General features: G+C 71.0%; 50 protein-coding genes (1 of these 50 cut by a window edge). 23 read left to right on the top strand and 27 right to left on the bottom strand.

The genetic code is table 11. The features are described 5' to 3' along the window. From PSEJ35_RS0104820 to PSEJ35_RS15405, 6 genes are all read left to right on the top strand, one after another. Positions 1-510 carry the 3' end of an alpha-glucuronidase family glycosyl hydrolase gene (locus PSEJ35_RS0104820; RefSeq protein ID WP_028916810.1) on the top strand. The gene continues 1,641 nt to the left of window position 1, outside the view, so only the last 510 of its 2,151 coding nucleotides appear in the window; the start codon falls outside the window, past its left edge; its stop codon occupies positions 508-510. Further along, complete coding sequence (locus PSEJ35_RS0104825; RefSeq protein ID WP_198014153.1) at positions 507-2,522, top strand: sialate O-acetylesterase; 2,016 nt, start codon at positions 507-509, stop codon at positions 2,520-2,522. Before PSEJ35_RS0104820 ends, PSEJ35_RS0104825 begins: the two co-directional genes overlap by 4 nt. Before the next feature lie 8 nt (positions 2,523-2,530). Further along, on the top strand, positions 2,531-3,772 hold the full coding sequence (manD, locus tag PSEJ35_RS0104830) for a D-mannonate dehydratase ManD (RefSeq protein ID WP_028916812.1): 1,242 nt from the start codon (positions 2,531-2,533) through the stop codon (positions 3,770-3,772). A 26-nt stretch (positions 3,773-3,798) separates the two neighbouring features. Further along, on the top strand, positions 3,799-5,547 hold the full coding sequence (locus PSEJ35_RS0104835) for a glycoside hydrolase family 43 protein (RefSeq protein WP_156924730.1): 1,749 nt from the start codon (positions 3,799-3,801) through the stop codon (positions 5,545-5,547). Positions 5,548-5,713: 166 nt separating this feature from the next. Further along, positions 5,714-8,344: a glycoside hydrolase family 3 protein gene (locus PSEJ35_RS0104840; protein ID WP_051412521.1), complete on the top strand. Its 2,631-nt coding sequence runs from the start codon at positions 5,714-5,716 to the stop codon at positions 8,342-8,344. A gap of 115 nt (positions 8,345-8,459) precedes the next feature. After that, on the top strand, positions 8,460-9,950 hold the full coding sequence (locus PSEJ35_RS15405) for a mannitol dehydrogenase family protein (RefSeq protein WP_037082425.1): 1,491 nt from the start codon (positions 8,460-8,462) through the stop codon (positions 9,948-9,950). Between the two features lie 528 nt (positions 9,951-10,478). On the opposite strand, the gene PSEJ35_RS0104850 is transcribed toward PSEJ35_RS15405, so the two are convergent. From PSEJ35_RS0104850 to creB, 4 genes are read right to left on the bottom strand one after another with little or no spacing between them, the layout of a single operon-like run. After that, positions 10,479-10,673, bottom strand: coding sequence for a hypothetical protein (locus PSEJ35_RS0104850; RefSeq protein ID WP_028916815.1), 195 nt, complete (start codon positions 10,671-10,673; stop codon positions 10,479-10,481). Then, on the bottom strand, positions 10,670-11,347 hold the full coding sequence (locus tag PSEJ35_RS0104855; protein WP_084635431.1) for a DNA-3-methyladenine glycosylase: 678 nt from the start codon (positions 11,345-11,347) through the stop codon (positions 10,670-10,672). The genes PSEJ35_RS0104850 and PSEJ35_RS0104855 overlap by 4 nt, the downstream gene beginning before the upstream one ends. Before the next feature lie 57 nt (positions 11,348-11,404). Then, positions 11,405-12,832: a two-component system sensor histidine kinase CreC gene (gene creC, locus PSEJ35_RS0104860; RefSeq protein WP_028916817.1), complete on the bottom strand. Its 1,428-nt coding sequence runs from the start codon at positions 12,830-12,832 to the stop codon at positions 11,405-11,407. Between the two features lies 1 nt (position 12,833). Then, positions 12,834-13,502 carry a two-component system response regulator CreB gene (creB, locus tag PSEJ35_RS0104865; RefSeq protein ID WP_037061497.1) on the bottom strand — a complete coding sequence of 223 codons (669 nt, stop codon included), beginning with the start codon at positions 13,500-13,502 and terminating at the stop codon, positions 12,834-12,836. A 220-nt stretch (positions 13,503-13,722) separates the two neighbouring features. Between creB and PSEJ35_RS0104870 the strand changes: the two genes are divergently transcribed. Further along, positions 13,723-14,220 (top strand): hypothetical protein, encoded by a 498-nt coding sequence (locus PSEJ35_RS0104870; protein WP_197017236.1) that lies wholly within the window; start codon positions 13,723-13,725, stop codon positions 14,218-14,220. A gap of 121 nt (positions 14,221-14,341) precedes the next feature. On the opposite strand, the gene PSEJ35_RS0104875 is transcribed toward PSEJ35_RS0104870, so the two are convergent. From PSEJ35_RS0104875 to PSEJ35_RS0104895, 5 genes are all read right to left on the bottom strand, one after another. Next, on the bottom strand, positions 14,342-15,454 hold the full coding sequence (locus tag PSEJ35_RS0104875; protein ID WP_231472383.1) for an endo-1,4-beta-xylanase: 1,113 nt from the start codon (positions 15,452-15,454) through the stop codon (positions 14,342-14,344). Positions 15,455-15,503: 49 nt separating this feature from the next. Next, on the bottom strand, positions 15,504-18,272 hold the full coding sequence (gene galB / locus PSEJ35_RS0104880) for a beta-galactosidase GalB (RefSeq protein WP_084635432.1): 2,769 nt from the start codon (positions 18,270-18,272) through the stop codon (positions 15,504-15,506). A 43-nt stretch (positions 18,273-18,315) separates the two neighbouring features. Then, positions 18,316-19,740 (bottom strand): glucuronate isomerase, encoded by a 1,425-nt coding sequence (uxaC, locus tag PSEJ35_RS0104885; RefSeq protein ID WP_028916822.1) that lies wholly within the window; start codon positions 19,738-19,740, stop codon positions 18,316-18,318. Between the two features lie 33 nt (positions 19,741-19,773). After that, positions 19,774-22,644 (bottom strand): glycosyl hydrolase 115 family protein, encoded by a 2,871-nt coding sequence (locus tag PSEJ35_RS0104890; RefSeq protein WP_028916823.1) that lies wholly within the window; start codon positions 22,642-22,644, stop codon positions 19,774-19,776. A gap of 64 nt (positions 22,645-22,708) precedes the next feature. Further along, complete coding sequence (locus PSEJ35_RS0104895; RefSeq protein WP_028916824.1) at positions 22,709-24,007, bottom strand: MFS transporter; 1,299 nt, start codon at positions 24,005-24,007, stop codon at positions 22,709-22,711. 409 nt (positions 24,008-24,416) lie between these two features. On the opposite strand from PSEJ35_RS0104895, the gene PSEJ35_RS0104900 reads away from it, so the two are divergent. The 4 genes from PSEJ35_RS0104900 (at position 24,417) to PSEJ35_RS0104915 (ending at position 30,802) form a co-directional block, all read left to right on the top strand. Further along, on the top strand, positions 24,417-27,311 hold the full coding sequence (locus PSEJ35_RS0104900) for a TonB-dependent receptor (protein WP_028916825.1): 2,895 nt from the start codon (positions 24,417-24,419) through the stop codon (positions 27,309-27,311). A gap of 123 nt (positions 27,312-27,434) precedes the next feature. Then, the gene (locus PSEJ35_RS0104905) at positions 27,435-28,919 is read left to right on the top strand and encodes an MFS transporter (RefSeq protein ID WP_028916826.1); all 1,485 of its coding nucleotides are present in this window, start codon (positions 27,435-27,437) and stop codon (positions 28,917-28,919) included. A 22-nt stretch (positions 28,920-28,941) separates the two neighbouring features. After that, complete coding sequence (locus PSEJ35_RS0104910) at positions 28,942-29,976, top strand: glycoside hydrolase family 43 protein (protein WP_051412500.1); 1,035 nt, start codon at positions 28,942-28,944, stop codon at positions 29,974-29,976. 34 nt (positions 29,977-30,010) lie between these two features. Then, entirely contained in the window at positions 30,011-30,802 is a 792-nt protein-coding gene (locus PSEJ35_RS0104915) for an aldose epimerase (protein WP_343122510.1), read from the top strand. A 20-nt stretch (positions 30,803-30,822) separates the two neighbouring features. Here the strand turns inward: PSEJ35_RS0104915 and PSEJ35_RS0104920 are convergent, their stop codons facing one another. The 5 genes from PSEJ35_RS0104920 to nirK all read right to left on the bottom strand — a co-directional run bounded on the left by PSEJ35_RS0104920 (position 30,823) and on the right by nirK (position 34,178). Then, positions 30,823-31,059, bottom strand: coding sequence for a hypothetical protein (locus PSEJ35_RS0104920; protein WP_028916829.1), 237 nt, complete (start codon positions 31,057-31,059; stop codon positions 30,823-30,825). A gap of 89 nt (positions 31,060-31,148) precedes the next feature. After that, a complete protein-coding gene (gene azu / locus PSEJ35_RS0104925) occupies positions 31,149-31,604 on the bottom strand; it encodes an azurin (RefSeq protein WP_028916830.1) in 456 nt (151 codons plus the stop codon). A 45-nt stretch (positions 31,605-31,649) separates the two neighbouring features. Continuing rightward, positions 31,650-32,276 (bottom strand): SCO family protein, encoded by a 627-nt coding sequence (locus PSEJ35_RS0104930; RefSeq protein ID WP_028916831.1) that lies wholly within the window; start codon positions 32,274-32,276, stop codon positions 31,650-31,652. Further along, positions 32,273-33,085 (bottom strand): formylglycine-generating enzyme family protein, encoded by an 813-nt coding sequence (locus tag PSEJ35_RS0104935; protein ID WP_037082428.1) that lies wholly within the window; start codon positions 33,083-33,085, stop codon positions 32,273-32,275. The genes PSEJ35_RS0104930 and PSEJ35_RS0104935 overlap by 4 nt, the downstream gene beginning before the upstream one ends. A 19-nt stretch (positions 33,086-33,104) precedes the next feature. Continuing rightward, on the bottom strand, positions 33,105-34,178 hold the full coding sequence (gene nirK, locus PSEJ35_RS15410) for a copper-containing nitrite reductase (RefSeq protein ID WP_037082430.1): 1,074 nt from the start codon (positions 34,176-34,178) through the stop codon (positions 33,105-33,107). Between the two features lie 346 nt (positions 34,179-34,524). Here nirK and PSEJ35_RS0104945 point away from each other — a divergent pair, with 346 nt between their 5' ends. Further along, a complete protein-coding gene (locus tag PSEJ35_RS0104945) occupies positions 34,525-36,480 on the top strand; it encodes a TonB-dependent copper receptor (RefSeq protein ID WP_232207581.1) in 1,956 nt (651 codons plus the stop codon). A gap of 102 nt (positions 36,481-36,582) precedes the next feature. Here the strand turns inward: PSEJ35_RS0104945 and PSEJ35_RS15415 are convergent, their stop codons facing one another. Both PSEJ35_RS15415 and PSEJ35_RS15420 read right to left on the bottom strand, forming a co-directional pair. Next, positions 36,583-37,890 carry a hypothetical protein gene (locus PSEJ35_RS15415; protein WP_051412501.1) on the bottom strand — a complete coding sequence of 436 codons (1,308 nt, stop codon included), beginning with the start codon at positions 37,888-37,890 and terminating at the stop codon, positions 36,583-36,585. Further along, on the bottom strand, positions 37,887-38,165 hold the full coding sequence (locus tag PSEJ35_RS15420) for a DUF2249 domain-containing protein (protein ID WP_051412502.1): 279 nt from the start codon (positions 38,163-38,165) through the stop codon (positions 37,887-37,889). The genes PSEJ35_RS15415 and PSEJ35_RS15420 overlap by 4 nt, the downstream gene beginning before the upstream one ends. Positions 38,166-38,373: 208 nt before the next feature. Between PSEJ35_RS15420 and PSEJ35_RS0104960 the strand changes: the two genes are divergently transcribed. The 4 genes from PSEJ35_RS0104960 to PSEJ35_RS0104975 are packed head-to-tail and all read left to right on the top strand — an operon-like array spanning position 38,374 to position 42,653. Further along, positions 38,374-39,051 carry a DUF3348 family protein gene (locus PSEJ35_RS0104960; RefSeq protein ID WP_028916834.1) on the top strand — a complete coding sequence of 226 codons (678 nt, stop codon included), beginning with the start codon at positions 38,374-38,376 and terminating at the stop codon, positions 39,049-39,051. After that, positions 39,048-41,381 (top strand): DUF802 domain-containing protein, encoded by a 2,334-nt coding sequence (locus tag PSEJ35_RS0104965; protein WP_028916835.1) that lies wholly within the window; start codon positions 39,048-39,050, stop codon positions 41,379-41,381. The genes PSEJ35_RS0104960 and PSEJ35_RS0104965 overlap by 4 nt, the downstream gene beginning before the upstream one ends. After that, positions 41,378-42,043, top strand: a complete 666-nt coding sequence (locus PSEJ35_RS0104970; RefSeq protein ID WP_028916836.1) for an OmpA family protein — start codon at positions 41,378-41,380, stop codon at positions 42,041-42,043. Before PSEJ35_RS0104965 ends, PSEJ35_RS0104970 begins: the two co-directional genes overlap by 4 nt. Then, on the top strand, positions 42,033-42,653 hold the full coding sequence (locus PSEJ35_RS0104975; protein WP_028916837.1) for a DUF2894 domain-containing protein: 621 nt from the start codon (positions 42,033-42,035) through the stop codon (positions 42,651-42,653). The genes PSEJ35_RS0104970 and PSEJ35_RS0104975 overlap by 11 nt, the downstream gene beginning before the upstream one ends. A 15-nt stretch (positions 42,654-42,668) precedes the next feature. On the opposite strand, the gene PSEJ35_RS17750 is transcribed toward PSEJ35_RS0104975, so the two are convergent. The 3 genes from PSEJ35_RS17750 to PSEJ35_RS0104990 form a co-directional block, all read right to left on the bottom strand. Further along, complete coding sequence (locus PSEJ35_RS17750) at positions 42,669-42,800, bottom strand: hypothetical protein (protein WP_255326721.1); 132 nt, start codon at positions 42,798-42,800, stop codon at positions 42,669-42,671. A gap of 95 nt (positions 42,801-42,895) precedes the next feature. Beyond that, positions 42,896-43,297, bottom strand: coding sequence for a SirB2 family protein (locus PSEJ35_RS0104985; protein WP_028916838.1), 402 nt, complete (start codon positions 43,295-43,297; stop codon positions 42,896-42,898). A gap of 6 nt (positions 43,298-43,303) precedes the next feature. Then, positions 43,304-44,563, bottom strand: coding sequence for an NnrS family protein (locus PSEJ35_RS0104990; protein ID WP_037082433.1), 1,260 nt, complete (start codon positions 44,561-44,563; stop codon positions 43,304-43,306). A 180-nt stretch (positions 44,564-44,743) separates the two neighbouring features. On the opposite strand from PSEJ35_RS0104990, the gene PSEJ35_RS0104995 reads away from it, so the two are divergent. After that, positions 44,744-45,007, top strand: coding sequence for a hypothetical protein (locus tag PSEJ35_RS0104995; protein WP_028916840.1), 264 nt, complete (start codon positions 44,744-44,746; stop codon positions 45,005-45,007). Between the two features lie 18 nt (positions 45,008-45,025). Here the strand turns inward: PSEJ35_RS0104995 and PSEJ35_RS17145 are convergent, their stop codons facing one another. Further along, entirely contained in the window at positions 45,026-45,199 is a 174-nt protein-coding gene (locus PSEJ35_RS17145) for a hypothetical protein (RefSeq protein WP_156924731.1), read from the bottom strand. 268 nt (positions 45,200-45,467) lie between these two features. On the opposite strand from PSEJ35_RS17145, the gene PSEJ35_RS0105005 reads away from it, so the two are divergent. After that, a complete protein-coding gene (locus PSEJ35_RS0105005; protein WP_028916841.1) occupies positions 45,468-45,785 on the top strand; it encodes a YkgJ family cysteine cluster protein in 318 nt (105 codons plus the stop codon). 1 nt (position 45,786) lies between these two features. On the opposite strand, the gene PSEJ35_RS0105010 is transcribed toward PSEJ35_RS0105005, so the two are convergent. From PSEJ35_RS0105010 to hemN, 5 genes are all read right to left on the bottom strand, one after another. After that, a complete protein-coding gene (locus PSEJ35_RS0105010) occupies positions 45,787-46,209 on the bottom strand; it encodes a GFA family protein (RefSeq protein WP_028916842.1) in 423 nt (140 codons plus the stop codon). 124 nt (positions 46,210-46,333) lie between these two features. Then, positions 46,334-48,637 (bottom strand): nitric-oxide reductase large subunit, encoded by a 2,304-nt coding sequence (locus PSEJ35_RS0105015; RefSeq protein WP_028916843.1) that lies wholly within the window; start codon positions 48,635-48,637, stop codon positions 46,334-46,336. A 140-nt stretch (positions 48,638-48,777) separates the two neighbouring features. Further along, positions 48,778-48,936 (bottom strand): XapX domain-containing protein, encoded by a 159-nt coding sequence (locus tag PSEJ35_RS15425; RefSeq protein WP_037082435.1) that lies wholly within the window; start codon positions 48,934-48,936, stop codon positions 48,778-48,780. A gap of 128 nt (positions 48,937-49,064) precedes the next feature. After that, a complete protein-coding gene (locus PSEJ35_RS0105030; protein ID WP_028916844.1) occupies positions 49,065-49,823 on the bottom strand; it encodes a helix-turn-helix domain-containing protein in 759 nt (252 codons plus the stop codon). Positions 49,824-49,842: 19 nt separating this feature from the next. Then, on the bottom strand, positions 49,843-51,243 hold the full coding sequence (hemN, locus tag PSEJ35_RS0105035; protein WP_028916845.1) for an oxygen-independent coproporphyrinogen III oxidase: 1,401 nt from the start codon (positions 51,241-51,243) through the stop codon (positions 49,843-49,845). A 233-nt stretch (positions 51,244-51,476) separates the two neighbouring features. Here hemN and PSEJ35_RS0105040 point away from each other — a divergent pair, with 233 nt between their 5' ends. The 5 genes from PSEJ35_RS0105040 to PSEJ35_RS0105060 all read left to right on the top strand — a co-directional run bounded on the left by PSEJ35_RS0105040 (position 51,477) and on the right by PSEJ35_RS0105060 (position 55,280). Further along, positions 51,477-51,695, top strand: a complete 219-nt coding sequence (locus PSEJ35_RS0105040; protein ID WP_028916846.1) for a hypothetical protein — start codon at positions 51,477-51,479, stop codon at positions 51,693-51,695. After that, entirely contained in the window at positions 51,692-52,078 is a 387-nt protein-coding gene (locus PSEJ35_RS17405; protein WP_028916847.1) for a hypothetical protein, read from the top strand. Before PSEJ35_RS0105040 ends, PSEJ35_RS17405 begins: the two co-directional genes overlap by 4 nt. Before the next feature lie 183 nt (positions 52,079-52,261). After that, complete coding sequence (locus PSEJ35_RS15430) at positions 52,262-53,485, top strand: FAD-dependent oxidoreductase (RefSeq protein WP_156924732.1); 1,224 nt, start codon at positions 52,262-52,264, stop codon at positions 53,483-53,485. Beyond that, positions 53,482-54,831 carry a recombinase family protein gene (locus tag PSEJ35_RS0105055; RefSeq protein ID WP_028916848.1) on the top strand — a complete coding sequence of 450 codons (1,350 nt, stop codon included), beginning with the start codon at positions 53,482-53,484 and terminating at the stop codon, positions 54,829-54,831. Before PSEJ35_RS15430 ends, PSEJ35_RS0105055 begins: the two co-directional genes overlap by 4 nt. Further along, positions 54,828-55,280: a hypothetical protein gene (locus PSEJ35_RS0105060; protein ID WP_051412503.1), complete on the top strand. Its 453-nt coding sequence runs from the start codon at positions 54,828-54,830 to the stop codon at positions 55,278-55,280. Before PSEJ35_RS0105055 ends, PSEJ35_RS0105060 begins: the two co-directional genes overlap by 4 nt. Before the next feature lie 235 nt (positions 55,281-55,515). On the opposite strand, the gene PSEJ35_RS0105065 is transcribed toward PSEJ35_RS0105060, so the two are convergent. Next, positions 55,516-56,016 (bottom strand): GNAT family N-acetyltransferase, encoded by a 501-nt coding sequence (locus PSEJ35_RS0105065; protein WP_028916850.1) that lies wholly within the window; start codon positions 56,014-56,016, stop codon positions 55,516-55,518. Then, positions 56,013-56,306 carry a DUF1778 domain-containing protein gene (locus PSEJ35_RS0105070; protein WP_028916851.1) on the bottom strand — a complete coding sequence of 98 codons (294 nt, stop codon included), beginning with the start codon at positions 56,304-56,306 and terminating at the stop codon, positions 56,013-56,015. Before PSEJ35_RS0105070 ends, PSEJ35_RS0105065 begins: the two co-directional genes overlap by 4 nt. Positions 56,307-56,577: the final 271 nt, after the last annotated feature.

Genomic DNA, 56,577 nt, shown 5'->3' on the forward strand with positions numbered 1-56,577 from the left:
TGGGTCAGCGGCGGCCCGCGCGCGGACTGGACCTCGGTGTACTACCACCGCGCCGACGCGCGGGGCATCGGCTTCGACCGCAGCGCCAGCGGCAGCGATGCCGTAGGCCAGTACGCGCCGCCGGTGGCGGAACGGTTCGGCAACGTGGACACCGTGCCGGAGGAGTTCCTGCTGTGGTTCCACCATGTGCCCTGGGACCACCGCATGGCGTCCGGGCGCACGCTGTGGGACGAGCTGGTGCTGCGCTATGGCCGCGGCGTCGACTACGTGCGCGGCATGCGCCACACCTGGGACGGCCTGTCCGGGAAGATCGACGCCGAACGCCATGCGCAGGTCGCCGCGTTCCTGGCGATCCAGGAAGACGAGGCGCAATGGTGGCGCGACGCCTCCATCGCCTACTTCCAGACTTTCTCGAAGCGGCCGCTGCCTCCCGGCGCCGAGCCGCCGCCGCATCCGCTGTCCTACTACCAGTCGCTGGAGTTTCCTTACGCACCGGGGGATGGGAAGTGACCGAAGCAAGACGCCCGCGCGCGCGCCGCGCCGCCCTGCTGCTGGCCGTCGCCGGCCTGTCGCCGTTGCCCGCCGCGCTCGCGGCCGATGCGCCGCTGCTGCATCCGCTGTTCCAGGACCACGCGGTGCTGCAGCGCGGACAACCGCTGCGGATCTGGGGCCAGGCCGAGCCCGGCGCCGAGGTGAAGGTCGAACTGGCCGGCAAGCGCGCCCGGGCGCGCGCCGGCGCCGACGGCGCCTGGGAGGCGCAACTGCCGGCGCTGAAGGCCGGCGGTCCCTACACCCTGGCGGTCTCCGCGGGCGCGGCGAAGCAGTCGGTGGCCGACGTGATGGTCGGCGACGTGTGGCTGTGCTCCGGCCAGTCGAACATGGAGCTGCAGGTCTGGCGCTCGCTGGACGCGCGCGCCGAGATCGCCGGCGCCGGCAACGACCGCATCCGCCTGCTCACCGTGCCGCAGGTCGAAGGCATCACGCCACGGTCGACGTTCGGCGATGTGGTGCAGTGGCAGCCGGTGACTCCCGGATCGGTGCGCGACTTCTCCGCCGCGTGCTACTTCTTCGCGCGCGAGCTGCAGAAGTCCGTCGACGTGCCGATGGGGCTGATCAATGCCGCCTGGGGCGGCTCGCGCATCGAAGCCTGGATCAGCGCCGGCGCATTGCGCGCGCTGGGCGGCTACGACGCCGAACTGGACGTGCTCGACCGCTACGCTGTCGATCCGGTCGCCGCCGTCGGCGACTGGGGCACGTTGTGGCAGAAGTGGTGGTCCAGCCGTCCGGGCGTCGCCGCGGAGGACCGCCCGTGGTCCCCCGACGCGCCGTCCGCCGGCTGGCGCGCCGCGCCGGCGCAGCTGGGCGCGTGGGAGAAGTGGGGCGTGCCGGAACTGGCCGACTTCAACGGCATGGTCTGGTACCACGCCAGCGTCGAACTCAGCGCCGCGCAGGCCGCGCAGGAGGCGGTGTTGAAGCTGGGGCCGGCCGACGAGATCGACATGACATGGGTGAACGGCCGCGCCGTGGGTTCGACCTACGGCGCCGGCGGCGGTCGCGAGTACGTGCTACCGCCGGGCGTGCTGCGCCCGGGCCGCAACACCGTAGTGGTGAACGTGCTGGACACGTGGCGCGACGGCGGCCTCGCCGGGCCGGCCTCGGCGCATGCGCTGCAGCTGGCCGACGGCAGCGAGGTGCCGCTGGACGGCGGCTGGAAGTACCGCATCGCGCCTGCCGGGATGGGCACGCCGCCGCGCGCGCCATGGCAGAGCGCGGCGGGCCTGTCCACGCTCCATGCCGGCATGATCGCGCCGCTGGGCCGCTTCGGCCTGCGCGGCGCGCTCTGGTACCAGGGCGAGTCGAACACCGGTGAAGCGGAGCGCTACGCCGACCTGCTGCGCGCGCTGCGCGGCGACTGGCGCGACCGCTTCGGCGCGGACCTGCCGCTGCTGGTGGTGCAGCTGGCCGGCTTCGGTGCGCCGCCGCTGCAGCCGGGCGAAAGCGGCTGGGCGTCACTGCGCGAGGCCCAGCGGCAGGTCGCCGCGGAGGACCCGCGCACCGGCCTGGTGGTGGCCGTGGACATTGGCGACCGCTACGACATCCATCCGGCCAACAAGCAGGAGCTCGGCCGTCGCCTGGCCCGCGCCGCCCGCCACGTGGTCTACGGCGACGCGCTGCCGCCCTCCGGCCCGGTGCCGGTTGCGGCCAGCCGCAACGGCGATGCCATCGTCGTTGCCTTCGGCGACGTCGAAGGACGCCTGGTCGGCTATGGCGGCGAAGGCCCGGTGGGTTTCGAGGTCTGTGGTGACGAGGCCGGCAGCTGCCGCTACGCCAGCGCGCAGATCTGGAACCAGCGCGTGACCCTGCGCGCGCCCGCCGCGCACGCCGCCACCCGGGTGCGCTACTGCTGGGCCGACAACCCGGTGTGCACGCTCTACGACCACACCGGCGGCGGCACCGGCCTGCCCGCTGGCCCGTTCGAGATCCCCGTTGCCCCCATGCCCCAGGACGACCACGCCCGATGAGCACGCCCATGACCGAAACCACCACGCACGGTTCGAAGAACGACCGCGAGATCGTCGACGCCAGGGTCATCGTCACCTGCCCGGGGCGCAACTTCGTCACCCTGAAGATCACCACCCGCTCGGGCGTGTACGGCCTGGGCGACGCCACCCTCAACGGCCGCGAACTGGCCGTGGCCTCGTACCTGCAGGACCACGTGGTGCCGAACCTGGTCGGCCGCGACGCCGGCCGCATCGAGGACATCTGGCAGTTCCTGTACCGCGGCGCGTACTGGCGTCGCGGCCCGGTGACGATGAGCGCGATCGCCGCGGTCGACGTGGCGCTGTGGGACATCCTCGGCAAGATGGCCGGCCTGCCGGTCTACCAGCTGCTGGGCGGCCGCTCGCGCGAGGGCGCGCTGGTCTACGGCCATGCCAACGGCCGCGACATCGCCGAGGCGTCCGACGCGGTCGGCAGGTTCATCGAGCAGGGCTTCCTGGCGGTGCGCGCGCAGTGCGGCGTTCCCGGCATCAAGAAGGCCTACGGCATCTCCAGCGGCAAGGCCTACGAGCCGGCCGAGAGCGAGCTGCCGGCCGAAACCGTGTGGAACACCCCGCGCTACCTGGAGGTGGTGCCGAAGCTGTTCGAGCAGCTGCGCCGCGACCATGGCCCGGACGTGGAACTGCTGCACGACGTGCACCACCGCCTCACGCCCATCGAGGCCGCGCGCCTGGCCAAGTCGCTGGAGCCTTACCGCCTGTTCTGGCTGGAGGACGCGACCCCGGCCGAGAACCAGAAGTCGTTCGAGCTGATCCGCCGCCACTCGGTCACCGCGCTGGCGGTGGGCGAGGTGTTCAACTCGATCTGGGACTGCAAGCACCTGATCGAGAACCAGCTGGTCGACTACATCCGCACCACCATCGTGCACGGCGGCGGCATCACCCACGTGCGCCGCCTGGCCGACTTCGCCGCCCTGCACCAGGTGCGCACCGGCTTCCACGGCGCCACCGACCTGTCGCCGGTGACGATGGGCGCGGCGCTGCACTTCGACACCTGGGTGCCGAACTTCGGCATCCAGGAATACATGTTCCATACCGACGAGACCGACACGGTGTTCCCGCACGACTACGTGCTGCGCGCCGGCCGCCTGCACGTGGGCGACACCCCCGGCATCGGCGTGGACATCGACGAGAAACTGGCCGCGAAGTACCCGTACTCGCCGAAACAGCTGCCGATCGCGCGGCTGGAAGACGGCTCGATGTGGGACTGGTGAGCCTGGCCATGACGAGGAGGGGATCGATGGAAACCTGCTTCAAGCGCGCCCGCACGGGCACCACCGCACGCATCCTGGGCCTGGCCGTGGCCGCGCTGCTGCTGGCCGCGTGCAACCGCGAACCGGCGACGACGCAGGCCGCGGCGGGCGATGGCCCGGAGGTGGCGCCCGTGTACTTCGACTGGTTCGAGTACACCGGACGCGATGCCGCGTTCGAGACGCCGCTGCCGGAAGGGCACTTCCGCAACCCGGTGCTGGCCGGCTTCCACTCCGATCCCAGCGTCACCGCCGCCAACGGCAGGTTCTACCTGGTCGCCTCGACCTTCGCCTTCTTCCCCGGCATCCCGGTGTTCGAGAGCGAGGACCTGGTGCACTGGAAGCAGGTGGGCAACGCGATCCATCGCCCCGGGCAGCTCGACTTCGACGGCCTGGGCCTGTCGCGCGGCGTGTTCGCCCCGGCGATCGAGTACCACGACGGCACCTTCTACGTGGTCAACACCTCGGTCGATGCCGGCGGCAACTTCTTCGTCACCGCCAAGGACCCGGCCGGCCCCTGGTCGGACCCGGTGTGGCTGCCGACCATCGGCGGCATCGACCCGTCGCTGTTCTTCGACGACGACGGCAAGGTCTACATCCTCAACAACGACGAGCCGGAAGTGCCGGTCCGTTACGACGGCCACCGCGCGATCTGGCTGCAGGAAATCGACATCGCCAATGGCAAGCCGTTCGGTCCGCGCAAGGTGCTGATCGACGGCGGGGTGAAGCCGGAGGAGAACCCCATCTGGATCGAAGGCCCGCACATCTACAAGGTCGATGGCTGGTACTACCTCAGCGATGCCGAGGGCGGCACCGGCCCACAGCACTCGCAGGTGATCCTGCGCAGCCGTGACGTGTGGGGCCCGTATGAACCGTACGAGCACAACCCGATCCTGACCCAGCGCGACCTCGACCCGGACCGTCCGCTTCCGGTGACCAATGCCGGCCACGCCGACCTGGTGCAGGGCCCGGACGGCAGCTGGTGGGCGACCTTCCTGGCCAGCCGCAACTACGGCGTGGACCACTACAACACCGGCCGCGAAGCGTTCCTGCTGCCGGTGACCTGGAAGGATGGCTGGCCGGTGATCCTGCCGCGCGGCGAGAAGATCCCGTACGTGCTGCCGGGCCTGTCCTTCATGAAGAAGCCCGCCGACCAGGCGCCGATGACCGGCAACTTCACCTGGCGCGACGAGTTCGACACGGTCGAGCTCGGCAAGGGCTGGATGACCCCGCGCGTGCCGAAGACGCCATGGTACGACGGCAGCGCCCGTCCGGGCTGGCTGGCGATCACCCCGTTGCCGGAGCGGCTGGACGCCAGGACCAACATGGCCTTCTACGCGCGCCGCCAGCAGCACCAGGTGTTCGAGGCCAGCACCGCGATGGAGCTGCCGGCACCGGGCGTGGCCGCCGGGCTGGCCGCGTTCCAGGGCGACGACTACTGGTACTTCCTCGGGGTGCGCCGCGACGGCGGCGAGGGCGCCGAGGTGTTCCTGGAGAAGAAGGCCGGCGAGGGCGAGGTCGAGACGGTCGCCCGCCAGCCGGTCAGCGCGGCCGGACAGCTGGTCCTGCACGTCCAAGGCAACGAGGGCGCCTATGCCTTCGGCTTCGACGCCGGCGACGGCAAGGGCGTGCAGTGGCTGGTGCGCGACGCCGACGGAACCATCCTCAGCACCGACGTGGCCGGCGGTTTCGTCGGCACGACCCTCGGTCCGCACGCACGCCTGGAAACCACGCGTTGACCGCACCGACGAACGACAGCCCCGACCCGCACGCCAGAAGGAGCAAGCGATGAGCGCCAACCACGCACGTCCCCGCAAGCCCACCGCCGCCACGCCGGCCCGCGACGCGCTGCGCCGCCGCCTGCTCGCGCGCGGCTGCGCCGTGGCCCTGGCGGCGTTGCCGTGGATGGCGGTGCAGGCCGAGGAAGCGCGGCCCTGGCTGGACACCTCGCTGGGCTTCGAGGAACGCGCCGCCGCGCTGGTGGCGCGGATGACCCTGGAGGAGAAGGCCGCGCAGATGCAGAACGACGCGCCGGCGATCGAGCGCCTGGGCGTGCCGCAGTACGACTGGTGGAACGAGGCCCTGCACGGCGTCGCCCGCGCCGGCGGCGCGACCGTGTTCCCGCAGGCGATCGGCATGGCGGCCAGCTTCGACGTGCCGCTGATGGACCAGGTCGCCGCGGCGATCAGCGACGAGGCCCGCGCCAAGCACCACGAGTTCGCCCGCAAGGGCCAGCGCGGCCGCTACCAGGGCCTGACCTTCTGGTCGCCCAACATCAACATCTTCCGCGACCCGCGCTGGGGCCGCGGCCAGGAGACCTACGGCGAGGACCCGTACCTGACCGCGCGCATGGGCGTGTCCTTCGTGCGCGGCCTGCAGGGCATGGATCCGCGGACCGGGCAGCCGCTGGATCCGAAGTACCGCAAGCTCGACGCCACCGCCAAGCACTTCGCCGTTCACAGCGGCCCGGAGGCCGACCGTCACACCTTCGACGTGCATCCCTCGAAGCAGGACCTCTACGACACCTACCTGCCGGCATTCGAGGCGCTGGTGAAGGAGGCCGACGTGTACGCGGTGATGGGCGCCTACAACCGCGTCTACGGCGAGTCGGCCAGCGCCAGCCGCTTCCTGCTGCGCGACCTGCTGCGCACGCAGTGGGGTTTCGACGGCTACGTGATGTCCGACTGCTGGGCGATCGTGGACATCTGGAAGAACCACAGGATCGTCGCCACGCCGGAGGAAGCGGCTGCGCTGGCGGTGAGGAACGGCACCGAGCTCAACTGCGGAAGCACCTACGCCAGGCACCTGCCGGTGGCGGTGGAGAAGGGGCTGATCAGCGAGGCCGAACTGGACGATGCGCTGACCCGGCTGTTCGTGGCGCGCATGCGCCTGGGCATGTTCGACCCGCCGGAACAGGTGCGCTGGGCGCAGATCCCGTATTCGGTGAACCAGGCCCCGGCGCATGACGCGCTGGCGCGGAAGATGGCGCAGGAGTCGCTGGTCCTGCTGAAGAACGACGGCGTCCTGCCGCTGTCGAAGGACATCCGCCGCCTGGCCGTGATCGGCCCGACCGCCGACGACACCATGGCCCTGCTGGGCAACTACTACGGCACGCCGGCCGACCCGGTGACCATCCTGCGCGGCATCCGCGAGGCGGCGCCGGGCGTAGAGGTGGTGTACGCGCGCGGTGTCGACCTGGTCGAAGGCCGCGACGACCCGGCGGCCACGCCGCTGGTCGAGCCGCAGTACCTGCGTCCGGAGCCCGGCTCCAGCGAGCGCGGCCTGCGCGGCGAGTACTTCCGCAACAAGGACCTGTCCGGGCAGCCGGTGCTGGTGCGCGTGGACCCGCAGATCGCGTTCCGCTGGGACCGCGGTTCGCCCACCGACAACCTGATGGCGCGCGGCGAGGCCGGCCCGGACAACGCCGTGCCCAACGACGGCTTCAGCATCCGCTGGAGCGGCCAGCTGCTGCCGCCGGTGAGCGGACGGTACCGGCTGGAGGCGGCGGCCAACGACGGCATGCGCCTGTACCTGGACAGCAAGCTGCTCATCGACCACTGGGAAGATGCCGAGCGCCTGCGCGCGGACAGCGTCACCGTCGAGCTGGAGGCCGGCCGCGCCTACGACATCCGCCTGGAGTACTACGAGAACGAGCGCGACTCGGCGGTGCGCCTGGCCTGGGCGCAACCGGGCGCGCAGCCACCGTTCGAACAGGCGCTGGAAGCGGCACGCAGTGCCGACGCGGTGGTCTTCGTCGGCGGCCTGACCGGCGACGTCGAGGGCGAGGAGATGCGCGTCGACTATCCCGGCTTCGCCGGCGGCGACCGTACCGACATCCGCCTGCCCGCCACTCAGCAGAAGCTGCTGGAAGCCGTGCACGCCACCGGCAAGCCGGTGGTGCTGGTGCTGACCAGCGGCTCGGCGCTGGGCATCGACTGGGCGAAGCGGAACCTGCCGGCGATCCTGATGGCCTGGTATCCGGGCCAGCGCGGCGGCACTGCGGTGGCCGACGTGCTGTTCGGCGACTACAACCCGGCCGGGCGCCTGCCGGTGACCTTCTACAGCGCCGACGAGAAGCTGCCGCCGTTCGACGACTACGCCATGCAGGGGCGCACCTACCGCTACTTCGCCGGCGAGCCGCTGTTCCCGTTCGGCCACGGTCTGTCGTACACGCGCTTCGGCTACTCGGGACTGGCGTTGGACCGCGACCGCACCCGCGCGGGCGAACCGGTGCGCGTCGAGCTGACGGTGAAGAACGAGGGCCGGCGTGCCGGCGACGAGGTCGTGCAGCTGTACGTGCGCGGCCCGCAGCGCGAAGGCGCGCCGCTGAAGGAGCTGCGCGGCTTCCAGCGCGTGCACCTGCAGCCGGGCGAATCGCGCCGGGTGGCATTCGTGCTTGACCCGGCCCGCGACCTGCGCCGTTACGACACCGGCGCGAGCGGCTACGTGGTCGCGCCGGGCGAGTACGAGATCCAGGCCGGCGCCTCCAGCGCCGACATCCGCGCGCGCACCACGTTGACGGTCGCGCGCGACTGAGAGCGTTCAACCTGTCCGTTTCTCTCTCCGGGGCGGACGGGCCAGGCGAGGCGGGGTCGACAGCAACTCCCAGGGTCGCCGGCCCCGCCAAGCCTTCTTACATTGCAGGACACCCATGGCGACACCTGTTCGCGACACCCGCCGACTCTCCGATGCCACCCTGGCCCTGTTGCCGGCCGGGGTTGCCGTGCCCGCCTACGAGCGCGCGCGGACCTCGATCGGCATCGTCCACTTCGGCCCGGGCGCGTTCCACCGCGCGCACCAGGCGGTGTACATGGACGACCTGCTGGCGGACGACCCGGACTGGGCGATCTGCGCGGTCTCGCTGCACAGCGCCGGCGTGCGCGACGCGCTGCGGCCGCAGGACGGGCTGTACACGCTGGCCCTGCTCGGCGAGCGCGAGCGGCTGCGCGTGGTCGGCTCGATCCGCGAGGTGCTGTGCGCGCCGCAGGAGCGCGAGGCGGTGCTGGCGCGGCTGGCCGACCCGCAGGTCCGGCTGGTGACGCTGACCATCACCGAGAAGGGCTACTGCCTGTCGACCGATGGCGTCGACCTGGCGCATCCGGACATCGTCCACGACCTCGCCAGCCCGCATGCGCCGGTGAGCGCGGTCGGCTGGCTGGTCGAAGGCCTGCGCCTGCGCCGCGCGCGCGGCACGGCGCCGTACACCGTGCTCAGCTGCGACAACCTCGCCAACAACGGCGGCCGCCTGCGCCGGGCGGTGCTGCAGTACGCGCGGCAGCTGGACGCCGGGCTGGCCGACTGGATCGAAGGCGAGGTCGCGTTCCCGCGCTCGATGGTCGACAGCATCACCCCGGCCAGCGACGACGCGCTGCGCGAACGCGTCTCCGCGCGCCTGGGCGTGGAGGATGCCTGGCCGGTGCAGCGCGAGCCGTACGCGCAGTGGGTGGTGGAGGATGACTTCCGCAACGGCCGCCCGCCGCTGGAACGCGCCGGCGTGGTGCTGGCCGGCGACATCGCCGGCTACGACCGCGCCAAGCTGCGCCTGCTCAACGCGCCGCATTCGGCGCTGGCCTACCTCGGCTCGCTGATGGAACTGGAGACGGTGGCCGAGGCGATGCGCGAGCCGCGCCTGGCCGGCTTCGTCGAGCGGCTGATGCGCCAGGACATCGCGCCCGGCCTGCCGGCCCTCGTCGGCTTCGATCCACAGGCCTACGTCGACGCGATCCTGGCGCGCTTCCGCAACCCGGCCATCCGCCACCTGCTGGCGCAGATCGCCTGGGACGGTTCGCAGAAGCTCCCGGTGCGCCTGCTCGGCACGATCGCCGAGGCGCTGGACGCGGGGCGGCCGATCGGGCGGCTGTGCGTGCCGGTGGCCGGCTGGATGTGCTTCGTCCGTCGCCAGGTCGCACGCGGCGTCGCCATCGTCGATCCGCTGGCCGATGCCCTGGTGCGGCTCGGGCGCGCCTGCACCGGCGATCCGGTGCGCGACGTGGAGGCCTTCCTGCGCCTGGATCCGGTGTTCGGCGCGCTGTCGGGCGATCCGCGTTTCGTCCACGTGCTGCGCGCGGCCTACGCCCGGCTCGGCGACGGCCTGCCGGGCGCGGTGGCCGCGGTGCTGGCCGACGAGGCCGCCGCGCCGTGAATCCCGTTGTCCGCCACCGCCGCCGGGAGTTCCCGCCGCGGTCCTGACCGTCCTGGGCGGTTGCGACGCCGGCGCAAGGATCCGTGGGAAGAGATCGACACGATCCGGCAGAACCTTTCGCGGTGGGCGCGGGAGGAGTGACGGGGGCAGCGGAGCGACGGCGACCATGCCGTAACGTTCACGGCAACGGCAACTTCATCGAGGTCGTTGGCTTCGGACGGGGCCGCCGCCCCAAGGGGGTATGGCGCATCGCGCGGTTCCGCGTCCTGCTCCAACGCGCGACCGCAGCACATCCCTGTGCTGCTTGCGCCATACCCCCTTGGGACGACGTCCTTCGGCGCATTGAGGTCGTGGTTTCTATCGTGGCGCGTGAATCGTTCTCCCGCAGGCAGATCGCGGTGCGAGCATCGTTCTCCTGCAGGCAGATGAAGCACTTGTAGAGTCGGGCTTGCCCGACTCCCCCGCCCGATGTCCCAAGGCGCGCGCAAGGCAGCGGGGCAAGCCCCGCTCTACACACACACGCCTGGCTCAGTCTTCCAGCGACGCCTGCAGCGCTGTGGCCAGCGCGGCGTCGCCGCTGACCAGTTCGGTCCAGCCGAGCTGCAGGCCCTTGCGCCGGCCCTTGGGGACCAGCTTCAGTCCCTGCGGATCGATGGTGAGCGTGTAGGCCTGGCCTTGGATGTTGATTTCGCGGCGCAGCGGCCGGTCCAGCAGAACGGTCATGGCATGCCTCCGTTGACCGGGCGGCGCGGACGTGCCGAGACGTGCGGATGGTCCGGAACGTGCCAGCGCCAGGGATAGTCCACGGCGCGGCTGATGCCGATGCGTGGACCGATGGCCGGATGACGCGGCGGCGGCGTGCCGTCGCTGACGATGCAGATGCCCTGGCCGCCCTCGACCAGGTCCGCCCCGTCGAATTCGCGGGTGATGCCGAAAGCCTGCGACAGCTTGCCGGGGCCGCTGGCCAGGTCGCGATCGATCCGCGCGCGCGGGCGCGCAGTGCGCATCGCTTCGACGCCGGACAGCGGCTCGGCCGCGCGCAGCAGCACGCCCATGCCTTCGCCGACCTCGCCGCACACGGCATTGCTGCCCCAGTGCATCCCGTAGGTGAAATACACGTAGAGGTGGCCGGCCTCGCCGAACATGGTCGCGTTGCGCGCGGTGCGGCCGCGGAACGAATGCGCCGCCGGATCCTCGCTGCCGGCATACGCCTCCACTTCCACGATCCGCGCCGCGCGTCCGTCCGCGCGCCACAGGATCTTGTTCAGCAGTTCAGGCGCGACCACCGCCGGATGGCGCTGGTAGAACCGGCGCTCCAGCACGCGCCAGCGGCTGGCGCCTGGCGGCCCGGCGAAGGACTGCGTCACGGTGGCGGCGGGCCGGTGTTCGTCGCGCATGCACACCGGATAACACCGCTGTCGCGAGCGCCGCGTCAAGCGCGGCGGGCGGATGGTTCACGCTGGCGGCAGGTGCAGGCTGGCGCAGGCGCCACCGTCGGGGCGGTTGGCGAGCGCGGCCCGCCCCTCGTGCAGGTCCGCCACTTCGGCGACGAAGCACAGGCCCAGGCCGCTGCTGCGGTGGGCCCCGTCCGGGCGCGGCAGCGAGTAGAAGCGCTCGAAGACGCGATCCAGCGCATACGCCGGCACGCCGGGGCCGCGATCGAGCACGCGCAGCACGACCTGGCCGTTCTCCATCGAGGCCTCCAGGTCCAGTTCGCTGCCGGTGGGCGCGAAGCCGGAGGCGTTGTCGAGCAGGTTCTCCAGCGCCTGGCGCAGCAGGAACGCATCGCCGGCCACGATCAGGTCGCCGTCGATCCGCGTGCGCAGGCGTTGCCCGCGCGCCTCCAGCACCGGCTGCATGCCGGCGGCCGCGGCTTCCAGTAGCCCGGCCACCGGCACCGGCGCGACCGTTTCCAGCGCCTGCCGGTGCTCGACCGCGGCCAGCGCCAGCATCCGCGCGACCATGCGCGTCAGCCGTTCGCCCTGTTCGCGCACGGTGCCGGCGAAGCGCTCGCGGTCCGCCGGATCCAGCGGTCCTTCCAGCAGCTCGGCGCTGGCGTGGATCGCCGCCAGCGGGCTCTTCATCTCGTGGGTGAGCTCCTGCACGTAACGCTCGACGTACTGCTTGCCTTCCAGCTGCACGCGCATGCTTTCCATTGCCTGGCCAAGCTCGGCGAACTCGCCGCGCAGCGCCGGTAGCGGCGTGCGCTCGCCCGCGGTGGCCGCGCGTGCGTAGCCGCGCAGCGCGCCCAGCTGGCGCGACAGCCAGGCCGCGGTGACGATGCCGACCAGCAAGGCGACGCCGAGCAGGGCGATGCCCCAGTACAGGACGGTGCGTCGGCTGCGCTCGATGAACGGTGCCAGCACGCTGTTGGGCTTGGCCACGGTCAGCACGCCGACGATGGCGCCGGCCTCGTCGTGGATCGGCGCGGCCACGTGCATGACCGAGGACTCCGGATGCGCAGGGTCCTCGGCGGTGGAGCGCGCGCCGTAGCGCCCGCGCAGGGTCAGGTGGACGTCGTTCCAGCGCGAGTAGTCGCGGCCCACGTCGCGGCCGGCGCTGTCGAACACGACGGTGCCGCGCGCGTCGGTCACGTAGATGCGGTACGCGGTGGCGCGCTTGGGGAAGCCCCAGATCTCCGCGCCGGGGTCGCGGCCCTGCATCGAGCGCACGTGCGCGGCGAAACGGCCGTCGGCGATGCGTCCGGCGAGCAGGTCGTCGCTGGCCAGCGCGGCCAGCACGTTGGCCGTGTCGACCAGGGTGTCCTCCATCGCCTGGCGCACGCCCGGCTTCACCTGGGCCATGAACACCTGGCCCAGCAGCACCGCGGCCAGGCCGACGATGGCGAAGTAGCCCAGCAGGATCCGCGCGCCGGTGCGCACCTCAGCCCACCCGCAGCGAATAGCCCAGGCCGCGCCGGGTCTGGATCGGATCGGCGCCGGGCTCGATCTCGCGCAGCTTGGCGCGCAGGGTCTTGATGTGGGTGTCGATGGTGCGGTCGGAGCTGTTGCTGTCCGCGCCCCAGACCCGGTCCATCAGCTGGGCGCGGGTCAGGATCGCGCCGGGCCGCGCCAGCAGCGCGGCGAGCAGGGCGTATTCGTAGCGGGTGAGTTCCAGCGCCTGGCCGCGGTAGAACACGCGGTGGCCGGCGACGTCGTGGCGGAACGCGCCGCCGGAGGCGCCGCCGCCGCCGCCGGCGCGACGCAGCACCGCGTGCACCCGCGCCACCAGTTCGCGCGGCGAGAACGGCTTGGTCACGTAGTCGTCCGCGCCCAGCTCCAGCCCGAACACCCGCTCCGGCTCCGAGCCGCGCGCGGTCAGGAAGATCACCGGCAGGTCGTGCTGCCGCCGCAGCTGCCGGCACAGGGCGTAGCCGTCCATGTCCGGCAGGCCGACGTCGAGGATGGCCAGGTCGAAGTGCCGGGTGGCCGCCAGCGACAGCGCCTGCTGGCCGGCCAGGGCGTGCACGGTGTCCAGGCCGTCGGCGCGCAGCGCGAACTCGACCGCCTGCGCGATCGCGCCTTCGTCCTCGACCAGCAGTACCTGCGCCATCGCCACCTCCCGCGTGGCGACAGTCTAGCCGCCACCCGTGGTCCGGACGACCGCACCGGCTTCGCCTCCGCTTCATATCCAGCACACAGAACGCGGCCACGCTTGCGCGGCGGTACCGTTGGGCCCCACGGCGCGGTCCATGACACGACGAAGGAGAAGGCACATGGCGGCAGCGGCCGGCAATCGCGGGAGAGGAACGGGTTCCTGGTGGCGGTTCTTGATGTGGGGTGGTGCGGCGGGACTGCTGGCGCTGCCCTGGGTGGCGATGCGTTTCACCCGCGAGTTCGACTGGGGCGCGCTCGATTTCCTGGTGTTCGGCGCGATGCTGGCCGTGGCCTGCGGCGGCTTCGAGGTCGCGGTGCGCCTGGGACGGCACTGGGCCTACCGCGCCGGCGCGGCGGTGGCGATCCTGGCCGGGTTCCTGCTGGTGTGGGTGAACCTGGCGGTGGGCCTGATCGGCGACGAGGGCAATCCTGCGAACCTGGCGCACGCGGTGGTGCTGCTGGTGGCGGTGGGCGGGGCGCTGTTGGCCAGGTTCGGCGCCTGCGGGCTGGCGCGGGTCATGGTCGCCACGGCGGTGGCGCAGGGGCTGACCGTGCTGCTGGCATTGATGGTCGGGCGGCCGCTGGAGGCGGTGCTGACCGCGTTCTGGGTCGGGATGTGGCTGCTGTCGGCGGGACTGTTCGCCCTCGCCGCCGGGACGGAGCAACCCCTGTAGAGCGGGGCCTGCCCCGCTCCCCGGGCCGGTAGACCCGCGAACCGCAAGAGCAGCGGGGCAAGCCCCGCTCTAAAGGGGCAGCTTCGCGATCAGGGAGGCGACGCGGACGGCGACCGGAAGCTCAGTCCCTGCCGGCGGCGACGTCGAGCACGGCGCGCAGCGCCGGCTTGGGCTGGTACTGGCGGTCGAACAGCAGCGGGTAGTTGGTGCGGTTGGGGATGGGATAGCCGTTCTTCCACGACATCGCATCGTGCACGCCCCAGACGCTGACCCGGTGCAGCTTGTCGCTGCGGTCGCGGAACACGCGGAACAGCTCGGCGTAACGCGCGGCCAGCTGCTGCTGCACCTCGTCGGGCAGGCCGTCGCGGTACGGGTCGAGGAAGCGCTTGAATTCCGGCAGCTGGAACTGCGGGTGCATCATGCCCTGCCCGATGATCTGCCCCTCCTTCGTCAGCGGCAGCACGTCCACGTCCAGTTCGGTGATCATCACCTTCAGGCCCAGCGCGGCGTAGGCGTCGATCGCCGCCTCGATGTCGGCGGTGGACGGATAGTCCAGGCCCCAGTGGCCCTGGATGCCGATGCCGTCGATGCGGATGCCGTGGGCCTGCAGCATCTTCACCATGCGCACGATGCCGTCGCGCTTCTCCGGGCGCCAGGCGTTGAAGTCGTTGTAGTACAGCTCGGCATCCGGCGCGTAACGGGCGGCGAAGGTGAAAGCCAGGCGGAGCAGTTCGTCGCCGTCGCCGATGCCCTCGACCCACTTCGTCGGCCGGTACCGGCCGTCCTCGCCGATCTGCTCGTTGACCACGTCCCAGGCGTGCACGCGCCCGGCGTAGCGCCCGGCCACCTGTTCGATGTACCCGCGCATGCGCTCCACCAGCGCCTCGCGGCCGACCGGCGTGCCGTCCTCGCGCTGGAAGAACCAGTCCGGGGTCTGGTTGTGCCAGACCAGGGTGTGGCCGACGATGAACATGCCGTGCTTCCCGCCGAATTCGACGAAGGCGTCGGCGGCGGCGAAGTCGTAGACGCCCGGTTCCGGGTTGACCACCTCGGCCTTCATCACGTTCTCGGCGGTGATCGCGTTGAAGTGCAGCGGCACCAGCGCCTGCGCCCGCGCGTCGCGACCGGAGACGATGTCGTCGTTGACCGCGGTACCGAGCAGGAAGTGCTCGGCGAAGGCGGCCTTCAGCGTGGCCGGCGGAGGCGCCGCGCGCCCGGCGGGCGTGGCGGCCATGGCCAGGCCGGCGACCAGGGTCAGGATCGGGATGCGCATGGTTCGCTCCTCAGGGCACGGCCTCGGCCGGCGTGGTGGTGATGGTGACGCGGGCGCCCTGCAGCGTCCCGGACCGGGCGTGCAGGGTGACCTGCCCGGGCTGGCCGTCGATGCCGCGGACGATCGCCAGCGCCAGGCCGGAAAAGGCCTGGCGGCGCGGCGAGGGGAAGGCGACCAGGTCGCTGGGATCGCCGTTGTCGGTGGCCACCAGCACGCCCGGGCCTTCGACCTGGAACTCGATCGCGTCGTCCGCGGTTGGCACCAGGCGGCCTGCGGCGTCGAGCACGCGCACGGTGACGAAGGCCAGGTCGCGGCCGTCGCCGGCGATGCGCGCGCGGTCCGCTTGCAGCGCCAGCCGCGCGTGCGCGCCGGCGGTTTCGACGCGGGTTTCCGCCCACGGCCTGCCGTCGCGCCAGGCCTGCACGCGCAGTTCGCCGGGCTGGTAGACCACCTCGTCCCAGCGCAGCCGGTACTCGTACTGGCCCTTCTTCTTCCGCCCCTGCGAGACGCCGTTGACGAACAGCTCGGCCTCGTCGCCGGAGGTGAACACGTGTACCGGCGTGACCTGGCCTTCGCGGCCCGGCCAGGTCCAGTGCGGCAGCACGTGCACCATCGGCAGGTCGGGCCGCCAGCGCGACTGGTAGAGGAAGTAGCGGTCCTTGGGGAAGCCGGCCAGGTCGATGATGCCGGTGTAGGAGCTGCGCGCCTCGTAGTACGGCGTCGGTTCGCCCAGGTAGTCGAAGCCGTTCCAGACGAACTCGCCGGCCACGTAGGGATGCCGGTCCAGCGTGGCGAACACCTTGTCGGCGCTGGCCCCGAAGTCCACCGCGTGCAGTTCGTACGCGCTGACCTGGCGCAGGCGCGAGTCGCCGCCGCTGCCGTCGCGGATCGGCGCGCTCTGCTTCGGCGTCACCGGGAACAGGTAGATGCCGCGGCTGCTGGCGGCCGAGGCGGTTTCGCTGCCGAAGATCACCTTGTCGGGGAAGGTGGCGCGGAAGGCGGGATAGGAAGGCGGGGTACGGATGCGTTCGGTGCCCTCGAACTCCGGCTCCTGGCGGATGCCCTCGCCCTGGTAGTTGAGGTTGACCACGTCGAACGCGGTGGGGAAGGGCATGTCCGCCTTGGCCCAGTTCATCGATGCGGTGGTGGGGCGGGTGGGATCTTCCTCGCGGGCGATCCGTACCAGCCGCCGGGCGAGGGCGGCGCCGGCCTCGCCGTCGTACTGCTCGCCGACCTCGTTGCCCACGCTCCACAGGAAGATCGAGGGATGGTTGCGGTCGCGGCGCAGCATCGCGCGCAGGTCGGCCTCGTGCCACTCGGGGAAGACCAGGTGGAAGTCCAGCGGCGTCTTCTTCTTTTCCCAGGAATCGAAGATCTCGCCGATGACCAGGAAGCCCATCGCGTCGGTGAGTTCGAGCAGCCGCGGATCGGGCGGGTTGTGCGCCAGGCGGATGGCGTTGACGCCCATGCCGCGCAGGATCTCCAGCTGGCGTTGCGCCGCGCGCCGGTTGAAGGCCGCGCCCAGCGCGCCGAGGTCGTGGTGCTGGTTCACCCCGCGCAGCGGGATGTGCTCGCCGTTGACCACCACGCCCCGGTCCGGGTCGAACTCCAGGCGGCGGATGCCGAAGCGGGTTTCGTAACGGTCCAGCACGCGGCCGTCCTGGCGCACGGTGGTGGCGGCGACGTAGCGGTGCGGCTGCTGCCTGGGCGGCGGGCCCCACAGCCGCGGGCGGGCTATGCGCGCGCTGGCGCGGGTGGTGCCGGTGCCGCCGGCGTCGATCTCCAGCGACGCGGGCGCGAAGCGGGCGACCGCTTTGCCCGTCGGCCTGCCATCGGCACCCAGCGCGAACAGCTCGCTTTCCACCTGCACGCGCAGCAGTGCGTCGCTGGTGTTGTCGACTTCCACGCACAGCCGCACTTCCGCCGCTTCGGCCGACACTTCCGGCGTGGTGACGGTGGTGCCCCACTGCGCCACGTGCACCGGCGGGGTGGTCACCAGCCACACGTCGCGGTAGAGGCCGCCGCCGGGATACCAGCGGGCCGACTCCGGCGGGTTGTCCAGGCGGATCGCCAGGGTGTTGCGCCCGCCGGCTTCCACGTACGGGGTGAGGTCCACGCGCCAGCTGTTGTAGCCATAGGGCCAGCCGCCGACCAGCTGGCCGTTGAGCCAGACCGTGGCGTAGGACATGGCGCCGTCGATGTCCAGGTACACGCGGCGCCCGCGCTGGCTGGCGGGAATGTCGAGGTCGCGCCGGTACCAGCCCACGCCCCAGCTCGGCAGCCGGCCCATGCCGCCGTAAGGGCCCTCGGCGATGAAGGGGCCGGCGATGGCCCAGTCGTGCGGCAGGGTGACGGTTTCCCAGCCGCTGTCGTCGTAACCGGGCTGCAGGAACGGGATGTCGCCCACCTGCGGCGGCGTGGCGGGTCGCTCGTGGCGTGCCGCCAGATCGCGGATGAAGCGGTTGGCGGTGGGCAGGATCCACGGCTTGAGCACGGGCCGGTCGGCCTGCACCCGCACCGCTTCGTCCGGGCGTGCGTCGGCCACCCTGCCGTCGGCGCTGGCTTCGACCTGCGGGCGGACGTCGTAGTCCAGGCGTCCTTCCACGCCCGGCGGATCGCCGCGATGGAAGCGCCAGCCCTGGTCGAGGCGGATGCGTTCGCGCGGCGCCGGTTCGGTGGCCGCCACCGGCAGGCCAGCGGCCAGGACCGCCAGGCCAAGCAGGAGCGCGGCGAGGCGGCGCGGGCGATGCCGCGGGCGCGGCAGGGTCTCGGTCGTCATGCAGGCAACTCCACGGCGGCGGGCGCGGGATGCGCCCGCGGGGTTACAGCTTGTAGGCGCGCTTGGGCAGGTGGTAGGCGAGGTCGACCGCGACTTCCGCGGCTTCGTCCTCTTCCATGCGGTGTTCGGCGACGAGCTTCGCCAGCACCGCGCAGTCGATGCGCCGGGCCACGTCGTGGCGCGCGGGGATCGACAGGAAGGCGCGGGTGTCGTCGTTGAAGCCGACGGTGTTGTAGAAGCCGGCGGTGCTCAGGGTCTGCTCGCGGAAGCGCCACATGCCTTCCGGCGCGTCGTGGAACCACCAGGCCGGGCCGAGGAACAGGCACGGGTAGTGACCGGCCATCGGGCCCAGCTCGCGCGAGTAGGTGCTCTCGTCGAGGGTGAACAGTATGAAGCGGAAGCCCGGCTCGTTGCCGAAGCGGTCCAGCAGCGGCTTGAGCGCGTGCACGTACTCGGTCGGCAGCGGCAGGTCGGCGCCGACGTTGCGGCCATGGCGCGCGAACAGCCGCGGGTTGTGGTTGCGATGGCAGCCCGGGTGCAGCTGCATCACCAGGCCGTCGTCCAGGCTCATCGCCGCCATCTCGGTCAGCACCTGGCCGCGGAACAGCGCCGCTTCCTGCGCGCTGAAGCCGCCCTTGAGGATCTTCGCGAACAGGCGTTCGGCCTCGGCACGCGACAGGTCGGCGGTCAGCGCGCTTTCGTGGCCGTGGTCGGTGGAGGTGGCGCCCATCGACTTGAAGAACCCGCGGCGGTTGCGGTGCGCGCGCAGGTAGCCGTCCCAGCTGAGCACGTCCTCGCCGGCGATCTCACCGAAACGCTGCAGTGCGCCGGCGAAGGCCTCGTGTTCCGGATCGACCACCTCGTCCGGGCGGTAGGCGGTGACCACCCTGCCGCTCCAGCCGCTGTCGCGGATCGCCTGGTGGTGGGCCAGCGGGTCCAGCGGGCCTTCGGTGGTGGCGATGACCTCGATGCCGAAGCGCTCGAACAGGGCGCGCGGGCGGAAGGCATCGGTCTGCAGCGCCGCGGTGATGGTGTCGTAGTAGTGGTCGGCGGTGCCGGCGTCCAGGCGCACGCGCAGGCCGAACACCTCGTGGAACACGTGGTTGAGCCACAGCGACGAGGGCGTGCCACGGAACAGGTGGAAGTTGCGCGCGAACAGCCGCCAGGCCTCGCGCGGATCCACCGCCGCGCGGCTGCCGTCGACGCGGGGGATGCCCAGCGCGTCCAGGTCGATGCCCTGGCTGTAGAGCATGCGGAACACGTAGTGGTCCGGCACCAGCAGCAGTTCGGTGGCGTTGGCGAAGTTGGCGTTGCCGGCGAACCAGGCCGGGTCGGTGTGGCCGTGCGGGCTGACGATCGGCAGCGCGGCGACCTGCGCGTACAGGCGGCGGGCGATGCCGCGCTGCGCCGGGTCGGCCGGAAACAGGCGGTCTTCGTGCAGGTGCAGGGGGCGGACGGTGGCGCTCATGGGGGATCCGGTATCGCGTAGGCGGGAATGTCGTCAGCGGCGCGCGCTTTCCGGCGGGCCGAGGGTGGTGGGCGGCCATGGCCGGCGCAGCACTTCGACGCGCTGGAACACCAGGCCCGGATCGACCAGCCACAGCTTGAGGGTGTTGGCGCCGGCGCGGACGCGGTGGCGCGAGCTGGCCGCATGCGAGTTGTCGATGACCGCCGCTTCCCAGGCGCGGAAATCGCGGTCGCCGGGAGTGGGGTCCAGGCGCACGTTCACCAGCTGCGGGGCCTCGTCGCCGATCGAGACGGCGTAGCGCAGGCCGCCGCGGTGGCGGATGTCGAGGGGGGGCGCCATGACCATGCGCACCTCGACCTCGCCGTCGTGGTCCATGACCAGCGGATATTCCAGGCGCGCGCCATCGCCGCCGGGCGTCGCCGGTTCGCCGGTGGCCGGCCACACGGTAACGCCGGACAGGGTGCGGCCCAGGTTCGGGATCACCTGCCATTGGCCACCGGCCGGCGGTACCGCGCGGCCGTAATGCTGGGCCTCGATCGCGACCACGCCATTGCCTTCGACGAAGCCGCGCACGCCGCGGTGCGCCGGGGGCTTGTGCACCGGCACGGTGACCGTCGCCTCGGTCCAGTCCCGGCCGCGGATGTAGACCTGGCCTTCGTGCTCGCCTTCCGGCAGCGCGTCCCAGTCCACTTCCAGCGTCAGCGGCTGCGCGTCGGCGACCTCGCCGGAAGCCGGCGAGACCTTCAGCCACGGCGTGCGGCTGCTGGCGGTAAACGCGACCGGCTGGCGGCCGCCGTTGAACACCACGATCGAACGGGTCGGCGCCCCGACCGGGTCCAGCACCGGCAGACGGGCGCCGTGCAGCGGATACGGCCAGCGCCGCGGATCGCCCTCGATGGCCACGCCGGTGATGCCCTTCTCCGGCACGTCGACCGTGGCCAGGGCGGGCAGGACGTTGCGTTCCGGCGACTGCCAGTGGGTATAGCCGATGCGTGGCTGCGACATCATGTGGACCCACTTGCCGCCGGCGATCTCCTGCTCGTACACGCGCTGCAGTTCGGCATCGCGGGTGAACAGCTCGCGCGCCCGCTCCCCCCAGGCGTTGGCCGAGGCGCGGCCCTGCGCCGCGTACAGGCGGTTGCGGCCGACCGCGACGTACAGGTGGTTGAGGTTGGCGCTGGCCAGCACCGGGTATTCGACCAGCTGGTACCAGGCGTCGCGGTGGCTGGGCGGGATCTTCTTCGCCAGTTCGAGGGTGCGCGCGACCAGCGCGTCCCATCCGGCAAGCACGCGGTCGGCCTCGTTCTCGTGGACCAGGCTCCAGGTGTCCGCGTCGATCAGCTCCGGCTTGCGGCGTGCGTTGTACTGCGTGTAGCGGGTCAGGATCTGGCCGATCTCCGCGGCGTGCTCCGGGCCGAACTGCTCGGCGGCCCAGGCGGCCGGATAGCGGGCGATCCAGGCCAGGTCGGCCGCGTCCGGGTCCCAGGCCTGGTCGAGGAAGGCGCTGATCGGCAGTTCCATCGGCTTGATGTCGCCGACGTTGACGATCCACAGCCGCTCCACCCCGTGCGCCCAGGCCAGGCGCATCTGCTCCCAGGCGCGCTCGACCTGGGTGGTGTTGAGCCACTTGTAGTTGCGCGGCCCGCCGACGTAGTCGAAGTGGTAGTACACGCCGTAGCCGCCGGCGCGGCGGCTGGCCGGGTCGGGCAGGCGGCGGATGTTGCCCCAGTTGTCGTCGGCGAACAGCAGGGTGACGTCGTCCGGCACGCGCATGCCGGCGTCGTAGTAGTCCTGCACCTCCTTGTACAGCGCCCACACCTGCGGGGTTTCCGCGGCGGGCCGGCCGGTGACCTCGGCGATGATCCGCCGCTGGTCGGCGACGATGCGCTCCAGCAGCGCGGTGGCGGTGCCCTCGGTCATGGCCTCGTCGCCGTCGCCACGCATGCCCAGGGTGACCACCGCCTCGCGGCCCTGCAGGCGCTCGATGCCGCCGCGCCAGAACGCCTGCAGCGCCTGCGCGTTGCGGGTGTAGTCCCAGGGGCCCTTGCCCTCGCGCGACCACTCGTCGTGGGCGCGCATCATCGGCTCGTGGTGGGTGGTGGCGATGACCACGCCGTACTCGTCGGCGAGCTCGGCGTTGCGCGCATCGTCGGCGTAGAACGCGCGCGGCTGCCACATCGCCGGCCACAGGTAGTTGGCCTTGTGGCGCAGGATCAGCTGGAACACGCGCTCGTAGAAGCGGTGGTTGGTGCCGCCGAAGGTGGCCTTGCTCCAGCCACCCAGCGCCGGGTCCTCGTCGTTGATGAAGATGCCGCGGTACCTCACCTTCGGCGCGTCGACGAAGCGGCCCGGCGCCACGTGCAGGCTGGCCTTGCGCGGCGGCGGCACGTCGGCCCACCAGGTCCACGGCGACACGCCGATCCGGCGCGACAGCTCGTACAGGCCGAAGGCGGTTCCGCGACGGTCGGCGCCGGCCACCAGCAGGGCGCGGTCGATGCCAGGCTCCGGATGCTCGACCACCTTCAGCAGGTAGGCCTCCCAGGTCCCGGCCACGCCGGAGGTGTCGATGCCCTTGTCGCGCACGATGCGGTCGATGCGTGCGCTGCGGCCGAGGGTGCCGGCGATGACCGCCATGCGCGGCGACGGCGCGTCCGCCGGCGGTTGCCCCGCGACCGCGGCCAGGTCGGCGCGGAAGGCCTCGGCGGCGCGATGCACCGCGGAGAAGTCGGCTTCGTCGACCAGCACCGGCAGCGGCCGGCCGCGATCGACCAAGGCGAGGCTGCCGGCGACGGGCGTTTCGCAAACCGTCGCCGGACGGGCGCAGGCGTCGTTCCCGGCGGCGGCAGGGCCGGGCAGGGACAGCGCGGTGGCGAGGAGCAGGAGGAACAGGGATGGCCGGGTCATGCGTTTCCTCGGGGCAGGCGGGCCGCGGCGGTGGCGCGCGGCCCGCGCGGGACGGGATCGCGGCTCAGGCCTGCGGCCGCGGCACGTCGAGCGGTGCCGGCTGCAGCCGCGGCGCCAGCAGGTGCACGCACAGCAGCGCGAACAGGTAGGCCGAGCCGGCGATCAGGAAGATGGTCGTGTAGCTGCCGGTGGCCTGCAGCTGGCTGCCGGTGAAGTACGACATCGCCATGCCGCCGACCGCGCCGGCGAAGCCGCCGATGCCGACCACCGAGGCCACGGTCTGCCGCGGGAACATGTCCGAAGGCAGGGTCAGCACGTTGGCCGACCAGCCCTGGTGCCCGGCCATGGCCAGGCCGATCAGGCCCACCGCCGCCCACAGGTTGTCGACCCGGGTGGCGAACACCACCGGCACCACGCATAGCGCGCACACCAGCATCGCGCCCTTGCGCGCGCGGTTCATGCTCCAGCCCAGGCGCACGAAGCGCCCGGCCAGCCAGCCGCCGGCGATGCTGCCGACGTCGGCCATCAGGTAGACGACGATGATCGGCGGGCCGATGCGCGCCAGCGACAGGTCGTATTCGGAGGCCAGGAACTTGCCGAGCCAGAACAGGAACAGCCACCACACCGGGTCGGTGATGAACTTGGCGGCCACGAACGACCAGGCCTGGCGGTGGCGCAGCAGCTGCAGCCACGGCACCTTCACCGTCGATTCCGGCGGATCGGAGCGGATGTGCGCCAGCTCGGCCGGCGACAGCCGCGGCTGCTGCTCGGGCGTGCGGTAGCGCGCCAGCCACAGCGCCAGCCAGGTCGCGCTGAGCGCGCCGGTGCACAGGAACGCGGCCTGCCAGCCCCAGGCCGCGGCGACCACCGGCACGATCAGCGGCGCGGCGATCGCGCCGATGTTGGAGCCGGCGTTGAAGATGCCCACCGCGAACGCGCGCTCGCGCTTCGGGAACCACTCGGCCACGGTCTTGACCGCGGCCGGGAAGTTGCCGGCCTCGCCCAGTCCCAGGGCGAAGCGGGCGATGACGAAGCCGAGCACGCTGGCGGCCAGCGCATGGCCCATCGCCGCCAGCGACCAGATGCCGATCGCCAGGGCGTAGCCGATGCGGGTGCCGAAGCGGTCGATCACCGCGCCGGCGCAGAGCAGGCCGATCGCGTAGGCGGCCTGGAAGGCCATGACGATGTAGCCGTACTGGATCTCGTTCCAGCCGATCTCGTTCTGCAGGAACGGCGCCAGTACGCCCAGCACCTGGCGGTCGATGTAGTTGATCGTGGTCGCCGCCAGCAGCATGGCGCAGACCCGCCAGCGGAAGCGGCCCACCGGCGTCGCCGCCGCCGGAGCCGTCGCCTGCGCGCTCACGCCGCCACCCCGGCCCGCGGCCCGCGGTGTGTCCCGTTACGCATGAATACGCCCCTCCCAGGGCCCGGCCAGGGCCGGCATCTGCTGATAGCGCTATCATTATCACAGCTTCCCCGGCCGCGACCAGCCGCGTGCCGCCTCCGCCCGGTTCGCGGAATCCCCCATAAAAACATGATGCGACGCATCATCCCCGCCGCTGCTTCCCTGATGGCCGGGCGGGCATGCTGCTGTGCAGCGTGCGGCTATTGGAATGGTAGCGCTACCATCGGCGCGGCGTCCGCAGGCCCCGGTTTAGGAGCCTTCCGGCCGGCCCTGCAGGGATGTGGACGACCCGGGCCCCCGCCGACCAAGCGGTGGCGAAAACCATTCAACGAAGCCAACGCAACACCAGAAACGGGAGGGGAGTACGGTGCACAGGTGTCTCGCAAGGAACACGCTTTCGGTCGCGCTCGGTGCGGCCATCTTCGGCGCTGCCGCGCCGGTCGCCATCGCCCAGGACGCGGCTTCGCCGGCGCCGTCGGGGCAGGAGCCCCAGGCCGTCCAGGCCACCGACCTCGACCAGGTCACGGTCCGCGGCTTCCGCCGCAGCCTGCAGTACTCGACCGAAGCCAAGCGCGATGCCACCGGCTTCGTCGACGCGATCTTCTCCGAAGACATCGGCAAGTTCCCGGACGTCAACATCGCCGAGTCGCTGGCGCGCGTGCCGGGCATCCAGATCAGCCGCGAACTCAACGGCGAAGGCCAGCGGATCGCGATCCGCGGCCTGGGCGACAGCTTCACCAAGACCACGATCAACGGCAACAGCGTCGCCACGGCGTCGATCTCCTACGACAACGCCAACCAGAACCGGGAAACGGACCTGAGCCTGTTCCCGAGCGAATTCTTCAACAAGGTCACCGTCTACAAGTCGCCGAAGGCCAGCCTGCCGGAAGGCGGCGCCGCCGGCCTGGTCGACATGACCAACGCGCATGCCTTCGACAACCCGGGCACGCACCTGACCTACTCGCTGCAGGGCGCGCACAACAGCACCGCGGGCAAGACCTCGCCGCAGGGCACCCTGATCGGCAGCTGGACCAACGACGAAGGCACCTTCGGCGTGCTCGCCGGCGTGACCTCCATCCGCAACAAGATGGGCGTCAAGGGCTGGGAAGACGGCGGCAGCGACAACTGGACCACCCCGGCGCTGACCGCGGCCCAGTGCGGCGGCATCTGCGGCCCGGACGTCGGCACCAACCGCTGGGGCATCTGGCCCAGCGTGCCCACCGCGGCGCAGAACGCCGGCGCCTCGGCGGCGATGGTCGCCGCCGGCCTGACCCCGGGCGAGACGATCGACTCGGCATGGCTGCTGGCCCACAACCCGGGCCTGACCATGCAGCAGATCAACAACGCGCTGATCCCGGCGCTGGGCCGCCCGGCCAACATCTCCGGTACCCGCGACCGCGACTCCTTCCTGGGTTCGGTCGAGTGGCGTCCCACCGACGACATCCACGTGTGGGTCGACGGCCTGTACACCCAGGCGCAGCGCAACACCAAGCGCATGGACATGGACCTGCTGGGCCGCAACTTCAGCTCGCCCACCGGCATGGTCCCGCTGGACATGCAGGTCGACGGCAACAACGTCGTGACCGACGCGACCTTCGCCGGCGCGCAGGCCTTCCTGCAGTACCGTCCGTACACCGAGAGCGTCGACTACTGGCAGATCAACCCGGGCGCGACCTTCTGGTTCGGCGACGACGGCAACATCAAGCTGGACGTGGTCGGCGGCATCAGCCGCAGCTGGATGCGCCGCGTGATGCCGACCGTCATGGTCAACTCGCCGTACTTCGTGGCCGACTACACCAACCACAACGGCTTCCCGACCTACACTAGCGGCGACGTCGACCTGAACGACCCGAATGCGGGCTGGACCTTCAACGACATCCGCCTGCAGAACGAAAAGCGCCTGACCAAGACCTCGAACCTGCGCGCCGACCTGCAGCTCGGCGACGACAGCAACAACGTCCGGGTCGGCGTGTCCACCGACACCAACTTCCGCCGCATCCAGGCGTTCGACAACGGCGCCGCGTGGCGCACCAACGTCTACGCGAACATCTCCAACGCGGAGCTGAGCCAGTTCCTGGTGCGCGGCCCGGGCTTCATCGGGGTCGACTGGGGTTCGTTCATGGCCGCCACCGATTTCGCCAACTTCGCCAGCACCGCGCCCGAAGTGAACACCGGCGCGATCAACCAGCAGACCGGCAGCATCGACGAAACCAACAAGGCCGCCTACGTCGAAGTCAACACCGCTTCCGATGTCTGGGGTCGCGAGCTGCGCGTCAACGCCGGCGTGCGTTACGCCACCACCGATCACACCCTGTCCGGCCCGGTCACCCTCAACGGCGTGCGCCAGTGGCAGACGATCGAAGGCTCGTACGGCGAGTGGCTGCCGTCGTTCAGCGCGGCATGGGATGTCGCCGAGGACGTGGTCCTGCGCATGTCGGCCTCGAAGACGATGACCCGCCCGGCTCCGGGCTCGATGCTGCCGGGCACCACCCTGGGCGGTTCGGGCATCGACACCGCCACCCAGGGCAACCCGGAACTGGCGCCGTACATCTCGACCAACTTCGACATCGGCGGCGAGTGGTACACCGGCGACGAAGGCTTCGTCGGCGTGACCTTCTTCAACAAGCGCGTGCAGGGCTATACCTTCCAGGGCAGCACCCGCAAGACGCTGGCCGAGCTGGGCATCCCCTACGCCTCGCTGAACGCCCAGCAGCAGTCGGTGGTCGACAACGCCATCGGCGGCTACGACGCATTCACCGTGGCCGTGACCCAGCAGGTCAACGCCGACGCGGCGCTGAACGTGCGTGGCTGGGAAACGATCTGGGTGCAGCCGCTGGACTTCGTGTTCAACGGCCTGGGCTTCATGGCCAACTACACCAAGCTCAACGTCACCACCATCGGTCGCGACTCGACCGCGCTGGCCGGCAACATCTTCGGCGTCTCGCCCAAGATGTGGAACGCCACCGCGTACTGGGAGGGCAAGGTGGCCCAGGTGCGCCTGTCGTACAACTGGGCGGAGGGCGCGCCGATCAACGTCGGCCGCAGCAGCCTGCCGTGGGTGGAGAGCTTCTTCGAGGACCGTGGCCAGCTCGACCTGTCGGCCAGCTACACCCTCGCCAACCTGCCCACCAGCCCGCAGATCACCCTGAGCGCCACCAATCTGCAGAACAAGCCGCTGGTCGCGTACTTCGGCGAGAACATGGGCCGCACCTACTACGAGCCGGGCCGTACCATCACCCTCGGTATCCGCGGTACGTTCTGAGTGCAACGCGGTAGCTGGCAAGAAACGGAACGTGGCCCGCCCGGCGTCAGCGGGGCGGGCCACGCTTCTACGGGGGGCGCTGGCACCGGCGCCGGAAAATCTGCAACAACGGCCGGAATAAGCATGACCAGACACTCGGAAATCCTCAGCGTCACCGAAAAGGTGGGCTACAGCCTGGGCGACCTGGCGGCGAACCTGATCTTCCAGACGCTGATCACCTTCCTGGCCTTCTTCTACACCGATGTGTTCGGCATCCCGGCCGGCACGGCGGCGACGATCATCTTCGTGGTCGGCCTGGTCGGCGCGTTCGTGTTCACCCCGCTGGTGGCGGTGCTCGCCGACCGCACCCATTCGCGCTGGGGCAAGTTCCGGCCGTGGATCCTGTGGACCGCGGTGCCATTCGGCGTGCTGTCGCTGCTGGCGTTCAGTACCCCCGACCTGGGCCCGCAGGGCAAGGTCGTCTACGCCGCGGCGACCTACACCCTGCTGGTGCTGGTCTACGCGGCCAACAACCTGCCGTACGCGGCGCTCAGCGGCGTGCTCACCGGCAACATGGGCCAGCGCAACAGCCTGTCGGCCTACCGCTTTGTGGCGGTGATGATCGCCCAGCTGATGGTGCAGTCGCTGCTGCTGCCGCTGGTGCTGATCCTGGGCGACGGCGACAAGGTGCAGGGCTTCCAGAACGCGATGCTGCTGTTTGCCGCGGTCGGCACCGTGTTCCTGCTGCTGACCTTCTTCACCACCCGCGAGCGGGTGGTGCCGGCGCCGGAGCAGAAGTCCAGCATCGGCCAGGACATCGCCGACCTGGCGCGCAACCGGCCGTGGCTGGTGATGCTGCTGCTGACCATCCTGGTGTTCACCACCCTGGCGCTGAAGGGCGGCACCTACGTCTACTACTTCGAGTACTACCTGGACGAGGCCGCGCTGGGCGCGTTCCTGGTCGACATCGGCTTCATCCGCTTCATCGACGGGCTCAACGCCATGCTGACCGGGATGGGGCTGGCCTCGTTCCACTGGCCCGAGGACCCGGCGACCTCGGCCTTCAGCCTGTTCAACGCCGGCGGCATCATCTTCATGATCGTGGGCATCGGCTTCTCGAAGAAGCTGGCCGACCGCTTCGGCAAGCGCGACGTGTTTGGCGTGGCGCTGTTCCTGTCCACGCTGTTCCTGCTCGGCTTCTACGTCTACCCGCCGGACGCGATCGGGATCGTGTTCCTGTCCCAGGTCCTGCACGGCTTCTTCTACGGGATCACCATCCCGCTGCTGTGGGCGATGATCGCCGACGTGGCCGACTACTCGGAGTGGAAGAACAACCGCCGGGCCACCGCGATCATCTTCTCGGCGATGCTGTGCGGCCTGAAGCTGGGCCTGAGCATCGGCGGCGCGCTGGTCGCCGGCATCCTCGCCCACTACGGCTACCAGGCCGGCGCCGAAGCGCAGTCGACGGCGGCGGTCGACGGCATCCGCATGTCGGTCAGCATCTACAGCGGCCTGCCGTTCCTGGTCTGCTGCGCGCTGCTGTTCTTCTACGAAATCAACAAGCCCATGGAGTCGCGCATCGAGCGCGACCTGCGCGAGCGCCGTGCCCCGGCCGGCGCCGCGGCCTGAACCAAGAGGAGCTGATCCAGCAATGGCAGAACATTCCCGCACCCAAGAGCCGGCCCTGGGCGACGACCTGAAGGAGCTGGCCGAGCGGGCGATCTCGCAGCCGCTCGTGACCCACATCTACACCGCCGACCCGTCGGCGCACGTGTTCGACGGCAAGCTGTACGTGTACTGCTCGCACGACATCGAGGGCGGCGTGGCCTTCAACGACAACGGCGACCACTTCTGCATGGAGGACTACCACGTCATCGCGCTGGAGTCGCCGCAGGGGCCGGCCACCGACTGCGGCCTGGCCCTGCACGTGAGCGAGGTGCCGTGGGCGGAACGGCAGATGTGGGCGCCGGACGCGGCGCAGAAGGACGGCCGCTACTACCTCTACTTCCCGGCCAAGGCGCCGGATGGCCTGTTCCGCATCGGCGTGGCGGTGGGCGACCACCCGGCCGGTCCGTTCAGGCCCGAGCCCGAACCGATCGCCGGCACCTACTCGATCGACCCGGCGGTGTTCCGCGACGACGACGGCGAGCACTACCTGCTGTTCGGCGGCATCTGGGGCGGTCAGCTGCAGAAGTACCGCGACAACGCCTACGACGACGCCAACGAGGAACCGGTCGGCGACGTGCCGGCGCTGGGTCCGCGCATCGGACGCCTGGGCGCGGACATGAAGGAACTGGCCGAGCCGACCCGCGAGGTGCTGATCCTCGACGAGCACGGCCAGCCGCTGCGCGCCAACGACCACGAGCGCCGCTACTTCGAGGGCCCGTGGCTGCACAAGTACGGCGGCCGCTACTACCTGTCGTATTCCACCGGCAATACGCACCTGCTGTGCTACGCGACCGGCGACAACCCCTACGGTCCGTTCACCTACCAGGGCCACGTGCTGCGGCCGGTGGTCGGCTGGACCACGCACCATTCGATCTGCGAGGTCGACGGACGCTGGTACCTGTTCTACCACGACTCCCTGCTGTCCGGCGGCGTCACCCACCTGCGCTCGATCAAGTGCGCCGAACTGCAGCACGATGCCCAGGGCCGGATCGTCCCGATCGATCCCTATGGCGTCTGACCCCGGCGGGCCTGGGCCCGACCCGCAGGCGCCGTTGGCGCCGGGACCGCTGCTGCGCATCGGCGAGGGCGACCTGCAGGTGGAGGTCGCCCCGCGGGCCGGCGGGCGCATCGCGCAGATCCACAAGGACGGGGTGGCGCAGCTGGTCGGTCCGGACGACGGCTGGCCCGCGGCGATCGCCTGGGGCTGCTATCCGATGCTGCCGTGGGTCGGGCGCATCCGCCACGGCCGGTTCGCGTTCGGCGGACGGCAGTGGCAGGTGCCGGCGAACATGGGGGGGCACGCGATCCATGGCGTGTCGATGTGGATGCCGTGGCAGGTCGACGCGCACGACGCGCGTTCGATCGGGATGAGCCTGCAGCTGCCGCGGGACTGGCGCTGGCCGTTCGGCGGGCGCGCACAGCAGTGGGTCGAAGTCGAAGGCCCGGGCCGGCTGGCGCTGCGCCTGTCGCTGCGGGCCGTGGCCGAACCGATGCCGGTGGCGATGGGCTGGCATCCGTGGTTCCGCAAGCCGGAACGCCTGGAGTTCCATCCATCCGCGATCTATCCACGCGACGCCGAGGGCATCGCCACGTTGCCGACGTCGGCGCCGACGCCGGGGCCGTGGGACGACTGCTTCCTCAACAGCCGCGAAGTGGTGCTGCACCGTGCCGGGCAGCGCCTGCGCCTGGCTTCGGTTTGCGACCACTGGGTGGTCTACGACGAACCTGCGCACACCACCTGCGTCGAGCCGCAGACCGGCCCGCCGGATGCGTTCAACCTCATGCCGCGCATGCTCGCGCCGGGCGAGGAGCTGCAGGCGTGGTTCCGGATGGAGTGGGACTGAGGGGCGACGGTCGCGGCGGTTCAGCCGCTGCAGCCGCCGCAGCAGACCGAGGGCTGCAGTTCGATGTCGGCCGCGGTGATGTGACAGCCGGCGGTGGCGATCGCCTCGGCCAGCTCCCGCGGGTGCGCCACGGTGGAGATGCGCAGCAGGCCGGAGGCGGCGTCATGGTCGACCAGGGCGGCCGGATCGATTCCGGACAGCTGCGATTCGATCGCGCCGAGGTCCGGCTGGCCGGCGATGCGCACGTGGAATTCCATGGGGTTTTCCTTCCCGGTCGCGATGCGGCCGGTGGAGCGTCCGGCGCGCCGCGGGCGGCGCGCCGGGACAGGTGTTGCCGAGCTGGGCCTTACTTGGTGACGACCAGCTTGCCCTTCATCATCGCCGAGTGGCCCGGGAAGCTGCAGAAGAAGGTGTAGTCGCCGCCGGCGGCGAGGGCCTTGCCGGGGAAGGTGATCCTGGTCGACTCGCCGCCACCGATGACCTTGGTGTGGGCGATCACGCGGGCGTCGCCCGCCGGGACGTAGGCACCGGCCACGCCGGCCTTCATGCCGTCGCGGGCGATGCCGGCGACGTCGGCGGTCTTGGAGATGACCACGTTGTGGCCCATCACGTTGGCGGCCATCTTGCCGGTGTGGGCCAGCTCGACGGTGATGGTGGCGCAGCTTGCCGAGACGGTGGCTTCCTTCTGGTCGAACTTCATGGCGTCGTCGCCCTTGAGCGAGACGGTGCAGTTGCCGGCGGCCTGGGCCATGCCGGCGGCGCCGAGCAGGGCGAGGGCGACGAGGGTACGGGTAGCGTTCATGGGGTACTCCTGGTGTTTCGCGTTGGGGATGGAGGGAGCTTCAGGTCAGTCGGCCGCAGCCAGCGCGGCGCGGACCTGGGCGAGGAAAGCGGGATCGGGCGCGGTGCCCTTGACTTCGGAACGGGCCAGCGGCCTGCCTTCGGCATCGAGCAGGACCAGCACGCTGGTGTGGTTGATGCTGCCGTCCTCGCGGAAGCGGTAGCGCACGTCCAGCACGCTGGCCAGCGCGCGCACGTCGTCGTTGGCAGGCACAAGATAGCGCCAGTCGGCCGGCGAGCGGTGGTTGCGCGCCACCTCGGCCAATGCCGCGGACGTGTCGCGCGCCGGGTCGAGGGTGATCATCGCCACGCCGAGGCGACCGCGTTCGGCTTCCGGCAGCTGTTTCCGCAGCGCCTTGGCGTTCTCGAGGATCAGCGGGCACATCAGGTGGCAGTTGGCGTAGAACATCGACACCAGCTGCGGGCGGCCGCGCAGGTCGGCCCATTGCAGCGGCTGGCCGTGCTGGTCGACCAGGCCGGCCTGCAGGTGGTACACCGAGTCGCCGGCAAGTTCGTGGGCCGCGGCGGCGACGCCGTTGGCGGACGCTGGCTGTGCGGCGGCCGGTCCGGCGTGAAGCCCGAGGGCCAGGCACAGGGCCAGGCCGAGCGGCGGCAAAGCGGGGCGGATATTCATGGCTGGCTCCTTGCGCAGCGGAATCCGAGGTTGCCCAGGGTGGCCCCGGGCTGGAGGGCCGACAGCAGGACGAAGCGCTTGACCACGCCGTAGTCGGCCGTGTCGTTGAACGCCAGCGCGCTGCCGCCGCAGAACTGCAGCGCATCGCCGTTGTCCTGGCCGCGGCGGTCGCCCTGGCCGAGCAGCGAGGAGAAATCGCCGGTCCATTCCCAGTACGCGCCGTGCAGGCCGTGCACGCCGTAGAGGTTCGCGGCGGCATCGGGCGCGGCGTCGGGCGCGCTGGGCGTGCCGTCGTTGACCTGGCGCAGGCGCCAGTGGCGGTCGCCGCGTGCGTCGGCGCGCGTGGCATCCGCAGCGGCGGCGTACTCCCACTCGATGAAGTCCGGCAGGCGTGCGCCCTGTTCGCGGCAGAACGCATCGGCCGCGTACCAGTTCACGTGCACCACCGGTGCCTCCGGGTCCAGGCGCGCGCCGGGTTCTTCCGGCGTGGCCCAGTGGCCGAGGTAGCCGGGGCTGGAGAACACCGCCGGCACCCGGTCGCGCCGCCACTGCGGCTGGCGCCGGAGGAACGCGGCGAACTGCGTGTTCGTCACCGGTCGGGCCATCAACTGGAAGGAAGCCACCGGCAGCGTTGCCGTGGCCTCCTCGAAACGCACCGCCGAACGGAACTGGCCCCCGGGGATCGCCTGCCAGGCGACCGAGGGGTCGCGGGCCCCGGCCGCCGGGCCCGCGGCGCCGGCGAGGGCCGGGCCGATGGCCAGGGCCGCGGCGATTGCCGGGGCCAGCAGCGGGAGGGGTTTGCGTTCCATGGTGGGTGCCTGCGGCTCCTTACTTGTACTGGCTGCCCTGCGGCTCGCCTTCCGGGTACTCGATGTCGTGCTGCTGGTGGCTGTAGATCTCCGGGCGGTCCTCGCCATCGACCTTCAGGATGCCCAGCGCGCCCTTGTGGAACGCGCGGAAGATGCTGTGGTCGACCAGCACGAAGTTGCCGGGCACGTCCGCCGTGAACTCGACGATGGCCGAGCCGCCGGCCGGGATCAGCGTGGTCTGCACGTTCTCCTGGTACTTCGTGCCGCCCTCGACGTAGACCTTGTCGAAGATCTCGCCGATCACGTGGAAGCTCGACACCAGGTTGGGGCCGCCGTTGCCGACGAACATGCGGATCTTCTCGCCGGCCCTGGCCTCCAGCGCGTTGTCGCCGGTGAGCGCGCCGACCGAACCGTTGAACACCACGTAGGTCGGCTTCTCGTCGATGCCCTTCTCCAGGCTGAAGCCCTGCAGGCCCTTCTCGCCGTTCTCGCCTTCCGTGTAGAAGTCGCCCTGCATGACGTAGAACTCCTTGTCCACCGGCTCCAGGCCTTCCTCCGGCTCGACCAGGATCAGGCCGTACATGCCGTTGGCCACGTGCATCGCGACCGGCGGCATCGCGCAGTGGTACACGTACAGGCCCGGGTTCAGCGCCTTGAACGTGAACTGCGTTTCGCGGCCCGGCAGGGTGAACGTGGCCTCGGCGCCACCGCCCTGGCCGGTCACGGCGTGCAGGTCGATGTTGTGCGACATGTGCGAGCTGTGGTGGTTCTTCAGCTTGAACTCGACCGTGTCGCCCTCGCGCACGCGGATGAAGCTGCCCGGCACCGTGCCGCCGAAGGTCCAGAAGTTGTAGGTGACGCCGTCGTCCAGGCGCATTTCCTTCTCGACCATCTCCAGGTCGACGACGACCTTGGCCGGACTCTTGCGCGTGATCGGGGCCGGCACCAGCGGCGGCGCGGTCAGCTGCGCCTGGATCACGGGCAGCTGCGCGGCATCGGCGGCGGGCTTGGCGGCGATGGCCTGTCCGGCGAACACGGCGGCGATGGCGCCGGCCAGCGCACAGGCGAGAAGGGGGGCGTGACGGTTCTTCATGGCGCTTCTCTTTCCTTGGTCAGTGGTCTACGGGCCAAGCGTGCGCCGGCGTACTGAGGGTGCTCATTGACCTGGATCAAGAGCCCTGCGTCATTGCGCGGACCGCTTGACAAAGGTCAAGCGCGCCCCCGGTTGGGACATTCTGTCCAACGCCCGTGGTCTTGCGCGGGCGGACAATTGCTCCGTCGAGAAGAGAACAGACAGACGGAACAGAGCCGTGAGAAGAAGGAACCTGCTTGCCTGCGCCCTCGCCGGCGCCCTTGCCGCCCCGCTGCCCGCGCTGGCGGATCCGCAATCCCCACCGCAACCCGGACACGTGCACGACGCCGGCGAGCTGCTCGCCGCGGTGACCGACCTCGACGGCGTGGTCGTGCTGGGCGTGGCGCCGATCGCCGCCAGCACCTTCGTCACCGATCCGAAGCTGCCGCGCCAGCCGGTACCGGCCAGCGACGGCGCCGACTACCTCAAGACCATCCCCGGTTTCTCCACCCTGCGCAGCGGCGGCACCAACGGCGATCCGGTGCTGCGCGGCATGTTCGGCTCGCGCATCGCGCTGCTGACCAACGACGGCGCGTTCAGCGGCGCCTGTCCCTCGCGCATGGACAACGCGATGTCGTACATCGCCCCGGAAACCTACGACCGGCTGACCGTGATCAAGGGCCCGCAGACCGTGCTGTGGGGCGGCGGTGCTTCCGCCGGCACAGTGCGCTTCGAGCGCGAGATCCCGTACTTCGACCGCCCCGGCGTGCGCGCGCAGGGAAGCCTGCTGGCCGGCAGCCACGACCGCAACGACCAGGTGCTCGACGCCAGCGCCGGGACGCCGCGCGGCTACGTGCGCCTGTCGGGCAACCGCTCCGAGGCCGACGACTACCGCGACGGCGACGGCCGCACCGTACCTTCGGCCTGGCGCAAGTGGAACACCGACGCGGCGGTCGGCTGGACGCCGGACGAGGACACGGTGCTGGAGCTTTCCGCCGGCACCGGCGACGCGCAGGCACGCTATGCCGGGCGAGGCATGGACGGCATCCGCTTCGACCGCGAAAGCCTGGGCCTGCGGTTCGAGAGGAAGCACATCGGCGGCGTGCTCGACGCGGTGGCGGCCAACGTCTACCGCAACGAGGTCGACCACCTGATGGACAACTACAGCCTGCGCGATCCCGACCCGGCCGGCAGCATGCCGATGCCGATGGCCAGCAACGTCGGCGACACCAGCCAGGGCGGGCGCCTGGCGCTGACCTGGCAGCAGGACCGCTGGGAACTGACCGCCGGCGTCGACGGCAGGCAGAGCGAACACCGCCGGCGCAGCGCGATGGGCCGCGGGGCGTGGAAGAGCCAGCCGTGGACGCATGACGCGCGCTTCCGCACGCTGGGCGTGTTCGCCGAATCGCACTGGCACCTCGACGAGGTCCACCACCTGATGTCGGGCCTGCGCGTGGACCGCGCGCAGGTCGACGACCGCCGCGCGACCACCACCGGCATGATGCCGATGCCCAATCCCACCGCCGGCCAGCGCCGCAGCGAGGCCCTGCCCGGCGGCTTCGTCCGCTACGAGCACGACATGGGCGGCAGCTTCGGCTGGTACGCCGGCATCGGCCACGCCGAACGCATGCCCGACTACTGGGAGCTGTTCTCGCCCAGCCGCGGCCCGGATGGCGCGGCCAACGCCTTCGCCGGCGTGCGCCCGGAGCGCACCACGCAGCTGGATGCCGGCCTGCAGTACCGCCACGGCGGCGTCGAGGCCTGGGCTTCGGTCTACGCCGGCCGCATCGACGACTACATCGTGTTCGACTACCTGCCCGGCGGGATGATGGGCAGCACCACCCGCGCGCGGAACCTCGACGCCGACATCGCCGGCGGCGAACTGGGCGTGGACTGGAAGGCAGCCGAGGGGCTGAAGCTGTCGGGCGTGGTCGCCTACGCCTGGGGTCGCACCGGTGAGGGCGCGCTGCCGCAGATGCCGCCGCTGGAGGCACGGCTGTCGGCCGGCGGCGGGCGCGGCGCGTGGACCTGGGGCGCACTGCTGCGCATGGCCGCGGCGCAGCACCGGGTCAGCACCGCGCAGGGCAACGTGGTCGGACGCGACCTCGGCCCGAGCCCGGGCTTCGCGGTGTTCTCGCTCAACGGTGGCTACCGCTTCAGCGACCGCGTGCAACTCACTGCCGGCATCGACAACCTGTTCGACCGCGCCTACCGCGAGCACCTCAACGTGGCCGGCAACAGCGGCTTCGGCTATCCGGCCGAACCGGAACGCATCGCCGAACCGGGCCGCACGGCCTGGCTGAAGCTCGACTTCAGCTACTGAACCACGACCCGGCGGCCCGCACCGCCGCCGGCAAGCCCGCCAGTCGCCGTGGCGCGGCCATTGCGTGGTGCAGCCTTCTCCATCCAGACGCGTCGAGGCCGGTCAAGGCCGCCCCGCCGCGCCGACGTCCCCGGCCACCGGCAGCTGCCGCCAGGCCTGCGGGTGGCGGAGGAAATCGCGCGCGCGCCACAGGCAGCGCAGCAGGCTGGCGAGGCTCAGTGCGTGCGCGCCGGCCAGCGCGATCCCGGCGGGCACCGCGAGCGCCTGCACGGGCACGGCGAGGCCGAGCAGGACGGCTGCGAACAGGTGCGCGAGCAGGGCGCGGCGCTTGGCCTGCTCCGGCTGCAGCCGCCCCACCGCGGGGATGCGCATGCCGCGCGGGCAGCGTCCGCGCAGGTCCACCCAGGCGATGAAGGCGACGATCTCCAGCAGCATGCCGGTGGCCAGCAGCGGCACCCCGATCCCGAGGGCGAGCACGCCGGCGAGCAGCGTCGCCGTGGCCGGCTCCAGGCCCGGCACCCCGGCCACCGTCGCGCACGCCGCCAGCGCGGCCAGCAGCAGGGCGATGCAGCCGACGGCCCAGAACCGCACCAGGCCCGGATTGCGCCGGTGCGGCGCGTGCCATTGCAGCCACAGCACCGCGCAGGCGAAAGCGCCCGCCTGCAATGCCAGCGCCAGCGCGACGACGGCCGCCGGCGCACCGCACAGCCGGGCCGTGGCGGCCGCCACCGGCAGCGCGACGGCCGCAAGCGTCCACGCCCGTTGCACGCGCGGCGCCAGCTGCGGCGTGCCATGGAACATCGGTACGGTCACGCTGCCCACCGCGGCCAGCAGGCCCAGCACCCAGCCGCCGCCGGACATGGCGTGCGCATCCACCACCTGGTCCAGCGGCAGCGCGCCGTGGCCGCGCAGCAGCCCGGCGGCGACTACGCCCAGCAGCGCGGTCGCGGCCAGCGCCACCAGCGCCGCGCCGATGCCCGCGCGCAGCAGGCGCTGCGGCCCGCGCCGGAACAGGTCCGGCAGCGGCGGCACCAGCACCAGCGCCAACGCCGCCGCCAGCAGCAGTGCGGCCGGCAGCAGCAATGCGTGCAACCCATGGAAGGCCAGCACGAACAGCACCAGGCCCAGGTTCAGCGCGGCATGGGCGAGCGGCAGCCAGCGCGCGCCGCGCACCGGCGTGCTGGCGGCCACGGGCAGGAACTGCAGCAGGCTGCCGAGCATGGCGTTGCCGAGCACGCCCAGGGTAAGGACATGCACCAGCGCGATGGTGGACGGCGACCAGCGGCCGGCGAGCGCGTGCGGATCCAGCGCCAGCATGAGCCCGGCGACCACGCCCCAGGCGGGAGCGGCGAGCAGGAAGCGCAGTGGCCGCGCCGCCGGCGGCGCGTGGGTGAAGGCCAGGCCGCTCATCCGCGCGCCATGGCCGGGTCCGGTGGCGGCATCGCGGTCGATGCCAGGAGTGCAGCGTCGGCAGTCCGTGCGATCGTGATGCGGGCGCCGCCGCCGGAAAGATCCTCCACCCGCCACGCCCATGCCTGCGCTTCCAGCAGCGGCAGCAGCGGGCCGGGGCGAAACGGGGTCAGCGCCACCAGGCAGGCCCGCGCGGGCAGCCGCTCCAGCGCATCGAGGATGTGCTGCATCGGCTCGGGCGGCGGCAGGTGGCGCAGGTCCAGCGGCGCGGTCATGGCGGCATCGGGGTAGCGAGGCGGCACACGTTCGCAGTGCGGTGCGCCGGGCGCCTTGACGCGCGTCAGGTCCGCAGTGTTTGCCTGCATGGCACGGGCGCCGGGCCGCGGCGGGCGGGGGCGGGGCATTCCGGTACTGAACCGGCCATGCGGCGGGGCCGGGCCGGCCCCGGCCGCTCATGTAAAATGGCCGGTTTTCGAGTGGTAGTTGGCTATTTCGCAGCACAGGACGCCCACCCCGGGCCCCGCTTTCGTGCGCCTGCTGGCGCGGATCGCCGGGGCCGAGCCACCGCCGACGGGCCAGCCCCTCTCGGCCTGGCTGGGCCAGCAGATCGACTGGAACCGCGCCGTGGCCCTGTCCGGCGCGCTGGACGGTCGCGTGCCCGCGCCGCCGGAGGACGCCCCGGCGTTCGACGCGGCCGAGGACGAGGCCTGCGCCCGGCTGCGGGCCAGCCTGGCCGCGTCCATCACCGGCGACGCCGGTCCGGAAGCCCCGGCCGACGAGGCCGCGCCGGTGGACTACGGCCCGTTCCGCAGCCATTACCAGGCCCGGCAGCGGGCCATGCTCGCCGCCACCGGGCGCCTGCGCGGCCAGCTGCGCGACACGCTCGCCGCCTCGCCGGCGCGGGCGCGCCTGGCCGAGGTGGACGCGGTGATGGAGCAGGTCCTCAGCCCGCGCGAGCACGCCCTGCTGGCGAAGCTGCCGGCGCTGCTGGGCGGGTACTTCGAGCGCCTGCAGCAGGCTGCGATCGCCGCCGGTGGCGGTCGCGCCTGGCTGCAGGTGTTCCGCCGCGACATGCAGGACGTGCTCCTGGCCGAGCTCGACATCCGTTTCCAACCGATCGACGCGCTGCTCGCGGCGCTTCGCACCCCCCGGACCCCATGACCAGAAACCTGCCGTACCTCGTCCTGTTCCTTGCCGGCCTGGCGGTCCTCGCCTGGACCGGCGCCAGCCACCTGTCCACCCATCCGCTGGGCGCGGCCGTGATCGTGGTGATCGCCGCCGGCTTCCTGGCCGGCGCGCTGGAGCTGCGCCGCTACCGCCAGGCGACCGGTTCGCTGGCGGGCGCGCTGGCCGACGCCGCGTCGGCGTGCACCGACCTCGGTGGCTGGCTCGGCCGCCTGCAGCCGGCGATCCGCAACGCGGTGCGCCTGCGCATCGAGGGCGAGCGGGTCGCGCTGCCGGCGCCGGCGCTGACTCCGTACCTGGTCGGCCTGCTGGTGCTGCTGGGCATGCTCGGTACCCTGCTGGGCATGATGGTCACCCTGCGCGGTACCGGCCTGGCGCTGGAAGCGGCCGCCGACCTGGACGCGATCCGCGGTTCGCTGGCCGCGCCGGTGAAGGGCCTGGGCTTCGCCTTCGGCACCTCGATCGCCGGCGTCGCCGCCTCGGCGGTGCTGGGCCTGCTGTCGGCGCTGGCCCAGCGCGAACGCGCGCAGGTGGTTCAGCAGCTGGACGTGGAAGCGGCCACCACGCTGCGCGTGCATTCGCGCGCCTGGCAGCGCGAGCAGGCGCTGCGCCTGCAGCAGGAGCAGGGCGCGATGCTGCCGGCGCTGGTCGAACGCCTGCAGGGCCTGGCCGAGGCGATCGAACGCCAGCACGCCGCCGGCGGCGAGCGCCTGCTCGCCAGCCAGGCGCAGTTCCATGCGCGCGCCGAGGAGTCGCAGGCCCGCCTGGTCGCCTCGCTGCAGGCGCTGTCCGCTTCGCTGGAGAAGCAGCAGGCCGCCGCCGGCGAACAGCTGCTGGCCGCGCAGGACGCGTTCCATGCGCGAGGCGAGGAGTCGCAGTCGCGCTGGACCGCTTCGCTGCAGGCGCTGGCCGAATCGATCGGGCAGCAGCACGCCGCCAGCGGCGAACGCCTGCTGGCCGCGCAGGCCGAATTCCACGCGCGCAGCGGGGAAGCGCAGTCGCGCTGGGCGGCGGCGCTGCAGGAATCGCTGCAGGCCGGCGTCGCCGAAAGCGCGCGCGCGGCCGGCGCTGCGTTGCAGCCGGTGGTCGAGGCGACCCTGGCCGCGCTCGCGCGCGAGGCCGCCTCCACCCAGGCGATGGTGGGCGAAGCGGTGCAGCGCCAGCTTGACGGCCTGTCCTCCGGATTCGCCAGCGCCACCGCCGCCGCCGCCGACGGCTGGCGCGCCGCGATCGATGGCCAGCAGCAGGTCAACGAAGCGCTGGCCGGCAACCTGCAGGCCGCGCTGGAGCGGTTCAACGCCGCCTTCGAGCAGCGCTCGCTGCAGCTGCTGGGCGAGCTGGGCGAGCGCCTGGACGGCAACGCCGCGCGCATGGCCGAGGCGTGGGAACAGGCGCTGCAGCGCCAGGAGCAGGCGCACGCGGCGCTGGTCGAACGCAACGGCGAGGCCTGGGCACGGGCCACCGCCGGCTTCGGCGAGCAGGCCGGCGCGCTGGTCGAGAGCGTCGACCGCTCGCACGAGCGCCTGCAGCAGGCGCTGGCCGGACAGGACGCGCAGCGCCTGCAGGCCTGGAACGCGCAGCTGGCCGAAACCGGTGCCGGCCTGCGCGAGGCCTGGACCGCGGCGGCCACGCATGCTTCCGAACGCCAGCAGGCGATCTGCGACGCGCTGGCCGCCACCGCCGCCGACATCACTGCGCAGGCCCAAGCGCAGGCGCGCGACACCGTCGCCGAGATCGCGCAGCTGCTGCAGGCCGCCGCCGAGGCGCCGCGCGCCGCCGCCGAGGTCATCGGCGAACTGCGCCAGCAGCTGTCCGACAGCATGGTCCGCGACACCGCCATGCTCGAGGAGCGCAACCAGCTGATGGCCACGCTGCAGACCCTGCTGGATGCGGTGAACCACGCCTCCACCGAGCAGCGCGGCGCGATCGACGCGCTGCTGTCGACCTCGGCCGAACTGCTCGAGCGCGTCGGCGAACGCTTCGGCGAGCACGTGCAGGCGGAGGCCGGCAAGCTGGAAGCCGCCGCGGCGCAGGTCGTCGCCGGCGCCGCGGACGTGGCCAGCCTCGGCGAGGCCTTCGCCACCGCGGTGCAGCTGTTCGGCCAGTCCAGCAGCGAGCTGGGCGAGCGCCTGCAGCAGATCGAGGCCGCGCTGGAGCGCTCGGCCGCGCGCAGCGACGAGCAGCTGGCCTACTACGTGGCCCAGGCGCGCGAGGTCGTGGACCTGAGCCTGATGGCGCAGCGGCAGATCGCCGCCGACCTGCAGCGCATCGATGACACCCGCGCCGAAGGGGCCGAGGCCGCATGAGCCTGGAGAGCGAAGGCCAGGCCGAACTGGGCACGCCGGTCTGGGCGGCGTTCGGCGACCTGATGGCGGTGCTGCTGGGCGCGTTCGTGCTGGTCCTGGTCGGCGTGATCGCGGTGCAGGGCGAGCTGGCGCTGCGCCTGGACGAGGAGGTCGCGCGCCGCGAAGCCGAGGCGCAGCAGCGCCAGGCGCTGGAGCAGGCGCTGGCCGGTCCGCTGGCCAGCGGCCGGGTGACCCTGGTCGACGGCCGCATCGGGATCCGCGGCAACGTGCTGTTCGCGCTCAACTCCGACCAGCTGCAGCCGGAAGGCGTGGAGCTGCTGCGCAGCCTCGCCGCGCCGCTGGCCGGCTACCTTTCCGCGCGCCACCAGATCCTGATGGTCAGCGGCTTCACCGACGACCGCCCGGTGCGCGACGGCAACCGCCGCTTCGCCGACAACTGGGAACTGTCGGCGCAGCGCGCGCTGACCGTGACCCGCACCCTGGTCGCCGAAGGCGTGCCGGCCGATTCGGTGTTCGCCGCCGCGTTCGGCGCGCAGCAGCCGGTCAGCCCGAACGACAGCGATGCCGGCCGCGCCAGGAACCGCCGCGTGGAGATCGCGCCGATGCCGCGTCCGACGCGCGGCAAGGATGGCGTGGAGCGCAGGGACGGCGATGGCCGCTGATGGCGCCCGCGCCGGCGACCGGCTGGCGGCCTGGCGCGAGCAGGGCGCCGACCGCCTCGATCCGCTGCGTTTCGCGCGGATGCAGGCGCTGGCGGCGCGCGTGCAGGCCCACGAGGGCAAGGCGCGCGAACTGCTGGAGCAGCGCCTGGCCGCGCTGGTCGAGGCCTACGCCGCCGGTCTTTCCGCGCAGGCACGCGAAGGTGGTGCCGCGGGTAACCCAGCGGCCGCAGGGCCGCTGGCCGTGCTTGCGCAGGAAATCACCCGGCGCTCGGCCGAGGTGAACCCGGCCTACCCGGACGTGCCGATGCTCGATGCGCTGCGCGGCTTGTGGGGACGCCTGCGCACCGCCGGCCAGGTGCGCCATGCGCTGGCCGAGGAGCCGACCGACGCCGGCCCGCTCAATTCCGGCCGCCTCGCCCACCGCGCGATGGCGACCATGCGCGCGCAGTGCCCGGAGTACCTGCGGCACTTCGTCGCCTACGCCGACGCACTGGCCTCGCTGGAGCGGCTGTGCGCCGCGGCGATGCCGGAGGCCTCGCCGACCCTGCGCGAGTCCGCGCGCAAGCCGGCCAGGCCCGCAAAGCCGCGCAGGCGCAAGCGCAGCGAGTAGGCCGCACCTGCCGGCTCAGTCGCCGGCGCCCTGCGGCGCGGACTGCGCCTCGACGAACAGGCCCATTCCTGCCGCATCACAGGACTCGTGCAGCAGCCACCACGCCGCCTGGCACGGATCGGGGAGTTCGGGTTCGTTGCGTTCCATGGGTTCTCCTTCCGCGGATGCGCTTCGCCTATCCGGGCTACGCGGCTGGATGGAGCCCGGACTCGGCCGAAGGCCGCCTCCGGGACGCCACGCACTCAGCCCATCAACAGGTAGAACGCCCCCAGTGGATGGTGGGTGCGGGCGATGCAGTACACCTGCAGGAAGCACAGCCCCGCCGCCACGACCAGCGCCGCCCGCGTGCGCGTACGCCGCTGCGGACGGAAGGCGAGGATGCCCAGCACCACGTAGCTGGCCACCAGGCCCAGCTTCACCAGCAGCCAGCCATTCGCGTACAGCTCGCGCGGCAGGAGGGTCAGCAGCATGAAGGCCGCGGTCAGCAGCACCGTGTCGACGGTGTAGCTGAGGTATCGGACCGGGGCGAACCTTGGCCACTGCATCCCGGCCAGCAGGGCCAGCGCGCGCAGGCCGAAGAAGCCGCCGCTGCTGAGCGCGGCGGCGATGTGGACAAGCTTGATCTGCGGATAGAACTCGAACATCGGATATCAGCCGGGGCGCCCGTCGCGGCGCGGGGTCAGGTAGGCGTGGCCGATCCGCGCCACCCATGGCGACAGCGCGACCAGCCAGCCGGTGGCGGCGATGGCCTGCCACAGGCCCGGATCGGGAAGGATGTCGGCGAGGATGCGCAGCGTGGCCACCAGCTGGATCGCGACGAAGGCGAACCACGCAGGCCCATGCATGCGCAGCGGCTGCCCGGAATGGCCCTGGGTCACGCGGGTGACCATCGCCACCAGCAGGCTGCCGAAGAAACCGATGAACAGCGCGTGCATCGGCGCGCGGCCCAGCACGAAGTCGCCGCCGGACAGGTAGACCAGGCTCTGCACCACGTACAGCGCGAAGGTCGCCGGCAGCCACGCGGTGCCGACGAACAGCACCATCAGCAGGCCCGGGCGCGGTGTGCCGCCGGCGGGCCGGCGCGGCCACCAGCGGTACACCGCATGGGCGGTGAGCAGCAGCAGCGGCAGGTCGGCCAGCCACAGCCAGGCGTAGGCATGCACCAGTTCCAGGCCCAGGTGCAGGATCGCCAGCGCCCACACCACGCCCAGCCACGGCAGCGGCCGCCATGCCTTGTAACCGGGTACCACGTTGCCGGCGAAGAACGGGAACATGCGGTGCGCGACCGTCACGTACACCGGCAGCAGCAGGCCGAAGCCGCCGAGCTTGATGCTGGCGAAGGCCCACTGCGGCGATGCGCCGAGGACGAAGGCGATGAACATCGCCACGCCCAGCCAGCCCAGCACCAGTCCCGCGAAACACGAGCGCGCATGCCAGGTGCGGCCCTTCTCGTCGGCCAGCAGCCGGCCCAGGGTGAGCAGCCCGGCGCTCCAGCCGGCCAGGGCCATCCACAGGCCCACGGTCAGGCCGACTTCCCAGCCCGCCGCGCCCAGCAGGATCGCCAGCTGCCCGCCCATCAGGCCGAGGCCGACCGGCACGTAGTGCCGGCGCTCCAGGTCGGGCAGCCCCATCCAGCGCGGGAACACGGTCAGCAGGAAGCCGAACACGAAGCTCGGCAGCACCAGGTACTGCATGACGAAGGCATGCAGCCAGCCCCCGGGAACCGGCAGCTCCGGCATGGTCCACCAGCCGGAACGCGCCGACACCAGCCACAGCGCCCACCACAGCATCGCCAGCAGCACGTTGGCCGCGCCGACGAAGAACATCAGCCGGTGCGGTGCATGCACCAGCCAGGCCGGCGAGGGCCGCGCGCGGCGCGGGCGGGGCAGGGGAGCGGTCTCGGCGTGCATGGGGCCAGTCTGCGATCCGCCGGGCGGGGGCGCCTTGATCCATGTCAGCCCGGCGCGTGGAACCCGGCCTCGCGGTGGCTTGACCAGGGTCAAGGCCGGGCCGGGACGGCCTGCCTAGAGTCCCCGCATCGCCGGTCGCGTCGCGCCGGCTCCCGTTATGCCGATCATCCGAGGCACCGCATGTCCACCCTCCAGGTTTCCGCACCCGATCCCGCCACCGGCCTCTCGCGCGTGTCGGCGATCAGTGCCGCGCTGCGCCAGCACGATCCCGCCGCCCAGGTGGCGTTCGATCCGACCGATGGCCAGGTGCAGGTGCTGACCGTGCTGCCGCAGGAAGAGGTCGAACGGATCCTGCGCGCGCTGGGCGAAGCCGCGGTGGCGGACGACTCCGAGCAGGACCGCGACGGCGGCGACGGCTGCTGCGGCTGCGGCTGTCGCGGCTGAACCGCCCGCGCGCGGTACTCAGCGCGGCACGCTTTCGCGGGCGTCCGGGTAGTCCTTCTCCGGATCGGGCCGGCCGTCGCGCGGCTGGTCCGGCGGGTCGTGGTCCTTCCAGCGCGCCTTGTCGTTGCGCAGCTTGTCGGCGGTGCGGGCCTTGGCTTCGTCGCTTTCGCGGTTGGGTGCGGGCTTGGCCATCGTCGTCGCCTCCCGTTGCCGGAAGCCGCATTGCACGCCCGTCGCCGGTTCGTGACGGCGCGGCGGGCTTTCCTCCTGGAATCCGTCCAGTCATGCCGCGGTAAGGCGGGAAAGCGCTAGCATGGCCAATGAATCCCGGCACCTGCGCGCGATCCGTCCGGCATCGCCACGCCTCCCTCCCGTCATCTGATCCATCCTGCAGCTGCTGCGCGTGGGTCTTCCGCATCGCTCCCGTTCCCGACGCACCGCGCGCTCCCGGAGCAGGCGCATGAGCGCCTTCGACGAGGAAGGCGGCTGCGCCGACTGCGGGCATTGCGACGCGGTGTGCTGCCGCCTGACCGTGGTCCTGGAGCCCGAAGACCGCATTCCCTCGCACCTCACCACCTTCCTTCCCGCCGGCCCCCGGGTGATGGCGCATGACGAGGACGGCTGGTGCGTGGCCATGGACGGCGCACGCATGAATTGCGGCATCTACGAGAGCCGCCCGCAGGTCTGCCGGCGTTTCGTCATGGACGGGCCTTACTGCCGCTCGGTGCGCCGGGAATACGTCGAGGGGCCGCGCGAGATCCCGCTGCTGCTGGAGTAGCTCAGCCGCCGGCAGGCCTCGGCGGCGACAGCGTGGGGATCTTCGGCAGCCCGTCGTCCACCTGCAGCCATGGCACGTGCTCGGCATGGAACACGTGCACCGACGGCTCGCGATCCAGCGGTCCGTCGACGAGGGCGCGGGCAACATGCATCTCGCCCGGCCAGCGCGTGGATTCGAAGAACATGGGCGTGCCACAGGTCGGGCATGAAGCACGGCGCGCACCCGGACTGGATTCGTACCAGCGCGGCTGCGCGGAATCCGGCTCCAGCGTGAACTGTTCCGCCGCGAAGCCGACCCAGGTGACCAGCGGCGCGCCATGCGCGCGCCGGCAGGACGAGCAGTGGCAGTGCGCGACCCACTTGCTGGGCAGGCGCGCGCCGAAGCGCACGGCGCCGCACAGGCAGGTTCCGGACACGGTATCCATCGCGCGATCCCAGGGGTGGCCCGCGCCGAGTATGCCGGCACCCCCGGCGCCGCGCACGTGGCGCCGGCACAAAAAACCGGGGCCGCACGATGGCGGCCCCGATGGGTGTCGCAGTGGCGCGTGATCAGCGCTTCGGCACGATCGCCGCGGCGGCCACCGCGGTGGCCGAGGGCACCGGCGCCATCCGCTTCGGCGCCACCCACAGGCGGAACACGAACCAGGCCAGGGCCAGCGCGCCGACGCTGAACAGCGTGTCGGCCGGGACGCGCATCCACACCAGCAGGTCGACGATCGGCTGCTGCATGAATTCGGCCGAGCGGGCGTACCAGTAGCCGTGCTGCAGCGAGGCGTTGAGCTGGAGGATGCCCAGCGGCAGCAGGGTGAAGGCCGCCATGCCGCCCAGGCCGATGTTGAGCGACCAGAACGCGGTCTTCAGCAGCTTCTCGCTCCACGCCAGGTCCGGCTTCAGGCCGCGCAGGCAGAACAGCATCAGGCCGATGCCGAGCATGCCGTACACGCCGAACAGCGCGGTGTGGCCATGGGTCGCGGTCAGGTTCAGGCCCTGCATGTAGTACAGCGGCAGCGGCGGGTTGATCAGGAAACCGAACAGGCCGGCGCCCACCAGGTTCCAGAACGAGACCGCCAGGAAGAACATGATCGGCCACTTGTACTTCGCCATCCACGGCGTGGCCTTGCCCAGCTTGTAGTTGTGGTAGGCCTCGAAGCCGACGTAGGCCAGCGGCACCACTTCCAGCGCCGAGAAGCTCGCGCCCAGGGCGATCACCGCCGTCGGCGTGCCGGTGAAGTACAGGTGGTGCAGGGTACCCAGCACGCCGCCGGCCATGAACACGACCGTGGCGAACAGCACCGCGATGGTGGCCGAACGTACCTGCAGCAGGCCCAGGCGGGTGAACAGGAAGGCGATCACCGCCACCGCGAACACCTCGAAGAAGCCTTCGACCCACAGGTGCACGACCCACCAGCGCCAGTACTCGACCATGGCCAGGTGGGTGTGCTCGCCCCACATCAGGCCGGCCGCGTAGAAGATGCCGATGGCGACCACGGACAGGAACAGCAGGCTGACGATCGAGCGCGATTCGGCGCCCTTGCGCATCGCCGGCCACAGCGCGCGGCCGACCAGGACCAGCCACAGCAGCAGGCCGACGAACAGGAACAGCTGCCAGAAGCGGCCCAGGTCCACGTATTCCCAGCCCTGGTGGCCGAACCAGAAATTCCTGGCCAGGCCCAGCTTCTGCATCACCGCCAGCCACTGCCCGGCGAACGAGCCGACCACGATGACGAGCAGGCAGACCCACAGCACGTTCACGCCCAGGCGCTGGAACTTCGGCTCATGGCCCGAGATCGCCGGGCCGATGTACAGGCCCATGCCCAGCCAGGCGGTGGCGATCCACAGCACCGCCAGCTGCGTGTGCCAGGTGCGGGTGAGCGCGTAGGGCAGGATCTCGGCCAGGGCGAAGCCGTAGGCCTCCTGGCCCTCGACCTGGTAGTGCGCGGTGATCGCGCCCAGCAGGATCTGGGTCAGGAACAGCGCGATCACCACCCAGAAGTACTTGGCGGTGGCGCGCATCGACGGGGTGACCTTGATCGCGGCCAGCGGGTCGCTCTTCGGCAGCACCGGCTGCATCTCTTCGCCGTGGTTGGCCGCGTAGTGCCAGCCGAGCAGGCCGATGCCGGCGATCAGGAACAGCACGCTGAACACGGTCCACATGAACAGGTTGGACGGCGGCGTGTTGCCGACCAGTTCGTCATGCGGCCAGTTGGCGGTGTAGGTGATGCCGTTGTCCGCGCCCGGGCGCTCGGTCACCGACGACCACGCCGCCCACCAGTAGAAGGCGGCCAGCTGGCGGCGGTGCTCCGGGTCCGGCACGGTGTCGTTGCGCATGGCGTAGGCCTCGCGCAGTTCGGCCGTCGCCGGATCGGCGCTGAACAGCGCCTGGTAGTGGCCGGCGACCTGTTCCATCGCCGCGGCGCGGTCGGCATCGACGGTGATCGTGCCGGTGGCCTCGTCATACGTGTTCGGGCGCAGCAGGGCCTGCACGCGCTGCGTGTAGGCTGCCTGGGTGGCGGGATCGAGCTCCTTGTAGCTCGCCACGCCGTGCTCGCGGCCGGCCCACAGGTCGAGGATGGCCTCGGCCTCGCGGTGCAGCCAGTCGGCGCCCCAGTCCGGGGCGACGTAACCGCCGTGGCCCCAGATCGAGCCCAGCTGCTGGCCGCCGATCGACTGCCAGACCTGGCGTCCGGTCTCGATGTCCTGGCGGGTGTAGACCACGGTGCCGTCGGTGGAAACCACCTGTTCGGGCATCGGGGGCGCCTGGCGGTGGATCTCGCCGCCGACCCATAGCAGGACGGCGAACGAGGCGATGAGCAGGACCGCCAGGCCTGCCCAAAGCTTGCGTGTGGAGTTCATGACGCGGGCTCTCTCGGGGGAAACGCCCGCATCTTCGGCAGCGCGCCGCCGCCCGGCCCTGACACAGGTCAAGTCGCGCGCATTGCCGGCGGAAAGCGCGGTTCCGGAGCGGCGCTGGCGTGACCGTGCGCGCAGTGCGCTCAGCCTGCCAGGCGGCTGCCGAGCAGGAATCCGATCGTCATCGCCACCACCAGCAGCGCGCCCTGCCAACGCGGCGGCGCCGGCAGCGGCAGGTCGAGCAGGCGGCAGCCGGCGCCGACCAGCAGGGCCGTGGCCAGGCCGGCGAGGAACAGGCTCACGGCGGGGCCTCCCGCGTGGCCCCGCTGGAGCCGCCGCAGTCGCGGCGATGGCGGGCCTGGCGCCGTGCCAGCCAGGCGTCCGCGGCCTGGTAGCCCAGGGTCATCGCCACCACCAGCAGCGCCGCGGCTCAGTCGCGCAGGACCGCCAGCGCCAGTTCTTCCAGGCGCGGCAGGTCGAGGATCTCGACGTCGCGCTGCTTGATGTGCAGCAGTCCGTCCTTCTCGAAGCGGCGCAGCACCCGGCTGACCGTTTCCGGGGCCTGGCGCAGGTAGTTGGCGATGTCGGTGCGCGACATGGTCAGCTGGAAGCGGCGCGGCGAGAAGCCGCGCGCGGCCAGGCGCCGCGACAGGCCGATCAGGAACGCGGCCATGCGCTCGTCGGCGCTGTTGTCGCGGGCGAACAGCGAGGCCACGCCGATGTCGCGGCTCATCAGCCGGAACAGGTGCTGCTGCAGGTTGGGCAGGCGCTGGGCGAGGGTGGCGATCTTCGGGAACGAGAACCGGCACAGCATCACCGTGTCCAGCGCCACCGCGTTGCACGGGTAGCGGTCGCCGTGGATCGCGTTGAGCCCGATCACCTCGCCGGGCAGGTGGAAGCCCAGCACCTGCTCGTGGCCGTTGCGGTCGATCTGGTAGGTCTTGACCGTGCCGGCGCGGACCGCGGCGATCGCGGTGAACGGGTCGCCCTCGCGGAACACATGCTCGCCCGGGTGCAGCGGGCCGACGTGCTCGACCAGCACGTGCAGGTCCATCAGCGCGCTCTTGTCCATGCCCTCGGACAGGCAGGCCTGGGAGAAGGCGCAGGTCGAGCAGAACGTCAGCGCATCGCCGTCGTCCGACATGATGCCGGGACCGGTGCGCGGGAAGACGACGCCGGGCTGGCTCATGCTCGGCCTCCCGCCGGGGTCAGACGGTGCGCGAGTACCGCGGCGCGGATGGGGCGGCGGCAGGGGTCAGGTAGCGGTCGAAGCACATGGCGATGATACGCAGCAGCAGGCGTCCGCGCGAGGTCGCGCGCAGCCCGCCTTCGCCGACCTCGACCAGGCCGTCGTCCTGCAGCGGCGCCAGCCGCGCCAGCGCGTCCCGGAAGTACTCGCGGAAATCGATCACGTGGCGGCGGCCGACCGCGTCGAAGTCCAGCTCGCCGTGGCACATCAGCGACTGGATCACGTCGGCGCGGATCACGTCGTCGGCGTCCAGGTGCATGCCGCGCCAGACCGGCAGGCGGCCGGCGTCGATCGCCTGTTCCCAGCTGCCGATGTCGCGCGGGTTCTGGCTGAAGCTGGCGCCGATGTGGCTGATCGCGCTCACCCCCAGGCCGAGCAGGTCGCTCTCGGCGTGGGTGGTGTAGCCCATGAAGTTGCGGTGCAGGCCGCCTTCGCGCTGCGCCCTGGCCAGCTCGTCCCCGGGCAGGGCGAAGTGGTCCATGCCGATGTACTCGTAGCCGGCCTGGCCGAGCTTGTCGATCGCCAGGCGCAGCAGGTCCAGCTTCTGTTCCGGCGAGGGCAGGTCCTCGGCGTGGATGCGCTGCTGCGGGCGGAACAGCTGCGGCAGGTGCGCGTAGCCGTAGATCGCCAGCCGGTCCGGGCGCACCTGCAAGGTGGTGTCGAGGGTGCATTCGAAGCCTTCCAGGGTCTGCTTCGGCAGGCCGTAGATCAGGTCGACGTTGACCGAGCGGAAGCCGTGCCGGCGGCAGGCCTCGATGATGCCCAGGGTCTGCTCCACGCCCTGCACGCGGTTGACCGCCTGCTGCACGGCCGGGTCGAAGTCCTGCACGCCCAGGCTGGCGCGGTTGAAGCCGGCGCGGGCCAGCTCGCCGACCTCGTCGGGGGTGATGAAGCGCGGGTCCAGCTCGATCGAGCAGTCCATGCGCTCGCCCGGGGCGAAGCGGAAGTGGCTGCGCAGCACGTCGATGACCTCGGCGATCTGCGCCGGGTCGAGGAAGTTCGGGGTGCCGCCGCCGAAGTGCACCTGCTCCACGTCGCGGTCGCGGTCGAACATGGTCGAGGCCATGGCGATCTCGCGGTACAGGCGGGTCAGGTAGGCGGCGCCGCGGGCCTTGTCGCGGGTGATGATCCGGTTGCAGCCGCAGTAGAAGCACGGACTGGTGCAGAACGGGATGTGCAGGTACAGCGAGATCGGGCGCGGGATCGGGTCGCCGTTGCTGGCGGCGGCCACACGGCGCAGGTCGGCCTCGCCGAAGCCGGGGGTGAACTGCGGCGCGGTCGGGTACGAGGTGTAGCGCGGCCCCGGCACGTCGTAGCGCTGGAGCAGCTCGGGATCGAACAGGGCGGACAGGCTGGCCATGGCTTGCAGGCTAGTCCGCGGGGGCCGGGGAGTCCTTGATGCAGGTCAATCCGCGGCGGCCTGCGCAGCTGCGTTCAGGAATGTGTTCATGGCGGCGCGCCTCCCGCGGAGGCGCGCTGCCGCGGGCAGGCATGGCCGGGTGGCGTGCGCACCCGCGTTTCGTGCCTGTACGGGCGCTTGCGTCCGGATACGGCCCGCCGCCCCGGCGACTCGCAGGACGACAGGAAATCGCCATGTCCGCCATCACCGACCATCTCCGGGCCGGCTTCACCGGTCTCTCGCGCCACGAAGTCCTGCAACTGCCGGTGGGCTCGCTGCTTGGCGTGGAGTCGAACGCGGCCCAGGCATTGGCGCGCGTGGGCGTGGAGTCCATCTACGACCTCGGGACCTCGTGGCTCTTCGCCAATGCGGCAGCGGCGATCAGGGAAGAAGCGGCGTTGGCGGGGCGGTGAGTCCGAACCTGGTCGTGGCGGCCCCGGTCGACGATCCGGCGGGCGTCGGCGGCTTGCCCCTGCAGCGCCTGCGCGGCCTGTCCGCCGAGGATGCGGTGGCGTTGCAGGAAGCACTGGCGCTGGAGACGCTGCGCGAGTTCGCGCTGTGGCCGCCGCGACGCGTCGCCCAGGCGCTGGTCAGCGAGGCCAGCGGCGGGGATGCCGATGCGGAAGAGTTCCATGCCGAGGCCCTGCGACCGAAGCTGGGCGAATACCCGACCGAGCGCGTGTACTACAACACGCTGGTGATGCTGGGCCTGTCCGCAGGCGGGCAAAGCCAGGCGCTGACCGGGACCCTCTCGCTCAAGCCGGCGGTCGACGAGCCGGCCGGGTTCGGGGCGTAGTCAAGCAGCAGGCGGGGACCTATGCGCCGGGGCTGTGGCTGTTCGCCGGCATCGCCCTGGCCGCCTCGGTGTGCCTGGCCACGGTCAGGCAGCGCTGGCGCCTGCACTGGGCCGCGCTGGGCCCGGCGCGGGTCTGAGCCGCGCACCGCACGTCATCGAAGCACACGCGCAAGGAACCCGAAGATGAGGAAACCGCGACTGGTGGTGGTGGGCAACGGCATGGCCGGCATCCGCACCCTCGAGGAGCTGCTGAAGCTGGCCCCGGGGATGTACGACATCACCGTGTTCGGCGCCGAGCCACACCGCAACTACAACCGCATCCTGCTGTCGCCGGTGCTGGCCGGCGAACAGGACTTCGACGACATCGTGCTCAACCCGCTGTCCTGGTACGCGGACAACGGCATCGCCCTGCACCTGGGCAAGGAAGTCGTCCGCATCGACCGCGCGCAGCGCAAGGTGGTGGCCGCCGACGGCACCGGGGCCGAGTACGACCGCCTGCTGCTGGCCACCGGCTCGCTGCCCTTCATCCTTCCGGTGCCCGGCAAGGACCTGAAGGGCGTGATCGGCTACCGCGACATCCACGACACGCGCACCATGATCGAGGCGGCGCGGGTGAAGAAGCACGCGGTGGTGATCGGCGGCGGCCTGCTCGGGCTGGAGGCGGCCAACGGCCTGAAGCTGCGCGGCATGCAGGTGACCGTGGTGCACCTGGCCGGCTGGCTGCTGGAGCAGCAGCTCGACCCGGTGGCCGGCGCGCTGCTCGAGAAGTCGCTGGCCGGGCGCGGCCTGGAGTTCCGGCTCAACACCTCGACCACGGAGATCGTCGGCAAAGACGCCGGCGAGGTCGCCGCGGTGCGCTTTTCCGATGGCGCGGAAATCCCCGCGGAGCTGGTGGTGATGGCCGCCGGCATCCGTCCGAATATCGCGCTGGCGCAGGCCGCCGGGATCCATTGCGATCGCGGCGTCGTGGTCAACGACACCTTGCAGGCCTACGACCCGCGCGTGTACGCGGTGGGCGAGTGCGCCAGCCACCGCGGCGTCGCCTACGGCCTGGTCGCGCCGCTGTTCGAGCAGGCCAGGATCTGCGCCGACCACCTGGCGACCTGGGGCATCGGTATCTACCGCGGCTCGGCGGTGTCGACCAAGCTCAAGGTCACCGGTGCCAACCATTCCAGGATCAAAAGCAGTGTCGGACGCAGCGCGCAAACCTTGTTGATGCCCGGCACCACGCTGATCCGCGAATGGGATGAGCGCCAGCATCGTGTGACGGTCACGCCAGATGGTCTGTACGAGCTCAACGGTCAGGTGTTCAAAAGCCTGTCGGCGGCGGCGCGCCACATCACAGGCACGCAGTGGAACGGCCCAAAATTCTTCGGCCTGCGCGACGGCAAGGCAGGTGGTCAATGAACGCGCCATTGCTCGTATCACCCAAACGCTGCGCGGTGTACTGCCGCGTATCCAGCGACGAACGCCTCGACCAGTCCTTCAATTCCATCGATGCCCAGAAGGAAGCAGGACACGCCTTCATCAAAAGCCAGAGCCACGAGGGCTGGATCGCGGTGGCCGATGATTACGACGATGGCGGCTTTTCCGGCGGCAACATGGATCGACCCGCACTGCGCCGCCTGATGGCAGACATCCAGATGGGCAAGGTCGACATCGTGGTCGTCTACAAGATCGACCGGCTGTCACGCTCGCTGGCCGATTTTGCGCGCATGGTCGATGTGTTCGACCACCACAGGGTCAGCTTCAGCGCGGTCACGCAGCAGATCAACTCGGCCACCTCGATGGGGCGGCTGATGCTCAACGTCCTGCTGTCCTTCGCGCAGTTCGAACGCGAGGTGACCGGTGAGCGCATCCGCGACAAGATCGCGGCCAGCAAGGCCAAGGGGATGTGGATGGGCGGGCCGCTGCCGCTGGGGTATGACGTGCACGACAGGCTGCTGGTCATCAACGAAACTGAGGCTGCCTTGGTGCGCCGCATCTTCGATGACTTCGTGACCGTGCGCTCGGCCAAGCTGATGGCCAAGGCCTACGGCGCGGAAGGCGTGGTCACCAAGGGCGGCAAGCCCTTCACCAAGCAGACCCTCTACAAGATGCTGCACAACCGGATGTACCTGGGCGAGATCGTCCACAAGAGACAGAGTTTCCCCGGCCAGCATCAGGCCATCGTGACGCAGGCGCAGTGGGATGCAGTCCACGCGTTGATCGCCACCGATGGTATCGAACGGCGGCGCGAGACCAACGACCGCCAACGTGAGCCGGTGTTGTTGCGCGGCCTGCTGTTCACGCCCGACGGTGAACGGCTGGTGCCCAGCTACACCGTCAAGAAGGGCAATATCTACCGCTACTACACGCCGATCAAGCACCAGCGCTTTGGCGCGTGGGCCAGCAGCCACGGCCCGTTGCCAGCGGTGCCCATCGAAAACCTGGTTACACAGCAGATCGTCGCCGCGCTGTCAGCGCCGCACATCGTGCAGTCGGTTTGGGATCAGATTCGGACAACCCGCCCAGACCTGTCAGAGCCTGAGGTGGTGTTGCCGATGCGAAATCTGGCTGGCCTATGGCAACAGTTGTTCCCCGCTGAACAGTATCGACTGGCACAGCTCCTGATTGATCGCGTGGTGATTGCCGATGGCGGGTTGGAGATCATCTGGCGCGACCACGGGTGGCAGGAACTGGCCGGGGAACTGCTGCCCGGCACCATCGGCGCGGAATTGCAGGAATGGGAACAGCAGGAGGTGGAAGCATGAAGCCGAAAGTGCAGGTTTTGGGCGGACCCGTTGCGCGCGAACGCCGGGATGGCGGGCAGGTGAAACTGTCCACCTTCATCCCGCTGAAGATCAGGAAGCGAGGCGGCAGCAAGGTGGTGGTGCGGCCGGACGGCCAGCTCGACGCGCCGGGCAAAGTGGTCACCCAAATCGACCAGCCCCTGCTGGTGGCGCTGACGCGGGCCTTCTACTGGCAGCAACTGCTCGACGATGGGGTGGTGGGCAGTGGCAGCGACATCGCCCAGCGCGAAGGCCTGCATCACTCTACGGTCAACGAACTGCTGCGGCTGACACTGCTTCAGCCTGCCATCATCCAGGCCATCTTGGCTGGCCAACAGCCCCGGTGCATGAGCCTGCTGTGGTTCCAGCGCAATCCGCTGCCGACCGACTGGGTGGCACAGCGGGCGGTGGTGGCGGGGTTTGATGCCTGACCGGGTTACGAGCCTCGATCACCCGTGCCACATCACCGTGGCATTCGGCGCACTTGCCCACCAGCAGTAAGTCGCCACCCTTGATGGTGCCGCTGAAATTGGTGATCGTGGTCTCAAAACGGCAGTGGCCACACCAGACGTTGGACAGCAGTCGCTGGCGGATGTCGGCAGGGATGGACTCCCAGCGCTGGCGGGCTGGCTTGGTGAAAGTGGGCAGTGATTCGATGGTCATAGTTCAGCGGACCCAGCGACGGGCGTCCTTCAAGAGCAGTAGCAATTGCTGATCGCGCAGCGGTGACGCGATGAACCCGAACCGCGTGTAGAACCTCGCCGCTTCTTCATCGAGGGGATGGGTCAGCATGGCGCGGATGCCGGCCTGCTCGGCAATCAGCATCGTGCGGCGAATCGCATCCTGCAGCAAACCGAAGCCGATGCCTCGCCCCTGATCCGCTACCGAGACAGCGAGCCGCGCCAGAATCACAACTGGCAATGGGTACTGCCCCATCCCCTTGCGAATGCGCTCCGGCGCCTCCAGCGTGTCGACCTGGCCCACGGTCAGGCTGAAGTAGCCCGCTACGCGGCCATCGTCCTCGGCAACGACAAAGGTCTTGGCCGAGCCACTGCCCTGCGCCTGGCGAGCGTGACGCAACAGCCAGTCATTCAGCGCGGGCTTGCCGCAATCAAAACCCTCCAGCAGATGCTGCGCGGCCAGAGGCTCCGGTGCGCGCAGCGTCACTTCGTGTCCCAGGGCGCCTTACGGGCAAACAGGTCGCGCAAACCCTCGTTGGTCTGTTCGGGGCGATCCAGCAGATCCATCAGGGCCTGGTACTGGCTGCCCGAGACCATGAACAATCGTTGGTCGAGCAGGGTCTGCTCGGCGGCCAGGCAGGCGCTGTCGAGAATGAAGTCGGTCAGCGACTTGTGGGCCACTTCGGCGGCACGGCGCAGCACCGCCTCCTGTTCGGGGGTAGCGCGCAGCCCGAGTCGGGCGGAGCGGGCAGAAGGCGACGATGCAACGGCAGTCATGGCAGCACCTCTTTTGTTAGATCAACTGCCGCAATGTTAGTACAAATGACGCACGCTGTCTAGTTGCACTGGTGACCGGTCGCCTTGGCTGACGATGAACCAGCGCGCGTAAATTGTTGATTTTGCAAGAGACAGAGCTGCGCCTACCCGCAGGCAAAACGGAGAATAGAGACGGCTCTGGCAGAGAAAGTGGCCGATTTCGGGCGTTTCGGCTGATGGCCACCCGTAGCACGGATGGCCGGAACCCCGCATGGCGCGGGGATTTCAGGCA

It is taken from the genome of Pseudoxanthomonas sp. J35 (assembly GCF_000513995.1).
GTDB lineage: Bacteria > Pseudomonadota > Gammaproteobacteria > Xanthomonadales > Xanthomonadaceae > Pseudoxanthomonas.

Bases quoted from the DNA above. Each gene is read 5' to 3' on its own strand.
- PSEJ35_RS0104995 (WP_028916840.1), top strand. From the start codon at position 44,744: ATGTCCACCCTCCAGGTTTCCGCACCCGATCCCGCCACCGGCCTCTCG.
- nirK (WP_037082430.1), bottom strand. From the start codon at position 34,178: ATGAAGAACCGTCACGCCCCCCTTCTCGCCTGTGCGCTGGCCGGCGCC.
- PSEJ35_RS0104850 (WP_028916815.1), bottom strand. From the start codon at position 10,673: ATGACCGTTCTGCTGGACCGGCCGCTGCGCCGCGAAATCAACATCCAA.
- PSEJ35_RS15430 (WP_156924732.1), top strand. From the start codon at position 52,262: ATGAGGAAACCGCGACTGGTGGTGGTGGGCAACGGCATGGCCGGCATC.
- hemN (WP_028916845.1), bottom strand. From the start codon at position 51,243: ATGGCCAGCCTGTCCGCCCTGTTCGATCCCGAGCTGCTCCAGCGCTAC.
- PSEJ35_RS0104920 (WP_028916829.1), bottom strand. From the start codon at position 31,059: ATGGAATTCCACGTGCGCATCGCCGGCCAGCCGGACCTCGGCGCGATC.
- PSEJ35_RS0105055 (WP_028916848.1), top strand. From the start codon at position 53,482: ATGAACGCGCCATTGCTCGTATCACCCAAACGCTGCGCGGTGTACTGC.
- uxaC (WP_028916822.1), bottom strand. From the start codon at position 19,740: ATGAGCGCCACCGTCCGCCCCCTGCACCTGCACGAAGACCGCCTGTTT.
- PSEJ35_RS17750 (WP_255326721.1), bottom strand. From the start codon at position 42,800: ATGGAACGCAACGAACCCGAACTCCCCGATCCGTGCCAGGCGGCGTGG.
- PSEJ35_RS0104855 (WP_084635431.1), bottom strand. From the start codon at position 11,347: ATGCGCGACGAACACCGGCCCGCCGCCACCGTGACGCAGTCCTTCGCC.
- PSEJ35_RS0104840 (WP_051412521.1), top strand. From the start codon at position 5,714: ATGGCGGTGCAGGCCGAGGAAGCGCGGCCCTGGCTGGACACCTCGCTG.
- PSEJ35_RS0104835 (WP_156924730.1), top strand. From the start codon at position 3,799: ATGGAAACCTGCTTCAAGCGCGCCCGCACGGGCACCACCGCACGCATC.
- PSEJ35_RS0104910 (WP_051412500.1), top strand. From the start codon at position 28,942: ATGGCAGAACATTCCCGCACCCAAGAGCCGGCCCTGGGCGACGACCTG.
- PSEJ35_RS0104970 (WP_028916836.1), top strand. From the start codon at position 41,378: ATGAGCCTGGAGAGCGAAGGCCAGGCCGAACTGGGCACGCCGGTCTGG.
- manD (WP_028916812.1), top strand. From the start codon at position 2,531: ATGACCGAAACCACCACGCACGGTTCGAAGAACGACCGCGAGATCGTC.
- PSEJ35_RS0105005 (WP_028916841.1), top strand. From the start codon at position 45,468: ATGAGCGCCTTCGACGAGGAAGGCGGCTGCGCCGACTGCGGGCATTGC.
- azu (WP_028916830.1), bottom strand. From the start codon at position 31,604: ATGAACGCTACCCGTACCCTCGTCGCCCTCGCCCTGCTCGGCGCCGCC.
- creB (WP_037061497.1), bottom strand. From the start codon at position 13,502: ATGGCGCAGGTACTGCTGGTCGAGGACGAAGGCGCGATCGCGCAGGCG.
- PSEJ35_RS15415 (WP_051412501.1), bottom strand. From the start codon at position 37,890: ATGAGCGGCCTGGCCTTCACCCACGCGCCGCCGGCGGCGCGGCCACTG.
- PSEJ35_RS0105010 (WP_028916842.1), bottom strand. From the start codon at position 46,209: ATGGATACCGTGTCCGGAACCTGCCTGTGCGGCGCCGTGCGCTTCGGC.
- PSEJ35_RS0104875 (WP_231472383.1), bottom strand. From the start codon at position 15,454: ATGGCCGCCACGCCCGCCGGGCGCGCGGCGCCTCCGCCGGCCACGCTG.
- PSEJ35_RS0104965 (WP_028916835.1), top strand. From the start codon at position 39,048: ATGACCAGAAACCTGCCGTACCTCGTCCTGTTCCTTGCCGGCCTGGCG.
- PSEJ35_RS0105030 (WP_028916844.1), bottom strand. From the start codon at position 49,823: ATGAGCCAGCCCGGCGTCGTCTTCCCGCGCACCGGTCCCGGCATCATG.
- PSEJ35_RS0104935 (WP_037082428.1), bottom strand. From the start codon at position 33,085: ATGGAACGCAAACCCCTCCCGCTGCTGGCCCCGGCAATCGCCGCGGCC.
- PSEJ35_RS0105070 (WP_028916851.1), bottom strand. From the start codon at position 56,306: ATGACTGCCGTTGCATCGTCGCCTTCTGCCCGCTCCGCCCGACTCGGG.
- PSEJ35_RS0104870 (WP_197017236.1), top strand. From the start codon at position 13,723: ATGTGGGGTGGTGCGGCGGGACTGCTGGCGCTGCCCTGGGTGGCGATG.
- PSEJ35_RS17145 (WP_156924731.1), bottom strand. From the start codon at position 45,199: ATGGCCAAGCCCGCACCCAACCGCGAAAGCGACGAAGCCAAGGCCCGC.
- PSEJ35_RS0104985 (WP_028916838.1), bottom strand. From the start codon at position 43,297: ATGTTCGAGTTCTATCCGCAGATCAAGCTTGTCCACATCGCCGCCGCG.
- PSEJ35_RS0104930 (WP_028916831.1), bottom strand. From the start codon at position 32,276: ATGAATATCCGCCCCGCTTTGCCGCCGCTCGGCCTGGCCCTGTGCCTG.
- PSEJ35_RS0104890 (WP_028916823.1), bottom strand. From the start codon at position 22,644: ATGACCCGGCCATCCCTGTTCCTCCTGCTCCTCGCCACCGCGCTGTCC.
- PSEJ35_RS0105015 (WP_028916843.1), bottom strand. From the start codon at position 48,637: ATGAACTCCACACGCAAGCTTTGGGCAGGCCTGGCGGTCCTGCTCATC.
- PSEJ35_RS0104905 (WP_028916826.1), top strand. From the start codon at position 27,435: ATGACCAGACACTCGGAAATCCTCAGCGTCACCGAAAAGGTGGGCTAC.
- galB (WP_084635432.1), bottom strand. From the start codon at position 18,272: ATGACGACCGAGACCCTGCCGCGCCCGCGGCATCGCCCGCGCCGCCTC.
- PSEJ35_RS15405 (WP_037082425.1), top strand. From the start codon at position 8,460: ATGGCGACACCTGTTCGCGACACCCGCCGACTCTCCGATGCCACCCTG.
- PSEJ35_RS0104990 (WP_037082433.1), bottom strand. From the start codon at position 44,563: ATGCACGCCGAGACCGCTCCCCTGCCCCGCCCGCGCCGCGCGCGGCCC.
- PSEJ35_RS15420 (WP_051412502.1), bottom strand. From the start codon at position 38,165: ATGACCGCGCCGCTGGACCTGCGCCACCTGCCGCCGCCCGAGCCGATG.
- PSEJ35_RS0105040 (WP_028916846.1), top strand. From the start codon at position 51,477: ATGTCCGCCATCACCGACCATCTCCGGGCCGGCTTCACCGGTCTCTCG.
- PSEJ35_RS0104975 (WP_028916837.1), top strand. From the start codon at position 42,033: ATGGCCGCTGATGGCGCCCGCGCCGGCGACCGGCTGGCGGCCTGGCGC.
- PSEJ35_RS0105060 (WP_051412503.1), top strand. From the start codon at position 54,828: ATGAAGCCGAAAGTGCAGGTTTTGGGCGGACCCGTTGCGCGCGAACGC.